This is a genomic window from Bacillus sp. JZ109 (genome assembly GCF_053903135.1).
In genome coordinates this window covers 3,432,501-3,488,880 of the sequence record NZ_CP096388.1, presented here as the reverse complement: position 1 = coordinate 3,488,880, position 56,380 = coordinate 3,432,501, and the positions used below count along the sequence as shown (strand labels likewise).

Annotated in this window: 60 protein-coding genes, 2 tRNA genes, 1 rRNA gene, 5 pseudogenes and 1 riboswitch (2 of these 69 only partly in view); of the genes and pseudogenes, 38 read left to right on the top strand and 30 right to left on the bottom strand. The window is 42.1% G+C overall.

The window, feature by feature from the left end; all coding sequences use genetic code 11:
• The 3 genes from M1D94_RS18370 to M1D94_RS18360 all read right to left on the bottom strand — a co-directional run.
• Positions 1-570, bottom strand: partial view of a HAMP domain-containing sensor histidine kinase gene (locus M1D94_RS18370; RefSeq protein ID WP_038827559.1) — the start only. The gene continues 879 nt to the left of window position 1, outside the view; only the first 570 of its 1,449 coding nucleotides appear in the window; it begins with the start codon at positions 568-570; the stop codon falls past the left edge of the window.
• 3 nt (positions 571-573) lie between these two features.
• Entirely contained in the window at positions 574-1,275 is a 702-nt protein-coding gene (locus tag M1D94_RS18365; RefSeq protein WP_024572364.1) for a response regulator transcription factor, read from the bottom strand.
• 256 nt (positions 1,276-1,531) lie between these two features.
• Complete coding sequence (locus M1D94_RS18360; RefSeq protein ID WP_101501893.1) at positions 1,532-2,434, bottom strand: DMT family transporter; 903 nt, start codon at positions 2,432-2,434, stop codon at positions 1,532-1,534.
• A gap of 132 nt (positions 2,435-2,566) precedes the next feature.
• Between M1D94_RS18360 and M1D94_RS18355 the strand changes: the two are divergent.
• Positions 2,567-4,014 (top strand): annotated as a pseudogene (locus M1D94_RS18355) (aminotransferase-like domain-containing protein).
• A gap of 117 nt (positions 4,015-4,131) precedes the next feature.
• Here M1D94_RS18355 and M1D94_RS18350 read toward each other — a convergent pair.
• On the bottom strand, positions 4,132-4,755 hold the full coding sequence (locus M1D94_RS18350) for a flavin reductase family protein (protein ID WP_014478968.1): 624 nt from the start codon (positions 4,753-4,755) through the stop codon (positions 4,132-4,134).
• Between the two features lie 89 nt (positions 4,756-4,844).
• On the opposite strand from M1D94_RS18350, the gene M1D94_RS18345 reads away from it, so the two are divergent.
• Positions 4,845-5,525, top strand: coding sequence for an ArsR/SmtB family transcription factor (locus tag M1D94_RS18345; protein ID WP_014478969.1), 681 nt, complete (start codon positions 4,845-4,847; stop codon positions 5,523-5,525).
• 80 nt (positions 5,526-5,605) lie between these two features.
• Here the strand turns inward: M1D94_RS18345 and M1D94_RS18340 are convergent, their stop codons facing one another.
• The 3 genes from M1D94_RS18340 to M1D94_RS18330 all read right to left on the bottom strand — a co-directional run bounded on the left by M1D94_RS18340 (position 5,606) and on the right by M1D94_RS18330 (position 6,454).
• Positions 5,606-6,049 (bottom strand): carboxymuconolactone decarboxylase family protein, encoded by a 444-nt coding sequence (locus tag M1D94_RS18340; RefSeq protein WP_014475936.1) that lies wholly within the window; start codon positions 6,047-6,049, stop codon positions 5,606-5,608.
• An 85-nt stretch (positions 6,050-6,134) separates the two neighbouring features.
• Positions 6,135-6,314 (bottom strand): hypothetical protein, encoded by a 180-nt coding sequence (locus M1D94_RS18335; RefSeq protein WP_010886421.1) that lies wholly within the window; start codon positions 6,312-6,314, stop codon positions 6,135-6,137.
• A complete protein-coding gene (locus M1D94_RS18330; protein ID WP_014478971.1) occupies positions 6,311-6,454 on the bottom strand; it encodes a hypothetical protein in 144 nt (47 codons plus the stop codon). The genes M1D94_RS18335 and M1D94_RS18330 overlap by 4 nt, the downstream gene beginning before the upstream one ends.
• Positions 6,455-6,721: 267 nt before the next feature.
• Here M1D94_RS18330 and ydfH point away from each other — a divergent pair, with 267 nt between their 5' ends.
• The 3 genes from ydfH to M1D94_RS18315 all read left to right on the top strand — a co-directional run bounded on the left by ydfH (position 6,722) and on the right by M1D94_RS18315 (position 10,866).
• Positions 6,722-7,945 carry a two-component system sensor histidine kinase YdfH gene (gene ydfH, locus M1D94_RS18325; protein ID WP_041520508.1) on the top strand — a complete coding sequence of 408 codons (1,224 nt, stop codon included), beginning with the start codon at positions 6,722-6,724 and terminating at the stop codon, positions 7,943-7,945.
• Positions 7,938-8,579: a two-component system response regulator YdfI gene (gene ydfI, locus M1D94_RS18320; protein ID WP_015382876.1), complete on the top strand. Its 642-nt coding sequence runs from the start codon at positions 7,938-7,940 to the stop codon at positions 8,577-8,579. Before ydfH ends, ydfI begins: the two co-directional genes overlap by 8 nt.
• A gap of 115 nt (positions 8,580-8,694) precedes the next feature.
• Positions 8,695-10,866 carry an MMPL family transporter gene (locus M1D94_RS18315; protein ID WP_424935119.1) on the top strand — a complete coding sequence of 724 codons (2,172 nt, stop codon included), beginning with the start codon at positions 8,695-8,697 and terminating at the stop codon, positions 10,864-10,866.
• Between the two features lie 57 nt (positions 10,867-10,923).
• Here the strand turns inward: M1D94_RS18315 and M1D94_RS18310 are convergent, their stop codons facing one another.
• The 3 genes from M1D94_RS18310 to mneP all read right to left on the bottom strand — a co-directional run bounded on the left by M1D94_RS18310 (position 10,924) and on the right by mneP (position 13,520).
• On the bottom strand, positions 10,924-11,613 hold the full coding sequence (locus M1D94_RS18310) for a DUF554 domain-containing protein (RefSeq protein WP_015252719.1): 690 nt from the start codon (positions 11,611-11,613) through the stop codon (positions 10,924-10,926).
• Between the two features lie 89 nt (positions 11,614-11,702).
• A complete protein-coding gene (locus tag M1D94_RS18305) occupies positions 11,703-12,515 on the bottom strand; it encodes a MerR family transcriptional regulator (RefSeq protein WP_249852533.1) in 813 nt (270 codons plus the stop codon).
• A 111-nt stretch (positions 12,516-12,626) separates the two neighbouring features.
• Positions 12,627-13,520 (bottom strand): manganese transporter MneP, encoded by an 894-nt coding sequence (gene mneP, locus M1D94_RS18300; protein ID WP_015252717.1) that lies wholly within the window; start codon positions 13,518-13,520, stop codon positions 12,627-12,629.
• A 475-nt stretch (positions 13,521-13,995) separates the two neighbouring features.
• Between mneP and M1D94_RS18295 the strand changes: the two genes are divergently transcribed.
• From M1D94_RS18295 to M1D94_RS18280, 4 genes are all read left to right on the top strand, one after another.
• Positions 13,996-14,616: a nitroreductase family protein gene (locus M1D94_RS18295; protein ID WP_070548619.1), complete on the top strand. Its 621-nt coding sequence runs from the start codon at positions 13,996-13,998 to the stop codon at positions 14,614-14,616.
• A gap of 14 nt (positions 14,617-14,630) precedes the next feature.
• Complete coding sequence (locus tag M1D94_RS18290) at positions 14,631-15,569, top strand: ring-cleaving dioxygenase (RefSeq protein WP_014475945.1); 939 nt, start codon at positions 14,631-14,633, stop codon at positions 15,567-15,569.
• 98 nt (positions 15,570-15,667) lie between these two features.
• A complete protein-coding gene (locus tag M1D94_RS18285) occupies positions 15,668-16,057 on the top strand; it encodes a DoxX family protein (RefSeq protein ID WP_003234169.1) in 390 nt (129 codons plus the stop codon).
• A 185-nt stretch (positions 16,058-16,242) separates the two neighbouring features.
• A complete protein-coding gene (locus M1D94_RS18280) occupies positions 16,243-16,581 on the top strand; it encodes a thioredoxin family protein (protein ID WP_124048485.1) in 339 nt (112 codons plus the stop codon).
• Between the two features lie 50 nt (positions 16,582-16,631).
• On the opposite strand, the gene M1D94_RS18275 is transcribed toward M1D94_RS18280, so the two are convergent.
• The 4 genes and pseudogenes from M1D94_RS18275 to M1D94_RS18260 all read right to left on the bottom strand — a co-directional run bounded on the left by M1D94_RS18275 (position 16,632) and on the right by M1D94_RS18260 (position 18,334).
• On the bottom strand, positions 16,632-16,868 hold the full coding sequence (locus tag M1D94_RS18275) for a spore germination protein (RefSeq protein WP_003244342.1): 237 nt from the start codon (positions 16,866-16,868) through the stop codon (positions 16,632-16,634).
• Between the two features lie 202 nt (positions 16,869-17,070).
• Entirely contained in the window at positions 17,071-17,364 is a 294-nt protein-coding gene (locus M1D94_RS18270; RefSeq protein WP_041517676.1) for a hypothetical protein, read from the bottom strand.
• 32 nt (positions 17,365-17,396) lie between these two features.
• Positions 17,397-17,627, bottom strand: coding sequence for a spore germination protein (locus M1D94_RS18265; RefSeq protein ID WP_070548621.1), 231 nt, complete (start codon positions 17,625-17,627; stop codon positions 17,397-17,399).
• Positions 17,628-17,747: 120 nt separating this feature from the next.
• Positions 17,748-18,334: pseudogene (locus M1D94_RS18260) on the bottom strand (DUF421 domain-containing protein).
• A 207-nt stretch (positions 18,335-18,541) separates the two neighbouring features.
• Between M1D94_RS18260 and M1D94_RS18255 the strand changes: the two are divergent.
• Positions 18,542-19,248, top strand: a pseudogene (locus M1D94_RS18255) (DUF421 domain-containing protein).
• 14 nt (positions 19,249-19,262) lie between these two features.
• Here M1D94_RS18255 and cotP read toward each other — a convergent pair.
• From cotP to M1D94_RS18240, 3 genes are read right to left on the bottom strand one after another with little or no spacing between them, the layout of a single operon-like run.
• Complete coding sequence (gene cotP, locus M1D94_RS18250; protein ID WP_101501900.1) at positions 19,263-19,694, bottom strand: spore coat protein CotP; 432 nt, start codon at positions 19,692-19,694, stop codon at positions 19,263-19,265.
• A 12-nt stretch (positions 19,695-19,706) separates the two neighbouring features.
• Positions 19,707-19,949: a spore germination protein gene (locus M1D94_RS18245; RefSeq protein ID WP_014475957.1), complete on the bottom strand. Its 243-nt coding sequence runs from the start codon at positions 19,947-19,949 to the stop codon at positions 19,707-19,709.
• A 13-nt stretch (positions 19,950-19,962) separates the two neighbouring features.
• Positions 19,963-20,235: a spore germination protein gene (locus M1D94_RS18240; protein WP_021481644.1), complete on the bottom strand. Its 273-nt coding sequence runs from the start codon at positions 20,233-20,235 to the stop codon at positions 19,963-19,965.
• A 347-nt stretch (positions 20,236-20,582) separates the two neighbouring features.
• Between M1D94_RS18240 and M1D94_RS18235 the strand changes: the two genes are divergently transcribed.
• From M1D94_RS18235 to M1D94_RS18225, 3 genes are all read left to right on the top strand, one after another.
• Complete coding sequence (locus M1D94_RS18235) at positions 20,583-21,182, top strand: TetR/AcrR family transcriptional regulator (protein ID WP_101501901.1); 600 nt, start codon at positions 20,583-20,585, stop codon at positions 21,180-21,182.
• On the top strand, positions 21,179-21,523 hold the full coding sequence (locus tag M1D94_RS18230; RefSeq protein ID WP_124048484.1) for a DoxX family protein: 345 nt from the start codon (positions 21,179-21,181) through the stop codon (positions 21,521-21,523). The genes M1D94_RS18235 and M1D94_RS18230 overlap by 4 nt, the downstream gene beginning before the upstream one ends.
• A gap of 162 nt (positions 21,524-21,685) precedes the next feature.
• The gene (locus M1D94_RS18225; RefSeq protein WP_167568886.1) at positions 21,686-22,159 is read left to right on the top strand and encodes a GNAT family N-acetyltransferase; all 474 of its coding nucleotides are present in this window, start codon (positions 21,686-21,688) and stop codon (positions 22,157-22,159) included.
• Between the two features lie 160 nt (positions 22,160-22,319).
• On the opposite strand, the gene vmlR is transcribed toward M1D94_RS18225, so the two are convergent.
• The 3 genes from vmlR to dinB all read right to left on the bottom strand — a co-directional run bounded on the left by vmlR (position 22,320) and on the right by dinB (position 26,352).
• The gene (gene vmlR, locus M1D94_RS18220) at positions 22,320-23,966 is read right to left on the bottom strand and encodes an ABC-F type ribosomal protection protein VmlR (protein WP_167568888.1); all 1,647 of its coding nucleotides are present in this window, start codon (positions 23,964-23,966) and stop codon (positions 22,320-22,322) included.
• 319 nt (positions 23,967-24,285) lie between these two features.
• Complete coding sequence (locus tag M1D94_RS18215) at positions 24,286-25,662, bottom strand: amino acid permease (protein ID WP_014475969.1); 1,377 nt, start codon at positions 25,660-25,662, stop codon at positions 24,286-24,288.
• A 171-nt stretch (positions 25,663-25,833) separates the two neighbouring features.
• On the bottom strand, positions 25,834-26,352 hold the full coding sequence (gene dinB / locus M1D94_RS18210) for a damage-inducible protein DinB (RefSeq protein ID WP_041351245.1): 519 nt from the start codon (positions 26,350-26,352) through the stop codon (positions 25,834-25,836).
• Positions 26,353-26,520: 168 nt separating this feature from the next.
• On the opposite strand from dinB, the gene M1D94_RS18205 reads away from it, so the two are divergent.
• From M1D94_RS18205 to M1D94_RS18190, 4 genes are all read left to right on the top strand, one after another.
• Positions 26,521-26,979 carry a MarR family transcriptional regulator gene (locus M1D94_RS18205; RefSeq protein WP_021481637.1) on the top strand — a complete coding sequence of 153 codons (459 nt, stop codon included), beginning with the start codon at positions 26,521-26,523 and terminating at the stop codon, positions 26,977-26,979.
• Entirely contained in the window at positions 26,976-29,633 is a 2,658-nt protein-coding gene (locus M1D94_RS18200; RefSeq protein WP_456270301.1) for an MMPL family transporter, read from the top strand. Before M1D94_RS18205 ends, M1D94_RS18200 begins: the two co-directional genes overlap by 4 nt.
• Before the next feature lie 138 nt (positions 29,634-29,771).
• Positions 29,772-30,374, top strand: coding sequence for a TetR family transcriptional regulator (locus M1D94_RS18195; RefSeq protein ID WP_072173550.1), 603 nt, complete (start codon positions 29,772-29,774; stop codon positions 30,372-30,374).
• A 20-nt stretch (positions 30,375-30,394) separates the two neighbouring features.
• Complete coding sequence (locus M1D94_RS18190) at positions 30,395-31,135, top strand: SDR family oxidoreductase (RefSeq protein ID WP_072173549.1); 741 nt, start codon at positions 30,395-30,397, stop codon at positions 31,133-31,135.
• A 37-nt stretch (positions 31,136-31,172) separates the two neighbouring features.
• On the opposite strand, the gene M1D94_RS18185 is transcribed toward M1D94_RS18190, so the two are convergent.
• The 3 genes from M1D94_RS18185 to M1D94_RS18175 form a co-directional block, all read right to left on the bottom strand.
• Positions 31,173-31,802, bottom strand: a complete 630-nt coding sequence (locus M1D94_RS18185; RefSeq protein WP_003240607.1) for a nitroreductase family protein — start codon at positions 31,800-31,802, stop codon at positions 31,173-31,175.
• A gap of 15 nt (positions 31,803-31,817) precedes the next feature.
• A complete protein-coding gene (locus M1D94_RS18180; protein WP_072173548.1) occupies positions 31,818-32,312 on the bottom strand; it encodes a MarR family transcriptional regulator in 495 nt (164 codons plus the stop codon).
• A gap of 84 nt (positions 32,313-32,396) precedes the next feature.
• The gene (locus M1D94_RS18175; protein WP_003225384.1) at positions 32,397-32,954 is read right to left on the bottom strand and encodes a helix-turn-helix domain-containing protein; all 558 of its coding nucleotides are present in this window, start codon (positions 32,952-32,954) and stop codon (positions 32,397-32,399) included.
• A 118-nt stretch (positions 32,955-33,072) separates the two neighbouring features.
• Between M1D94_RS18175 and M1D94_RS18170 the strand changes: the two genes are divergently transcribed.
• The 4 genes from M1D94_RS18170 to M1D94_RS18155 are packed head-to-tail and all read left to right on the top strand — an operon-like array spanning position 33,073 to position 35,521.
• Positions 33,073-33,798 carry an AzlC family ABC transporter permease gene (locus M1D94_RS18170; protein WP_072173547.1) on the top strand — a complete coding sequence of 242 codons (726 nt, stop codon included), beginning with the start codon at positions 33,073-33,075 and terminating at the stop codon, positions 33,796-33,798.
• Entirely contained in the window at positions 33,795-34,118 is a 324-nt protein-coding gene (locus tag M1D94_RS18165; RefSeq protein WP_019257616.1) for an AzlD domain-containing protein, read from the top strand. The genes M1D94_RS18170 and M1D94_RS18165 overlap by 4 nt, the downstream gene beginning before the upstream one ends.
• On the top strand, positions 34,109-34,282 hold the full coding sequence (locus M1D94_RS18160) for a hypothetical protein (RefSeq protein ID WP_003240612.1): 174 nt from the start codon (positions 34,109-34,111) through the stop codon (positions 34,280-34,282). Before M1D94_RS18165 ends, M1D94_RS18160 begins: the two co-directional genes overlap by 10 nt.
• 30 nt (positions 34,283-34,312) lie before the next feature.
• A complete protein-coding gene (locus tag M1D94_RS18155) occupies positions 34,313-35,521 on the top strand; it encodes an MFS transporter (protein WP_072173546.1) in 1,209 nt (402 codons plus the stop codon).
• A gap of 38 nt (positions 35,522-35,559) precedes the next feature.
• On the opposite strand, the gene M1D94_RS18150 is transcribed toward M1D94_RS18155, so the two are convergent.
• Positions 35,560-36,297 (bottom strand): sulfite exporter TauE/SafE family protein, encoded by a 738-nt coding sequence (locus M1D94_RS18150; RefSeq protein WP_019257618.1) that lies wholly within the window; start codon positions 36,295-36,297, stop codon positions 35,560-35,562.
• A 233-nt stretch (positions 36,298-36,530) separates the two neighbouring features.
• On the opposite strand from M1D94_RS18150, the gene M1D94_RS18145 reads away from it, so the two are divergent.
• The 3 genes from M1D94_RS18145 to M1D94_RS18135 all read left to right on the top strand — a co-directional run bounded on the left by M1D94_RS18145 (position 36,531) and on the right by M1D94_RS18135 (position 39,943).
• Positions 36,531-37,205, top strand: a complete 675-nt coding sequence (locus M1D94_RS18145; protein ID WP_072173545.1) for a GntR family transcriptional regulator — start codon at positions 36,531-36,533, stop codon at positions 37,203-37,205.
• A gap of 126 nt (positions 37,206-37,331) precedes the next feature.
• Positions 37,332-38,594 (top strand): glycoside hydrolase family 18 protein, encoded by a 1,263-nt coding sequence (locus tag M1D94_RS18140; RefSeq protein ID WP_172850511.1) that lies wholly within the window; start codon positions 37,332-37,334, stop codon positions 38,592-38,594.
• 161 nt (positions 38,595-38,755) lie between these two features.
• On the top strand, positions 38,756-39,943 hold the full coding sequence (locus M1D94_RS18135) for a macrolide family glycosyltransferase (RefSeq protein ID WP_172850509.1): 1,188 nt from the start codon (positions 38,756-38,758) through the stop codon (positions 39,941-39,943).
• A gap of 37 nt (positions 39,944-39,980) precedes the next feature.
• Here the strand turns inward: M1D94_RS18135 and M1D94_RS18130 are convergent, their stop codons facing one another.
• A complete protein-coding gene (locus M1D94_RS18130; protein WP_172850507.1) occupies positions 39,981-40,691 on the bottom strand; it encodes a DUF4352 domain-containing protein in 711 nt (236 codons plus the stop codon).
• A 65-nt stretch (positions 40,692-40,756) separates the two neighbouring features.
• Positions 40,757-42,145 (bottom strand): alkaline phosphatase PhoB, encoded by a 1,389-nt coding sequence (phoB, locus tag M1D94_RS18125; protein ID WP_172850505.1) that lies wholly within the window; start codon positions 42,143-42,145, stop codon positions 40,757-40,759.
• Between the two features lie 387 nt (positions 42,146-42,532).
• On the opposite strand from phoB, the gene M1D94_RS18120 reads away from it, so the two are divergent.
• On the top strand, positions 42,533-42,904 hold the full coding sequence (locus tag M1D94_RS18120; RefSeq protein ID WP_172850503.1) for an iron chaperone: 372 nt from the start codon (positions 42,533-42,535) through the stop codon (positions 42,902-42,904).
• Positions 42,905-43,010: 106 nt separating this feature from the next.
• Here the strand turns inward: M1D94_RS18120 and M1D94_RS18115 are convergent.
• A pseudogene (locus M1D94_RS18115) lies at positions 43,011-43,079 on the bottom strand (DUF4944 domain-containing protein); the annotation flags it as partial.
• Positions 43,072-43,299, bottom strand: a pseudogene (locus M1D94_RS18110) (GNAT family N-acetyltransferase); the annotation flags it as partial. The pseudogenes M1D94_RS18115 and M1D94_RS18110, both read right to left, overlap by 8 nt.
• 111 nt (positions 43,300-43,410) lie before the next feature.
• Here M1D94_RS18110 and M1D94_RS18105 point away from each other — a divergent pair.
• Together M1D94_RS18105 and M1D94_RS18100 are read left to right on the top strand one after the other, a co-directional pair.
• Positions 43,411-44,388 (top strand): HD domain-containing protein, encoded by a 978-nt coding sequence (locus M1D94_RS18105; RefSeq protein WP_282627535.1) that lies wholly within the window; start codon positions 43,411-43,413, stop codon positions 44,386-44,388.
• A gap of 141 nt (positions 44,389-44,529) precedes the next feature.
• Positions 44,530-45,150 (top strand): YdhK family protein, encoded by a 621-nt coding sequence (locus M1D94_RS18100; protein WP_282627568.1) that lies wholly within the window; start codon positions 44,530-44,532, stop codon positions 45,148-45,150.
• A gap of 12 nt (positions 45,151-45,162) precedes the next feature.
• Here the strand turns inward: M1D94_RS18100 and pbuE are convergent, their stop codons facing one another.
• Positions 45,163-46,329, bottom strand: a complete 1,167-nt coding sequence (pbuE, locus tag M1D94_RS18095; protein ID WP_038428434.1) for a purine transporter PbuE — start codon at positions 46,327-46,329, stop codon at positions 45,163-45,165.
• A 54-nt stretch (positions 46,330-46,383) separates the two neighbouring features.
• Positions 46,384-46,483: riboswitch (purine riboswitch) on the bottom strand.
• 176 nt (positions 46,484-46,659) lie between these two features.
• Between pbuE and M1D94_RS18090 the strand changes: the two genes are divergently transcribed.
• The 8 genes from M1D94_RS18090 to gmuG all read left to right on the top strand — a co-directional run bounded on the left by M1D94_RS18090 (position 46,660) and on the right by gmuG (position 53,906).
• Positions 46,660-46,971, top strand: a complete 312-nt coding sequence (locus M1D94_RS18090) for a PTS sugar transporter subunit IIB (protein WP_014112863.1) — start codon at positions 46,660-46,662, stop codon at positions 46,969-46,971.
• On the top strand, positions 46,971-47,303 hold the full coding sequence (locus tag M1D94_RS18085) for a PTS lactose/cellobiose transporter subunit IIA (RefSeq protein ID WP_282627534.1): 333 nt from the start codon (positions 46,971-46,973) through the stop codon (positions 47,301-47,303). The genes M1D94_RS18090 and M1D94_RS18085 overlap by 1 nt, the downstream gene beginning before the upstream one ends.
• 18 nt (positions 47,304-47,321) lie before the next feature.
• Positions 47,322-48,650 (top strand): PTS cellobiose transporter subunit IIC, encoded by a 1,329-nt coding sequence (celB, locus tag M1D94_RS18080; RefSeq protein ID WP_003244271.1) that lies wholly within the window; start codon positions 47,322-47,324, stop codon positions 48,648-48,650.
• A gap of 17 nt (positions 48,651-48,667) precedes the next feature.
• Complete coding sequence (gene gmuD, locus M1D94_RS18075) at positions 48,668-50,065, top strand: 6-phospho-beta-glucosidase GmuD (RefSeq protein WP_282627533.1); 1,398 nt, start codon at positions 48,668-48,670, stop codon at positions 50,063-50,065.
• A gap of 148 nt (positions 50,066-50,213) precedes the next feature.
• A complete protein-coding gene (gmuR, locus tag M1D94_RS18070) occupies positions 50,214-50,927 on the top strand; it encodes a transcriptional regulator GmuR (protein WP_032727116.1) in 714 nt (237 codons plus the stop codon).
• Between the two features lie 28 nt (positions 50,928-50,955).
• Positions 50,956-51,855: a fructokinase GmuE gene (gmuE, locus tag M1D94_RS18065; protein ID WP_072173541.1), complete on the top strand. Its 900-nt coding sequence runs from the start codon at positions 50,956-50,958 to the stop codon at positions 51,853-51,855.
• Positions 51,852-52,799, top strand: coding sequence for a mannose-6-phosphate isomerase, class I (manA, locus tag M1D94_RS18060; protein WP_456270300.1), 948 nt, complete (start codon positions 51,852-51,854; stop codon positions 52,797-52,799). Before gmuE ends, manA begins: the two co-directional genes overlap by 4 nt.
• An 18-nt stretch (positions 52,800-52,817) precedes the next feature.
• Positions 52,818-53,906 (top strand): mannan endo-1,4-beta-mannosidase, encoded by a 1,089-nt coding sequence (gene gmuG / locus M1D94_RS18055; RefSeq protein ID WP_101501911.1) that lies wholly within the window; start codon positions 52,818-52,820, stop codon positions 53,904-53,906.
• Between the two features lie 58 nt (positions 53,907-53,964).
• Here gmuG and M1D94_RS18050 read toward each other — a convergent pair whose 3' ends face one another.
• Positions 53,965-54,819 (bottom strand): manganese catalase family protein, encoded by an 855-nt coding sequence (locus tag M1D94_RS18050; protein ID WP_021481617.1) that lies wholly within the window; start codon positions 54,817-54,819, stop codon positions 53,965-53,967.
• Between the two features lie 325 nt (positions 54,820-55,144).
• On the opposite strand from M1D94_RS18050, the gene M1D94_RS18045 reads away from it, so the two are divergent.
• The 3 genes from M1D94_RS18045 to M1D94_RS18035 all read left to right on the top strand — a co-directional run.
• Positions 55,145-55,221: transfer RNA gene (locus tag M1D94_RS18045), tRNA-Arg, on the top strand.
• Positions 55,222-55,235: 14 nt separating this feature from the next.
• A tRNA-Gly gene (locus tag M1D94_RS18040) sits at positions 55,236-55,309 on the top strand.
• Between the two features lie 160 nt (positions 55,310-55,469).
• Positions 55,470-56,380 (top strand): 16S ribosomal RNA (locus M1D94_RS18035) (it continues 639 nt past the right edge of the window).

The window sequence follows — 56,380 nt, the reverse complement described above, 5'->3', positions numbered from 1 at the left end:
TATATAAGAGAAAAGAAACGCCGCCACAAATATCGCAAGAGCGATATAAAAAATAATATTTAAAATCTCTCCGCTTTGTTTGTAAAGCAAATTAAAATCTTTAGAAAAACGCAATATGCCAACTTTTGCACCATCAATGACAACTGGATAAGAAAAAAACACCTGTGCTTGATTTCGATCATAGGTGATATGATAAGCATTTTTTCCGTTAATTGCTTTTGCTAGGTCCTCGTCAATGCCTTGCGAAAACACTGTTTTATTAGAAGAAGACAACAAAGTGCCATCTACGGTATAAACGCCTACATTGCTTCCTGTTGAATGAGTTAAACTATCCACTATTTCATCGGCCATATCGCCGAAGTATAATTCATTGTTTTTATAATGATTGATTAAAAATGCTTGATTGATATACATGATGCTGTTTTTTTTTAAGTCTATTAAATCTGAGGTCACAATTTTTTCATTGCTTGACCAAATGACGCTTTTGACCGTTTGATTGAGCACTAGGAAAGAGAGAGAAAAAATCAGAAAAAAACCAATAATAAATTTACCCTTGATCGTCCGTAACACTCTCTACTCCTCCTGCTTCTCGAATTTATATCCAATGCCAAACACTGTTTTAATGAGGTCGCTTGCATCCAGTTTTTTACGGAGTCTTTGGATATGAGTATCTACCGTACGTGTATCCCCGGCAAAATCGTAGCCCCAAACAAATTCCAACAGCTCTGAACGTGTAAAGATTTTTCCACGATGGTCAATCAATGTCTTAAGCAGATCAAATTCTTTAGGAGTCAAATCAACAATGATCCCATCTTTTTTTACTATTCTTTCGTCTGGGATCATCACAATATTTTTTAATTGAATGTGATCCTCATTAGACGATCCTCGATCATTCACGTGGTTAGCTTGTTCAAGACGCCTGAGTATTGTACGAATTCTGGCGATAACTTCACGCAAGTCAAATGGCTTTGTAATATAATCGTCAGCCCCAAATTCCAACCCAAGGACTTTATCAGTGATATCTGACTTTGCGGTGATCATAAGTATAGGGATATTATAGCGTTGGGTCACTTTTTTACAGATATCCAATCCGCTGCAATCTGGCAGCATCCAATCAAGCAGCAGAAGATCGGGTTTGAATTGGTCTAGCTGTTTCATCCCTAAAGCTCCGTTAGATTCAGTACACGTTTGAAAACCTTCCTGCGTAAGCCCGTATGAAAGCAGATCTGCTATTGCTTCATCATCTTCAATAATAAGTATTTTCGTTTTATCCATTATTTCATTCATTCCCTGTTTCATGATTAAATTGAATATATCTATCTTAGATTCTGCAATATCACTCATTATAGCATTCTTTTTAATAGTGATTATTCAGAACTTCAGACCAAACTATAATTGGATATATTTTCACCATCGTCAACAAAATCGGGGGAATTGAGCTATCGTTGGATTAGAGGACTATGGTAAACAATGCAATTTTAATTGATAAATGAGCTTATTAAAAAGATACCAAATGATGCGGGTATCTTCTTTATTTATGTATAAGAGCGTTTCCATATCGTTTGATTTTATTGGGTGTTAAATAGGTAAAACATACCCCGCCAACTGTAACCACTCCGCCTAGCAGAGAGATCAGTGTGGGTATTTCGCCGATCCAGATCCAAGATATGATCAAGGCTAAAGCCGGTGTAACATAAAGTGAAAGGGTTGCTTCTGAAGCACCGACGAGTGAAGTGACATATGCTAGTGCGAAGTAAGGAATAACCGTCGGCAATAATCCTAAGTAAACGATAGACAAAGTTGCGCTTATTGAAGCGTTCATCATCTCTTCGCCTAAGCCTGGCAGAAACACAAGCATAGGTATTGTTCCGCCCCAAATGGTGAATGTAACGAATGGAATAAAACCATATTTTTTTATATAGCGGGCTTGAAAAACGAAATAAATACTCTCCGAAAATGCTGCCAGCAGGATGACCAAGATACCGCTCATTGAATATGTAAAGTCTCCCGCCCCAAATGCAATCAATAATACACCCAATAAACTGATCATAGAGCCAAGCCATTTCGTAAATCCAAAATGCTCTTTGTAAAACAGGCGGGATAGCATGGCTGAGAAGATCGGTGCCGTAGTAACGAGTAAGCTTGCAACTCCGGCACTAACTGTTTTTTCACCGATGTTCAGCAAAATGTGATAGAGTGCAAATCCTAAAAACCCTAAAAGAAAAATGGCAGGAATGTCTTTCAAGTCGGGTAGGCGCATCTGAGTCAAAACAGCAAAAAGCAATAATGCCATAGAGCCGATTAACAAACGAAATAAAGCAAGGTGTTCTGGTGTGTACCCTTCTAGTCCTGCGCGAATTCCCGGAAAAGCAGATGCCCATAAACCAATCATGAGACTATGAGATATAATTATTTGAACTGTTTTCTTTCGCATTCCTCTCACTCCTCTTTACAAAAACCAACCAGTTATTTAATGTGTTTTTATATTAATAAAGATTTGGTGATATGGCTTCAACCAGTTAAACGGATTTTGACCCAACCAATTTATTTTAAGGAGACCGATTCTATGAGCTTTCCAGAAAAAAAAAGATGAAAAAGCTCCCTAAGTACAGACAAATCGTTCATTTTATTAAAGAGAAAATAGGAAATGGAGAGTGGCCAATTGGAAGCAAGATTCCAAGCCAGCGCACGCTTGCAAAAGATTTTCAGGTAAATCGGAGCACAGTGATTACAGCGTTAGAGGAATTGATGGCCGATGGGTTAATAGAAGGCACAATGGGGAAAGGCACAGTTGTTATCAACAACACATGGACACTGATGGCTAAGAATTCTGCTCCCGATTGGGATCAATATGTCACCTCTGGCATTCAGATGCCAAGCCGAAAAATCGTTCAAGAGATCAATCAATCAGAATCAAATACAGACCTTATACAGCTCAGTAAAGGTGAACTTTCAGCTGAGATTTTTCCTTTGGCTGTTATGAAAGAGATGATGGGGAGGGTATCTCATCACATGGAGGCATTCGGTTATGAAGAGCCAAAAGGTTACTTACCTTTGAGGGAGGCATTAAGCAACTATTTAAAAACCATTGGAATCAACGTCTCATCTTCTTCCATTCTGATTGTCTCAGGAGCGTTGCAAGCCTTGCAGCTGATATCAATGGGGCTGTTACAAAGAGGATCAACCGTTTATCTTGATCAGCCCTCCTACCTTTATTCATTACACGTATTTCAATCAGCTGGTATGAAGCTGACTGGACTTCCTATGGATAATGAAGGACTTTTGCCTGAAAATGTTCATTTAACAAGAGGAGAGCGGGGAAGGGCTATCTTATATACAAATCCATGTTTTCACAATCCGACTGGTATTCTTATGTCTAAAAAGCGGCGTGAAGAGATCCTAGCAGTAAGTGAGAATACACAGCTTCCTATTATTGAAGATGACATTTATCGTGAGTTATGGATCGATGAAATTCCGCCATATCCTATTAAAACAATTGATAAAAATGGACACGTACTGTACATAGGAAGTTTATCGAAAACATTAAGCCCAGGTTTGAGGATTGGATGGATCGTCGGGCCGGAACCGGTGATTGAACGTTTATCTGACATTAAAATGCAAACAGATTACGGATCCAGTTCGCTATCCCAAAGAGTAGCGGCAGAGTGGTTTACTTCCGGCCACTACCAGCAGCATGTAGAAAAGGTTAGGCAGCAATTAAAGGTGAGAAGAGAATTGGCCTTGAGTGCTATAGAAACTCATTTGAAAGATGTGGCGACATGGAATATCCCAAAAGGAGGGTTTTTTGTCTGGATAAAAATATTGCCTTCCATATCAATGAAATTACTTTATACTAAAGCCTTATCAAAAGGGATTCTGCTCAATCTCGGCAGTATCTATGCTCAGGAAAAAGGGAATTATATTCGCTTATCATATGCTTATGCATCTCTTGAAGACCTTCAAAAGGGGATTTATGAGTTGGGTTTAATGATAAAAGAATTGGCAAGCAGGTAACTTTTATATCCTTAAATGGATGTTTCACTAAAAAAGAGATCAAGCCTAATGATCGCTTGATCTGATAATAACAAGGGTTACTAGAATAGACCAAATCATGGTTCGGTCTTAAAATGATCATGTCTCTGAACGAAAAGTCTTTCCGACTTCTCTTCCTAAACCAAAATAATGTCTGAAATTATAGATAAGCGGGCTCCATTTGGAAGGGTTGATATGGTTTTCGTCCAGAATGATACTTTCCTCGGCATGAAAATGTAGTGCCTGCGTCTCTACAATTGCGAATGACGATTCATATTCTGGAAGCCGAATGTGTTTCACTTCGGCTTCGATTTGGATAGGGCATTCTTTAATTCGTGTTGGTGATACTGTTTTTGATTGTAAAGGCGTTAACCCTGCTGCCTCGTATTTTTCTTTTTTATATGTAAATCCGAGCTGCTTCTTTAAAGGCGGTATACTCTTTTTTCCGCTATAAGATGAAATTCTTTCAATGTTTTCCCATAATTCCGGGCCAGGCAAGTTTATGACACACTCTTTGTGTCTTTCCAAATTGTCGATGGCTTTTCCTCCCAGTCCTACTCCAAGGATTATATAATGTCCAAGAGCCCAAGAAGAAGACATAGGACTAATATTAGTGGTTCCATCCTCATTCAATGTGGTTAGAAGAAATGTCGAGGTACCATAATACATGATCTTGGGTTTGATTTCCTTAAATTGACGAGTGTCTTGTTTTTTGATGTCCAACGTTTTTTCCTCCTTGTCACGCTTACATTTATATTGTAAAGGATTAACATTTCAACTATCATCGAAATATGAATGTAAGGAGGAAAATCATGAATCCTAATATTGCAAAAATCTCTTCGTTGCTATCAGATCCCTCGCGTTCTTCCATTCTTCTCAGTCTGATGGATGGCAGGATACACCCTGCGGGAGAGCTTGCATATCTCGCTAACATTAAACCTCAAACCGCCAGTTTTCACCTGAATAAATTGCTTGAAGCAAAGCTGATTAGCGTAGAGAAGCATGGGAGACATCGGTATTACAGATTGTCTGACTCAGATGCTGCAAATGTGATCGAACAATTGCTTCATATTGCGCCTAAAGCAAAAGTCAAATCTTTAAAAGAGTCAAAAGAGAAAAAGGACTTGCATTTCGCCCGTACCTGTTATGATCATTTGGCAGGTTATGTGGGCGTGCAAATGGCACATTCATTAGTTGAGCAGGGGATGTTAAAAAAAGTTGATTTAAACTTTGAGGTGACTTCAGAGGGTGCTTTATTCTTTTCAAAGTTAGGCATCAATGAAGAGCAACAACGGAATAAGAGGAGAGCCTTTGCCCGCTGCTGTTTGGATTGGAGTGAACGGCAGCATCATATTGCAGGAGCATTAGGAAACGCCCTATTGGTGCGCATGTTAGAAGAAGAGTGGATCGTTCGTATGCCTAAAACGAGAGCGATTAGGATTACACAAAGCGGGAAAATCGCGTTTGAAAAGCACCTAAACGTGAAGATTTAGGATGTTGAAACGGAAACATCAGATGATGCGGTACGAAATCTAGGGAGGAGTAAGATTTGTTCTAATCTTACTCCTTCTTCTTATTTTGAAGCAGCTCGATTCCCCATTGCAATCGAGATGCGGTTCCAACTGTTTATTTGATTAATGATCAGAACAAGGTCAACATATTGTTTCTCATCATAATGTTCCCGCACCCGATGATATAGCTCATCAGGAACCCTTTTAGATGGAATGAGCGTGATGTGTTCAGATAGTTCGAGAGCCGCTTTCTCTTCAGGTGAGTAAAAATCACATTCATTCCAAGCATGTAAACAGTAAATTCGCTGTTCAGTTTCTCCCATTTTGCGGGCATCGGACGTATGCATATCTATGCAGAAGGCACAGCCGTTCATTTGAGAGACTCTGATTTTGATTAGTTCTCTCGTCGTTCGGTTAATTGAGGATTGTTTCGTGTATTTCTCCATATCCATCATGATTTTCATACCTTCAGGTGCAATCTCATAGTAGGACACTCTTTGACTCATAAGGCAAGACTCCTTTCCATAGAATACCTAGATTGTATCCCGGTATTGATCATTTTACCAATGTGCGGTTTGAATGACAGCTGTATCACCGTCTTTTGGAAAGAAGTTTCTTTGAATAAAAATAAGGGTAGCCAGCAATGATGAGTGGAGCTGCTAATGCAAGCAGTATCCATGAGCCTGATTGGCTGTCTCTAGTGACTCTAATGAATATATAAGTACCGATCAGAAAATATAATAAAGCACCTAGAAACCAATACATGTTCAATCTTCTTTTTCCTTGCTTTTTGGTTGCGCATTTTTGTCTGTCATATGGCTTAATCGATCAGGGTTCTGATTTTTTAATACCTTCTCAGTCCGGATTCCTTTTCTCTTTAATGATAAAATTGTGAGATCAATCGATTTCAATGATGATCATTCCTTCAATGAATAGTAAGTTCCTTATGATTTTAAAGGTAAATTTGAAAAGATAAAACGTACATAGAGGCAGAACGTTCATGTACGTTTGGGCAATGATCACTTATTGGAAACTCTAATGTTTCCCTGCACCTGATATTGTTGTGTTCCTTCTCTTCCTATAAAATGATTGGATACATGTATGTTTGCACGTTGAAATATGGGTTCGATTTTCATGAATCTCTATTCGGTGAAACAGGTAAAGGAAGTGGATAAGGTTTGCTTATAAGGAATCCTTTCAAAGATAAATATTACTCACATGATAGGCGGGCATTAAACATGCTTGCACTCAGAGTGCCGGGCCTGGCTTTTATTCTCATGATCTATATAGCCTCTATCGTGCTGCAATTTGTTTCTGGGGGCTGGTCCATTTTATTGCTTTATGCGTTTACCATATTAATCGCCATTTTTGCTTTGCTTCATTGGCACTCATATCGCTGGGTTAAGAAAAGAGTGATTCTGTATTTCGCGGTACAAGGTTTGATCACCTTTGCACTTGCTAATCTCATGACTGGCTTCTTTATACTTGTGATTATCGGCCTTTATGCATTTTTAATTGGACAAATTATAGGAATGGCAGACAGAAGAAGGACTTTTCTCATTCTTTATCTATTGCTGCTGCTGGTCATAAATTCGGCATTTCACCTTCATAAAGGTGAAGTTTTGCATTTTATTGTTATTGCTGGTCCAATCATGATTGTCATCATTACTTATGCCGCAACATTTTTTGCCCAAGTCGATGAAAAAATAAAAGCTCAATTGACTCTTGAAAGGCTGGAGCTGGCTCATCAGCAGGTAGAACAGCTGACGCTGCAGAACGAAAGACAGCGGATGGCCCGAGACTTACACGATACGCTTGCTCAAGGTCTTGTCAGTTTAAATATGCAGCTGGATGCGATTCATGTTCATCTCGCCAAAGGCAACACAGAGAGAGCGAAGGAAATCATACAACAATCGATGAAAAGAGTGAAAAGCACATTAGCTGATGCACGTTCAGCTATTGACGATCTCCGCAGCAAATCAGAAGAAATCGGTGTTTTAAAAGAAAGAATTACCTCGCTAATGGATCATTTTATAGAGTCGACAGGCATGGCTTGTTTATTAGATTACAGATTGCATCAGGTGCTGGATGTGCGTACAGCTGAAAACTGTTATTACATCATTGGAGAATGCATGACGAATGCGGCAAAGCATGCTGAGGCGAAAACAATCTGGATATCCATTTGGGATGATGAAAAGGGAAGGCTCCATTTAACAGTTAAGGATAACGGCAAGGGATTTGATGTTGAAAAAGGAAAGAAAAAGAGAGGACATTATGGGCTTCTTGGCATACAAGAACGCGTCAGGGCAATAAATGGCCAATTCAATATCAAGAGTACAAAATTGAAAGGAACACAAATTGAGATCACTGTACCAATTCAGGGAGAGATGCAAGATGAATAAGGTTTTAATCGTTGATGACCATCTTGTCGTGAGGGAAGGTCTGAAGCTTTTAATTGAAACGAATGATCAATACACCATTATAGGAGAGGCGGAAAATGGAAAAGTCGCAGTCCGTCTTGCAGATGAATTAGAACCGGATATCATTCTGATGGATTTGTATATGCCGGAGATGAGCGGGTTAGAGGCCATTAAACAAATAAAAGAAAAACACGATACCCCCATCATTATTTTGACTACATATAATGAAGATCACTTAATGATCGAAGGAATTGAATTAGGAGCGAAAGGATATCTGTTAAAGGATACGAGTTCAGAAACCCTTTTTCACACAATGGATGCAGCGATCAGAGGAAATGTGCTGTTGCAGCCTGATATCCTCAAACGTCTGCAAGAAATCCAATTTGAGCGGATGAAAAAGCAGCGCAGTGAGACGCAGCTGACAGAAAAGGAAGTCATTGTTCTAAAAGCAATTGCTAAAGGTCTTAAAAGCAAAGCGATTGCCTTTGATTTGGGCGTCTCTGAGCGAACAGTAAAGTCCAGATTAACGTCCATTTACAATAAATTAGGCGCGAATTCAAGAACTGAGGCAGTAACGATTGCCATGCAAAAAGGTATTCTGACAATAGACAACTAAACTGCATATTTGAAAATTGCCCAAACGTACATGCCCGAATGTACGTTTTTTTTATTTCATTGTCAACTACAATGAGAAAGAATGTGATCAAGCAATGTGTTGAAAGGAGATTATCATGTCAAAAATGTTATATACATTAGGAGGATGGGTTGCTCGCAATCGCATAAAAGCAATATGTGCGTGGATCGTTGTGTTAGTTGCTGCGATAGGCCTTGCAGTCACCTTGAAACCAAGTTTTTCTGAGGATATGTCCATACCTGACACACCTTCGGAAAAAGCGATGGATGTGATTCAAAAAGAATTTCCTCACGGTCCTGATAAAGGGAGCATACGGGTTATTTTCGGTGCTGGTGATGGGGAGAAACTTACTGGGAAGCCAGCAAAAAAAGCAATAGAAGATACGTTCAAAGAAATCAGTAAAGATGATTCTGTTGACTCGATTGCAAGTCCTTTTGTGACAGGGACAATCGCGAAAGATGGCACAGTTGCCTATGCTGATATCAAGTATAAATCATCAGCAGATGATATAAAGGATTACTCTATCAAACACTTAAAAGACAGTTTGAAAATGGCTGATGATGAAGGATTGCAAACTGAGCTAAGCGGAGATGTACCGGGAGCCGAGATGGAGATAGGCGGTGTCTCTGAAATTGTCGGCATTATCTTGGCTTTTGTCGTTTTAGCCATTACATTCGGTTCTTTATTAATAGCAGGTTTGCCGATTTTAACTGCACTGATTGGTTTAGGTGTAAGTATTGGACTGGTTTTGATTGGGACACAAGTATTTGATATTGCTTCCGTCAGTCTTTCATTAGCCGGAATGATTGGCCTTGCTGTTGGTATTGATTATGCTTTATTTATTTTTACGAAACACCGCCAGTTTTTAGGCGAAGGCATACAAAAGAATGAATCAATTGCGAGAGCCGTGGGAACAGCGGGAAGCGCAGTCGTTTTTGCCGGACTTACTGTTATCGTTGCACTTTGCGGATTGACTGTCGTTAACATTCCTTTTATGTCTGCGATGGGGCTGACAGCAGGGCTTAGTGTACTGATGGCTGTTTTGGCTTCAATCACACTTGTGCCTGCGGTCTTATCGATTGCAGGGAAGCGGATGATTCCGAAATCAAACAAGAAAATAGAAAAACAAAGCACTGAAACAAATGTCTGGGGACGCTTTGTCACCAAAAATCCTATCATGCTAAGTGTATGCAGCATTCTGATTTTGATCGTCATTAGTATCCCATCTATGCATTTGGAACTGGGCTTGCCTGATGCTGGGATGAAAGCTAAGGATAATCCGGATCGCCGGGCATATGACTTGCTTGCCGAAGGCTTTGGAGAAGGATTTAATGGCCAATTAACAATCGTAGCGGATGCCACAAATGCTACAGAAAATAAGGCGGAGGCTTTCGCAGATGCAGCGAAAGAAATAAAGGGCTTAGACTATGTAGCAAGTGTCACCCCTGCAATGTCTAATAAAGAAGGGAACTTTGCCATCATTACTGTCGTTCCGGAAACAGGTCCAAATGATGTCACAACGAAAGATTTGGTACACGATGTACGCAGTTTGTCAGATAAAAACGGAGTAGATTTGCTTGTTACTGGATCGACTGCAGTGAATATTGACATTTCAGATCGATTGAATGATGCGATACCGGTGTTTGCTGTACTTATTGTTGGCTTTGCGTTTGTATTGCTGACCATCGTTTTCCGTTCGCTGCTTGTGCCGCTTGTTGCTGTTGCAGGTTTCATGTTGACGATGACAGCCACTCTTGGAATCTGTGTATTTGTCTTGCAAGACGGGAATCTCATCGACTTTTTCAAAATACCTGAAAGAGGGCCGATACTCGCGTTCCTGCCGATTTTATCGATTGGGATTCTGTTCGGGTTAGCCATGGATTATCAAGTATTCCTTGTCAGCAGAATGCGTGAAGAATATGTAAAAACAAAGAATCCAGTACAAGCCATTCAGGCTGGATTAAAACACAGTGGTCCTGTTGTTACAGCAGCCGGCTTGATCATGATCTTCGTTTTTGCAGGATTTATCTTTGCAGGCGAAGCTTCTATTAAAGCCAACGGATTAGCTCTTTCCTTTGGTGTGCTCTTTGATGCCTTTATTGTAAGAATGACACTGATTCCAAGTGTCATGAAGCTGATGGGGAATGCAGCCTGGTATTTGCCGAAATGGCTGAACAAGATGATTCCGAACGTGGATATAGAAGGGCATCAACTGACAAAGGAAATACAGCCAGAAATAGATCATGAACAAAAGAAGCAAATCATGTAATAGAAAAAGCAGATCTTTTATGATCTGCTTTTTTGTTAAATAGTTAAAGTAATAGCATTAAAACCGCAATCCAAATGCATGAATCACAAAAATCACAACAGGAGGGATCAGGAGGGAAGGCAGCAAATTCAGTGTTTTGAACTTCTTGATTCCAAGAATGCTTAGACCTGAACTGAGGATGAGTATGCCTCCCACAATTGTGATTTCATTAATAAGGTCTGTATTGATTGCGCTCTCCATTACTTTAGCAAATAAATAGATGGAGCCCTGCCAGGCAAATAATACAATGGCGGCAGCCGCTATTCCAAAACCAAAAGTTGAAGCGAGCACAATGGAGGTGATCCCATCTAACATCCCGTTTGTCAGGAGGTATGTATAATCTCCATGCAAAGCGGCTTCAACAGGGCCCAATATTGACAGCGAACCTATACAAAATAATAAGACCGCAGTAGATAAGCCCTCTGCTAAATTGCTTTTAGAAAATTTGTTCACCAGCTTGTTGAATCGTAATTCTAAATTGATGATCTGGCCTAGCAAACCTCCAATGGCTAAACTCACAATGAATAGAATGGGGTATTTACTATCAGGCAAATGCTGTGTAATGGCGTTGATCCCCAGCGCGACTGCAGCGAATCCCATTGCCTGCATCAAAATATCCTGGTATTCATCTTTAATGCCTTTTTTGAATATCCCCCCGATTATGCTTCCTGCAATGATCATCACTGTGTTAAAAATCGTTCCAAACATAAGCTTTCTCCTCCAAAAATCATTCCTGCATAAAAAATAAACCCTCTAGTTAGTAGAGAGTCAAGGGAGATCAAAACATATTCATGAGATTATTTGATGGGCAGCAGGATTTCAGTCACATAATTATCTAGGTTATTCGTAATGCCATAATCAATGAGTGTGATTTCGATTGAGTCCCCTGCTACCTCATAATGATGTTTTTTCATATATGCCAGTAATTTTTTGTAGTATGGTTCGGCTTCTGGATGTGACCCTTTAAACCGAATTTGCAGATATTCTCTTGAAGGGAAAATGATTTCTGATGAAGTTTTTTCATTTTCATCTTCTAGAATCATAAATATACTGGAATATTTGTCAAACTGTTTTGCCCTCACATTTGCTGCAGAAATGGATAAACCGATCTTGCCTATGAATATATCTTCGTTTACATTCAGGTGGGTTCTCAATTCAGCTAACGAATGTTCGATATCATGGCCGAGAACATATTCATGCTGCAAGTAAGCCACACGCATTGCGGGAAGTTTGATTTTTGAAATTTGATGTAACGGCATGTTAACGGCATCTTCTATATGTGTGATACGCCGGGAGATCTTTCGTTCAATGCGTTCCAATTCTTTCTTTTTGCGATCAATTTCAGCCTGCTGGCTTTTTAGTAAATGAAGAAGAGTGTTCGTATTTTGAGAGTTATAAAAATCAAGAAGCTTATTGATTGGCAGGCCTAAGGCCCTCAAATATTTGATGGTATCAAGCCGCTCAAACTGTTGGGTAGAATAATATCTATAGTTCGTTTGCTCGTCTTTATATTCCGGTTTCAAAAGACCGATGTCATCATAATACCGAAGAGCAGAGATTTTCACATTGAATAACTTTGACACTTCTCCAATCGAAAAAAATTCCTTCATTCTAACAACCTTTCTGTCCCTATGATTGATATACACACATTATATAGTACGGCGAGTTCTAAAGGTAAAGTTTGCAGCATAAAGAAAAAACTCCTTCTAAAAAGGAGCTTTTCATTCTTCGAAATAAGGATTCACATGGATGAGCACTTCTTCTACATCTGAAAACTGTCTTTTGATTTCATTTCGAATTTCGCGGGCAATATCGTGTCCCTGCTTAATTGTCAAATCATGATCCAAAGATAAACGGACATCAAGCAATTTATAGTGGCCATGTTCTCGCGCGCGGATTCTATCAATTCGTTTTACTTGATCACATTGAAAAATAACAGCTTTATATTCCTCTATCAGCTCGGGATCAACACTCTTTTCCATGAGCACATCAACAGACGGCCTGATTAATTCCATTGAAATCTTAAAAATGAGGTAAGCAACGATTGCACTGGCAATGGCATCGGCGTACAACAGATAGGACCATCCGCGGGTGTTTCCGATGATAGCCAACAGGACGCCGATAAAAGCGGCAAGAGAGGCAACGATATCGCCTTTATGATCGTACGCAATCGCTATAATTGCTTTGCTGTTCCATTTTTCCCCTTGCTTTATAGAATAACGATATAAGATTTCCTTAGCCACGTACGAAATCAGAGCCGCAAACAATGCGCTGTATTGGGGAACGCTTGGCCCTTTAACAAAGGACAGAATCGCTTCTATGAGGATATAAACTGATACGATCACTAAGATAATTCCTACAATCGCCTCACTAATGACTTCAGCTTTTCCGTGACCAAAAGGATGGTCTTGATCGGGCGGTTTATTGGAAATGCCGATCACTGCCAAGACTGCAATCGAAGCAACGACATCTGCCGCGGAATGTATTCCGTCTGCAAACACGGCTTCACTATCGCCTACCAGCCCAAAAAAGACCTTTCCTGCCATTAAGATCAGATTGGCGATCAATGCAATCAAAGCAACTTTTCTGCTTATTTGTTCTCTTTCACTTGCCATTTTTTCCTCCTATAAAACTGCACAAAAAAATAGGAGTGCTCTATATACGCTCTCCGTATCCTTTCCTGTGTAATCACTTTGTTTATCATACCAATTCAATTTCGAGTGGGTCTATAGCAACGTTGTTTCCTGTTTACTAATAAATAAGGTGACAGAAAAAAAGTTGGAGCTATGCTAAAAGGTTATAAAGCAAACAAATGAGTTCTTATGTAACAACAGTGATGATTCGCTATTAAAATGCTGCCGTCAGTGAAAAATTCCCACTAATTTTCAAAAACCTATTGACATGAGAAGATCTGTATTTTACTATTATCTCATATTCAAGATATTTTAATTTGAGATATTTGGTCGAAAAGATCAGCGATCAAGCGCAACTCGAAGTGTTCAATCCGTTGTCATTTCTTTTACACAATATTCAATATGGATTTTTTATAATATAATATCTCGAATTCGAGATAAAAGGGAGTGTATCGTAATGGCTGAATTTATACAGTTAGTCAATGAAAGACGATCTGCAAGCAATTTTCTTTCAGGTCATCCAATCACAAAAGAAGACCTCAATGAAATGTTTGAATTGGTTGCATTGGCGCCATCGGCTTTTAATTTGCAGCATACAAAATATGTGGCGGTTCTAGATCCGGATATCAAAGAAAAGCTGAAGCAGGCCGCAAACGGACAATATAAAGTGGTTAGCTCATCTGCGGTTCTCTTGGTATTAGGGGATAAGCAGGCATATCAACAAGCGTCCGATATCTATGAAGGTTTAAAGGTATTGGGGATATTAAATAAGCAAGAGTATGACCACATGGTGCACGACACTGTTTCGTTTTATGAAAACAGGGGAGAACAATTTAAGAGAGATGAGGCGATAAGGAATGCTTCACTTTCTGCGATGATGTTTATGCTGAGTGCTAAGGAAAAAGGCTGGGATACCTGCCCGATGATCGGCTTTGATGCGGAAGCCGTAAAACGGATTTTGAACATAGACGCCCAATTTGAGGTTGTCATGATGATTACGATTGGAAAAGAAAAAACAGAGAGCAGAAGACCTCGCGGCTACCGGAAGCCTGTGAATGAGTTTGTTGAGTATATGTAAAGGAGCGGATAAAAATGGCTAAAAAAACGATGGGAATTCATCATATTACAGCGATTGTCGGTCACCCTCAAGAGAACACAGATTTCTACGCAGGAGTGCTTGGGCTTCGTTTGGTCAAGCAAACTGTCAATTTTGATGACCCAGGTACGTATCATCTTTATTTTGGGAATGAAGGCGGGAAGCCGGGAACAATCATTACCTTCTTTCCGTGGGCCGGAGCCCGCCAAGGCGTCATTGGAGACGGTCAAGTTGGTGTGACTTCGTATGTCGTGCCGAAAGGGGCTATGGCATTTTGGGAAAAGAGACTAGAAAAGTTCAACGTTCCATACACCAAAATCGAGCGCTTTGGGGAACAATATGTAGAATTTGATGATCCTCATGGACTGCACTTAGAAATCGTGGAAAGAGAAGAAGGAGAGGCTAATACGTGGACTTTCGGAGAAGTAACGCCCGATGTTGCCATTAAAGGTTTTGGGGGTGCAACCCTATTATCAGCGCAGCCTGACAAAACCGCTGACCTTTTAGAAAACATCATGGGGCTGGAGCGAGTCGGCAAAGAAGGAGACTTCGTTCGTTATCGTTCCGCCGGTGATATCGGAAATGTGATTGACCTTAAGTTAACGCCTATTGGCCGCGGGCAAATGGGGGCCGGAACGGTGCATCACATCGCTTGGCGGGCTAACGATGATGAAGATCAGTTAGATTGGCAAAGATATATTGCTTCCCACGGATATGGTGTAACTCCTGTTCGGGATAGAAACTACTTTAATGCCATTTACTTCAGGGAACATGGGGAAATCCTGTTTGAAATCGCAACTGATCCTCCAGGCTTTGCACATGATGAAACACAGGATACAATGGGCGAAAAACTGATGCTGCCTGTACAATATGAACCGCATCGCACACAAATTGAACAAGGGCTGCTGCCGTTTGAAGTAAGAGAGTTAGATTGATTTGACACATAAAAAATAAAGAAACATATATTCAATTGATGATTGCTGGATACTGTCAGCAAAGAATCAGATGAAATCAAAGATGAGGAGAGATACAAATGGAAGATGCAGGACTGTTGCTTATTCGTATAATGATTGGTGTAGTGTTTTTGTTTTATGGCACACAAAAATTATTCGGCTGGTTTGGCGGATACGGGATTAAAGGAACCGGACAATGGTTCGAATCAATTGGGGTGAAACCAGGAAACGTTGCGGCCGCTCTATCAGGTCTTGGGGAGTTAGTAAGCGGAATTCTATTTATTTTAGGCGTATTCCTCCCGCTTGGAGCTGCTATCATAACGATCATCATGTTAGGTGCTATCGTAAAAGTCCATGGAGCGAAAGGTTTTGCGAATGGCGCCGGAGGTTTTGAATATAACCTGGTGCTCATTGCAGTTTCCATAGGGGTTGCACTCATCGGTTCAGGAGCTTACGCTTTGCATTTTTAATACGAAAGTATGTAAGAACAGTTGCTGCTTGTCAGTAACTGTTCTTTTATTTTGACATTTTCGGCAAGCTTGCAGGTACTCTGCAAAGTAAAAAAGCGGATATAATAAATATAAATCTGTATAGTGAATGATACGTATTGATGAGCTTGGTTATGAAAGACAGACCTATTTGAAGGAGTAAATGGATGAAAGAGATGACAGAATTACATTCATTAGATTCTATAGAAAATTTTATCAAACAGCACAAATTCAGTTTTATTTATATATCAAGGCCTGCCTGTACAGTATGTCACGCAGTCCTGCCCCAGCTCAGAATAGTATTGGATCAGTTTCCAAACATCAAATTGGGGCATATCAATGCTGACGATGTAGCAGAGGTCGCCGGCAGATTTTCAGTTTTCACCGTTCCTGTGCTTCTTTTGTTCATTGATGGGACTGAGTTTCTAAGAGAAGCCCGTTTTGTTCATTTTGAACAGCTTGAACAAAAGCTGAAAAGGGTTTATCGATTATATGAAGGCGAATAAAGAAATAAGGCGAAAAAAGAACTCAAATGAGTTCTTTTTTTTGCATCAATTTATTCTTCACTAGGCGAAGAAGGGTTATCAACCTGCCCTTGATCACTTGTATCATTATCACAACTTGCTGAAATAATAATTGAATGAGAAGGAGAGTAATCTCCTAATGTGAAATTGACACCGTAATTTTTGCTGTTCGCAGTATGGCTGTTTTGCAAGTTTTGTCCGATATCTGTATTGGCGTTTTGTGTCATTCCATTTATCGTGAGATTTGAGATGTTGATTTGAGATCGCATGCTTCAAAAACTCCTTTCACTCAGAAGTAGCCGTCATAGAGGACGCTGGCAGTCTATTTACTTCTATTGTATTGCGTTTTTATATCATTGCATCAACATAATGGTAAAAATAATAGCGAGTGAATGAGTCTTTTGAAGATGATCAACCTATCAGCAGAAATAAAGCCGCCTGATAAAGAGGCGGCAGATCGTTATATGTCATCTATGAATTTGATGTATCGTTTTTCGTTTGCCTAAAGGATAGAATGGTCGTTTTTAATGATGAGTAGGAGCCTATAGCAGCGTAGCCATAAAACCAGCCCATAAATACGCCAGAAAAGAGGCTGTGTCGATGGCTTATGAAAACAGAAATGACAAGGCCTGTTATTAAGGCAACTGATGGTACAAAAGTTTTGGGGATTTTCAATAATATTTTGAGGATTTGGGTTATCAGTATGATGATTGGAACAGCTATCACAGCATCCCAAAAGTTTGTGTGAATAATTGGAAAATCCATACGGCACCTCATGAAGTGTTCATTTCTTATGTTTACGCTAAAAGCTTGGAAAGCAGTTCTTGGACCGCATTTGTAACATGTAGGGCTTGATTGGCGGAGCTTGTTTGGCTTAAAGCATTGGATTCAAAAACCAAACCTGTATTATTCCCTCCGGAACCATCTGTCTCTTTAGAAACAGAGAAAGGGCTGATGGAGAATGCAAAACCGTTATTAAAAATGCTGTTTCCGGATATCGAATGAATATATACTGGGAATTTCATCATTCATCTCTCCTCTCTGTTATGACTGTTTATACAATATGGTGTGTGAGCAGCAATTGCTTAAACAAAACGGCAAAAACATTCAGCGAGAGACAAAAACCTGCAAAATTCCACAAGTGCCTGTTAATGCAGTTTTTTTGGGATGTTTTTTTTATTCTTTTTACCAATTTCATCAAAAATATTCTGATTGCTAGACAAATGGGCTTGTCCGTCCTTATTTATGAAATCCGGGTGAATGAGTTTTTTCAGATCCCTGACTGTTAAGGGTTTGGCGTCATCAGTTAATTCTATTCCTAATTGCCCGTTTGCCTCTAATGTCGCAATTTTGACATCTTGTATAGCCGTAACGCCGTGAAGCCTTAGATGCATTTCAAGTTGATCAACTGTAAGTCTCATCTTCTTTAAGTTTTCGATATGAAGCTGTCCGTTTTCAATAACAACTTTTGCTTTTCCGGTCAACATCTTTTCAATGAAGTTCGATCTCATTTGGATCCATTCTATTACGATGAGTGTTATTGTGAAAATTGCCGCCGCAATTAATGTTTTGAAAAGGCTGTACTTGATGATTGGCTGCACGATAATAGTTCCGATTGAAATCATGACAACCGTTTGAGTTGAAGTCATTTGTGCGATTGATTTCATTCCTGAAACTCTCAGCAAAATGACTCCGGCTACAATGAGAACAAGAGAGATTCCCAAGTGAAATTCATGTTACCACCTGACCAATGATGAATTAGCTTTGTCATGGGACTGGCTTTCCTTCCGGGCAATCGCAATTTAATATATCCGAAAGGCAGTTTTTCATTCTGTCCTAAACCGAACAATATTTTTGGTATAGATGGATATATTAAGCCAAACAATGATAGCAGCAGGAGTTTTTTGGGCGAAACAATCTGGGAAGCGGGGAGCGCCATAAGATGATTGAACTTGAAGTTGTCATTAGAACGGTTGCTAGCTTTGGCTTGCTGTTAATCGCAGACGAATTTTAGGCAAACAGACAATCTCTCAAATGACGATTTTTGATTTTATTGCGGCGATCACACTAGGGGCGATTGCTGACGGATTAGCTTACAATACTTCAATAAAACCGCACAATATGGCCATTTCGTTTAGTATTTTTGTGCTAACCATTTTTCTAATTTCGTTTCTGTCGATAAAGAACAGGAAGCTGAGGAAATTTTTTGCCGGAGATCCAACAGTGCTGATTCAAAACGGGAAGATACTTGAATCAAATATGAGGAAAATGCGTTACACACTTGATTATTTAAATCAGCAATTACGGGAAAAAGAAATATTTAATATCGAAGAAGTTCTTTTTGCCATTCTTGAAACGAATGGTCAGCTGACTGTGTTAAGAAAACCGCAATTCCGGCATGTGACCAAACAGGATTTAATGATTGCGGTAAACCAAGAACACAGGCTTCCGATAGAGCTTATTATGGACGGAGAAATCATTGAGAATAATTTAAAGCAGAATCGTTTGACGGAATCCTGGCTTTTGGAGGAATTGCGAAAAAGAGACATAAAGGTGAAAGAGACCGTGTACGCAGTGCTGCTGGGTAATGGGGATATTTATGTGGATCAATATAAAGACCATATATCAGTCCCTATGGATAAGGAATGAAGGTACAATCAATCTTAAAGCCCCTTATTGAACGCAATGGTTTCAACTGGTCTTGGGTACGAAATGTGCAGAAGCCCGTTTAACAGCTGAATCTGTAACAAATGAGATTCAGTGGCCTCGGGAAGCTGAATGATTCGCTCAATTTCTCCGTAATACCGTTCACGCAGCACTTCCATTTCGGCTGGAAAAACAGGCGTGATCGTTCCTTTGATCAGCAGCTGGGTTTTAGATAGTAAGCGGATCGTTAATTCTTCCTCATACACACCGGGCATTTCCACAATGATAAAATTATCTTCTTCATCTTGATAAAAGTCGTAAACGAGCGTATAGGTGTTGGTATTAAAAAATTGTTCCGGGGCTTTATACTTGAGCACATTTGTCCAAAAGTCATTTTGCTTATATTCATTTGTAATCTCAAGCCACTTTCTCATTTTTTCGAGATCCATCTAGGATCCTCCTTAAATTTGGTTTGAAATCGGTGCAGAAGGGTTTCCAATTTGGTCTTGATCACTGATATCAGTATCGAGGTTCCCAGTATTTAAAAGAGAAGAAGAAGGCGAAAAATCCCCTAGAGAAAAGTTTGCCCCAAAGTATTTGCTGTTCGCTGTATGGCTGTTGTGTACGGTTGGACCGACATCAATATTTCCGTTTTGTGTGACGCCGTTCACCTTAATATTTGCGATGTTAATTTGGTATGGCATAGCGAAACTCCTTTTAATCTAAAATTGGCGGTACTGGAAGAGGAGGAGCATTCATATTGGTAGTATCAGAGTTTCCGAGTTCTGTCTGATCGTTGACATCAGGATCATTTAAGAAGTTTTCCATGATTGATTCTGCAGGTGATGTATCACCGAAAGAGGAGTTGATCCCTTGGGATTTATTATTTGCGGTATGGCTGTTATGCGCGGCTTCACCTATTGTAATTGAACCATTGCCCGAAATGCTGTTGATCTTTAAATAATATAGGTTGATTATTGTAGACGGCATCCCATCACACCCTTCCATCATTCTGTACAGTACATTATGCGTTGCTGCACCCAATTGTTCCTTGCATTTGCGGGCAAAACTCTATCTGGCCCTGGAGTGATGCTCATTAGAAAAAAGAATAAAGTTTGTCACAGCCTGAATTTCAATCTATTCAGCAAATACCTATCAGTGAATGAAAAGCCATTGATGTAATGAATTGATTCAGTTATTTGAAATACATGAGACCCTTTAATAAAGGAAGCTGGCAAACAGGATCAGTTTGAAATCATTGACAATGAAACTAATGCCATGAAATAATACTTGTGAGTAACATTACTTGCGAGTATTATTTTTGGGGGTGGTCCTCGTTGAAAAGTAAAAAAGGACGTAAAGGGGAAGAAAGCCGGAAACGGTTACTCAAAGCTGCCGCTAATGAATTTTCGATTCGGGGATTCCATGACGCGAAGGTAAGTGAAATTGTGAAAAAAGCTGGGTTCACGCAGCCTTCATTTTACCTGTACTTTCAAAGCAAAGAAGCCATCTTTGCCGAGTTAATAACCGATTTTCACTCTCGAGTCAGAAAGCTGACAGAGTCACTTCTTCTGGAAAACGGATTAAACACGGAGGATGTATCAAAACGGGTACTGCTAGTTGTAGAGACTGTTTTTCAATTTTTGGCTGAGGACAAGGATTTAACCAAGATCGGCTTTTTTCTCAACCCGGAAGCAAAACAAATGAAAAAAGACTTGGCGATGGTTTTGAAAGAGAACTTAGAAGCAGAACAGCGGCTTGGCTATTTTCACTCTGAACTGGATATGGAAACTGTCGCTGAGTGTTTGGTCGGCATGATTGAACATTTAACCGATTCATTTTTGTTAACCGGAATCAAAGATCCGGCAAGCCTCGCAGCAGAGGTTGTGAATCTTTTAATATACGGGATGCTTCCGAAAGGGAATGACGTAAGATGATATCTATTATTACGAAAGTCAGTTTGGCAGTTTTTATGCTTGCGGGAGGCATCATAAAGGTAAGCCGCGTTCCCTTTCAAGTTGAGCATTGGCGGCATTATCAATATCCATTATGGTTTCTGACTGTTACTGGCATTCTTGAAATAGCCGGGGCACTTGCTATGACAGCGGGAATTTGGAATCGGTATGCAACGATTGGAGCAGGTGTTCTGTTTGTCGTTCTCATGGCGGGAGCCATTCATGCGCATATGTTTCGAGCAAGACAATCGGTCATCATGGCGATACCAGCGATGATTTGTTTGATTGTTTCTATCATGATCATCATGGGGAGTTACACGTAAGCTTTTCACTAATGTTTAAGAACAAGCCCATTTGCAGGAAATCTCCTTTTCTTATCGAATAATTGAAAGTCCAGGAATTAACTGAATCAGTAAAATAGAGCTCCATTTCTGTGTTATTCGTCCGGCATCAGCTGGGCTTTTTTTATAAAGGAGGAATACAGGATGGCATTCACTTTGGAAGACATGACTGAGGAAGAGTTCGAAGCCTTTCGCGGGATGTCCGTGCAAAATTATGCGAAACAAAACACAACGTCAGGAACTTGGACGGAAAAAGAGGCATTTGAGAAATCGGAGCAGGCATATGAGAACATGATTCCGAATGGGCGAGACAGCAGCAATCATTATTTTTGGAACATCACAAATGACAAAGGAGAAAGAATGGGCTGGCTCTGGCTGTATGCTGATCCGTTTCATCCGCAAAAGGAAGCGTTTATCTATTCCTTTGGATTGTATGAAGCCTTTCGCGGAAAAGGACTTGCTCAATTGGCGCTTCAAACGCTTGATGAAAAAGCAAGAGAGCTTGGTGCGGAAAGGCTGGCCCTTCATGTGTTTGCACACAACGAGACAGCCGTCTATCTTTATCAGAAGATGGGCTATGCCATGACCAATATACGTATGCGAAAACAGCTATGCTGAAAAGTCGCTTACGTTACCCAAACACAAGATGCCTATCTGGAAGCAGTGGCAGGGTACTATAAGTCATCATTAGAAACATTAATGTCATTGGAAGGCTTGAACATATAAAGAAAAAGGACAACAGCTGTTGTCCTTTTCAATGCCGCTTGAACTTTCTCCCTCAGTCTTTTTTGTCTTGATGATCCAGCTCTTTTATTCGTTTCGTAAGCTCATTGAAAGCCTGATCAAGCTCCTTATACCCTTTATCATTTGGCATCATAAAACTGAGCTTTCCCAGCACTTCTTGTCTTTCTGTCTCCAGCTTTAATCGAAGCTCTTCCCGCTCATTTCTTTCTGAAGGAGCGGCGTCATTTAACTGCTTTTCGATGCCGTTGTTTGAGATGACGAGTTTACTGTTTGTTGTTTTTTCGAGAAAGTATCGGTCATGTGAAACCGCCAGCAATGTGCCGCTGTATTGTGACAGTGTTTCTTCCAGCTGTTCGCGTGACGGCAGGTCGAGATGGTTTGTCGGCTCATCTAAAATCAGCACGTCTTTTTCCTCCAGAATATAGGCCATCAGCTTGATCTTTACACGCTCACCCATACTCATATGCTTGATCGGTTCAGTCCATTGGGCGGCTGTAAAACCTAAGTGCCTCATCAGATTTTGAACGTGCCCCCTTGCTTTGAATGTTTCATTCTCAAATAACTCTTCCGGTGTTTGTTCTAAAGGCAAATCAAACACCTCCTGCGTTAAATAGCCGATGTTTGCGGACGGCGACACCCATACGCTTCCTCCTGCTGTTTCCTGTCCAAGAATGATATTCAGCAATGTCGTTTTTCCGCTGCCATTGGGGCCTATGATCGCAACCTTTTCGCCGTGCTGAATCGTAAAGTTTGCGTTTTTAAAGAGAGTCCTTTCTCCAAACGCTTTTGTTACATTCTGAACTTCTAAAAAACGTTTCCCTGTTTTGTGGGTTGTATCGATTGAAAAGCGGACTGTATATTCTGGGGTAACGGGTTCCGCCTTTGCTTTTTCCAGCTCTTTTTCAAGCCGCTTCTGTTTGGATTTTATCTGGGCATCCGTACGCTTCGCTTTTACCCGGTGATATTCTTTAAACCCTTCCTTTTTCGTCGATTGAGCATGGGCTTTTTCCGACCAAGAAGCGAGCTCATTCATTTGTGCTTCAATCCGTTCGACCATTTTTTGCTGCTTTTCATATTCACGCTGCTGGGTGAGTCTTTTCTTCTCCCGGAACTTCATATACCCGGAGTAATTCCCTTTGAATTCAATCAGCGTCTGATCCTCAAGCGACCATATTTTTGTTGCGGCTTCGTCTAAAAAATATCGATCGTGAGAAACGAGAATCACAGTGCCGCTATAATGTTTCAGCTGTTGGATGAGAAATTGCAAGCTTTTTTCATCAAGGTGGTTTGTCGGTTCATCTAACAGCAGCAGATCTGCATCCTCTGATAGTCCTTTCGCCAGCCGCGCTTTCAGTTTTTCACCGCCGCTTAACTGATGAAAATCACGAAGAGGCACATGCCATTTCTCCAGTAACTTCTTTTCGGCAGGTGTCTGATCCGCAAAGGAATACGCCGCGGTTTCCTGTTCAACCAAAGCCAGTTTTATATCCTTCCGAAGGATTTGACCCTGTGCAGGGGCTAAGTCATTGTGAATGAGGTGCAGCAACGTAGATTTCCCAGCGCCGTTTTTTCCGATAATCCCAATGATATCTCCTTGCTGAACACTGGCGTTTACATGTTTAAAAACAGTTTGATCCTTTACTTCATAGCTAACGTTTGTTAATGTTACGATCTCTTTCATCCATATCCCTCGCTTTAAAGGGAGAATAAAAAAATCCTCCCAAATGTGTTGGAAGGATTAGCCGTGCCTGTGCATGATCAAATAAGCTATTTTTTATAAATAGCAGTGTCGTATATATAGAAAATGGGCAGACTAATCCTATTTTTTGATTTGAAATATTGATTTCAAACGGTAAAAATAAGATTAGTTAATCATTGTCCACCCATCATCCCTTCTTGTTTTGATTACAAACACTATAGCATATCTTCAAATTCAAAAGCAAAGGTCATTTTCATCAAAAAAACCCCTGCTCTCATTTTTGAGGCAGGAGTTTCGAGTGTTATTGATGCTTCGCTTTTCTCACTTTATAAATCACAATCAGCAAAATAAACCAAACCGGTGTGACAAATAAGGAAACACGAGTGTCCTGTGCCAGTGCCAGCACAACCAGAACAAACGCCAGGAACGCAAGAATCAGGTAATTTGTAAACGGATAAAGCGGAAGCTTAAACTTGTTTGTTTTCGCTAATTCAGGTCTTGTTTTGCGGTATTTCATATGGCAGATGACCGTAATCCCCCAAATGTAGATAAAGCATACGGTTGAAATGCTTGTGATCAGGGTGAATACGCCTTCTGGCATGATGTAGTTTAACGTAACACCGATTAAAATCACGATAGCCGAAAAGAATAAAGCATTTCTAGGCACTTTACGCTGAGTCAGTTTCGCCATTGACTCAGGTGCATTGTGATCTTTCGCCAGGGAATAGACCATACGGCTTGTACTGAATACAGCGCTGTTGCATGCTGAAGCAGCGGATGTCAACACAACAAAGTTGATAATACTTGCAGCCCCGACGATGCCAACAGCGACAAATACTTGTACGAATGGGCTTTCGCTGGGATTGATGACATCCCAAGGATAGATGCTCATAATCACGAGAAGAGCCCCGATATAAAAAAGCAGCACACGGACAGGGATATTGTTGATCGCCTTAGGGATTACTTTTTCAGGGTTTTCTGTTTCACCGGCTGTAAGCCCGACAAGCTCAATGCCGACAAAAGCAAACACAACCATCTGGAACGAGAGGATAAACCCATGCATGCCATTCGGGAACAGGCCTCCGTGGCTCCAGAGATTTGTGAAGCTGGACACTCCTGAGCTTGTGGAAAAGCCTTTGAAAATCATCACAAGGCCAATGACGATTAACGCCAAAATGGCAATGACTTTAATCAAAGCAAACCAAAATTCTAATTCTCCAAAAAGCTTGACTGTCGCCAGGTTCATAATCAGTAAAATAATAAGAGCGATTAAGCCAGGCACCCATTGCGGCACACCCGGGAGCCAATATTGAGTGTAGAGCCCGACTGCTGTCAGATCAGCCATCGCAATGGAAATCCAGCAGAACCAATATGTCCAGCCGGTGATAAATGCTGCCATATCGCCTAGGTAGTCTTGTACAAAATCCACAAAAGAGTGATAGTTCAAGTTTGATAACAGCAATTCACCCAGCGATCTCATAATTAAGAAGCAAATGATCCCTGTGATCATATAAGCAAATAAAATCGAAGGTCCGGCAAAATGAATCGATTTGCCCGAGCCGAGAAATAAGCCTGTCCCAATGGCTCCGCCGATGGCGATGAGCTGGATATGCCTGTTTTTCAAGCCTCTCTGCAACGTTTGCTGATTTATATTGTCTTTCGTCATGTCGTCTGTCACTTTATGTGTTCCTCCATTGAAAATTGTTTATTGAGTCAGCAATCTATTTTTAATGATTATTATAACACTAAAATTTCTATCTTTTTTACTAAAAAAGGATTGATGAAAAGAATTTTAATGTGATTTGGACTATTTCCCGAAAAAAGCGGCTCCATTTAGGGAGCCGCTTTTTTATGCTTTTTCAGTTTTTTTCATAAACAGGTAGAGCCCGTAATCTGTCGGTGCGGATGCGTAGCCTGCCTGCCGCAGCATTGCTGTGATATTGCCGCGGTGGTATGTCCCGTGATTGACAACGTGGGGAAGAAGTTCGGAAACAGTTGTTTTCATGATTCCGCTTGAGGGATTTTGAATCTGGAGTGGCTTATTGAGCTGTTCTTTTTGCTGTAAAAATAGTATATAGCGCTCGGATAACCTCAGAAAAAGGTCTTCCATTTCCTCTATTTCTTTAGCCTCTGTCTGTTCTTTAAGCTGTTCAGCTAAAGCCAAAGCATCGCTCAAGTTTTTGCCGGAAAACACTTCAATCCAGCCGAGATCAGAAAGATAAACATGAGACAATACATGGGATATTGACGGAAACACGCTTTGAATTTCTTGATGGTATACCTCTTTTGGAAGCTCTTTTAACCGGTTGAATATTTGTTGATTGGCCCAGACGTTATATTCATACAATTTGAATGCAAAATCTGACATGTTAAAATTCCCCCTTTCGTGTGTATAGCTTCTATTATACACGAACGTGCGTTCTTATGTAGAGTGCTCGTGAATAAAATTTGTTGACATATATAGTTTAGGGGAATAAACTAATTGACATTGAACATAAAGTTTAGCGGGGTAAACTATAATGAGGAGGGGAAGATATTGAATGAACAAAAGCTATGTCAGGCGATAAACCTGTTTGTGGAAGTCCTGCTTGAAGGGACAGAATTTGTGCATCGTGAAATCAATCAGGATGTCTTCAAGCATATCTCAAGGGAACAGGCAGACCTGTTGAAAATTTTAAAAGTCAAGGGCCCAACATCTCCCGGCAGCCTGGCCATGTACCAAAATGTACATAAAAGCGCGATCTCTAACAGACTGAAAAAGCTGCTCGAAAAGGGATTGGTTCAATGGGGCGACTGTCCGGAAAAAAGTGATAGGCGCTCTAAGCTTATTAACATTACACCCAGTGGTGAACACATACTAGAAGAATTAGATTCTGCCATCTTTAACGCGCTCAAACCGCTGATCGATGATATAGATGAGGAACACTTACATTCCATCATCGAGATATTCACCATTTTAAAAAGCAAATTTAAAGGAGGAGATTCTGCCGAATGAGAGCAATCATCAAATTCAAGTGGGCAATTGCAGCCATAGTATTAGCACTTACCGTCGTTTTGAGTTTGTTTTCTCCGAACTTAACGGAGCTGGCCAATCAAAAGGGGCAGGCCCAGCTTCCCGCTGATGCTGTTTCAGAAAGGGCAAACGCCATTTTAAAACAAGCGGGAGAAGAAAATAATTCGATCAGTGTTGTCTTTACATTAGACAACGCTTTAAAGAAAGAAACAGAGAATCAGCTCCGGATAATGATCGATAAAATCAAAAAGATCGACGGTGTAGAAGAGGTAACATCTCCTCTGTCAGCGGAAAAAGAAGTCAAAGACCAGTTGATGTCGAAAGACAAGAAAACCGTTCTCATGCCTGTCACGATTACAGGTTCTGATAAAAAGGCGGAAAAAATTGCGGACGAGATTTATCAAATCGTTCCTGATGATTTGACGGCATATATTACGGGAGCTTCCCTTATCAACCAGGATTTCGCTCACAGCTCAGAGGAAGGGCTTAAGAAAACGGAAGTGATCACAGTCTGCCTGATCATCGGTTTACTGTTGATCGTGTTCCGATCTGTTGTGACGCCTTTTATCCCGATTGTGGTTGTCGGTTTTTCTTATCTGATCAGTCAATCCATACTGGGCATCCTTGTATACAATGTTGATTTTCCAATCTCGACGTTTACGCAAACCTTCTTAGTCGCGATCCTGTTCGGCATTGGAACAGATTACTGCATACTGCTTCTTACACGATTCCGTGAAGAATTGGCAAACGGGCATGATAAAAAAGAAGCGGCGCTTATCGCTTACCGCACAGGGGGAAAAACCTTATTTATCAGCGGATTCGCGGTATTAATCGGATTTTCCGCCTTAGGATTTGCGAAGTTTGCGATTTTCCAATCCGCAGTAGGGGTAGCCGTCGGTGTGGGAATTTTAATGATCATCCTCTACACACTGCTGCCATTATTTATGGTGACGCTGGGTGAAAAATTATTCTGGCCTTCTAAGAAAGTGCTGTCACACAGTGATAACAAACTATGGGCGTTTCTCGGCAGACACTCCGTTGCGCGTCCGTTTCTGTTCATTGTCATCACGGTGGTGATTACGCTTCCGTTCATCTTGACCTATGATGACCAGATTTTATTCGACTCAACTGCGGAAATCAGCAGCGATTATAAATCTATAAAAGCTCTCGAGGTCATTAAGGATGGATTCGGGGAAGGAAAAGCGTTCCCGATCAATGTTGTCGTAAAAGGAGACAAAGATCTTACAACAGCTGATACAATTCCCTATCTAGGAAATATCAGCAAAGCGATCGAGAAAGTTGATCATGTTGACTCTGTGATGACCATTACGCAGCCGACTGGTGAAAAAATCAAAGATTTATATATTGATAACCAGCTAGGATCGGTTTCAGACGGGCTGGATAAGACGGTAAAAGGGATTGCCGATGTCCAAAGCGGATTAACGGATATAGAAAACGGACTGAATCAAATGGCAGGGCAAACCGGCTCGGCCTCAAATGGAGGGTCTGGCGGTTCACTGGGCGATGCGGCAGATGGCTTGGGCAAAATCAATCAGCAGCTGCAGCTCGTGAGCAAACAGATTTCCCAAACCGGCAATACCGCACAGACCGTGCAGCAGCTTACGGCAATCAGCGGACAGCTTGGCCAGATTCAAACCGGTCTTGAACAAGCGAACCAGCAGCTCTCAGGCCAGCAGGCACAAGCCGGAACGCTGACAGAAAGTCTGAAGAAGCTGTCCGAAGGCGTGAGGAGCGCAAATCAGGGCCTGACGAAAGTCTCTGACGGTATTACAGCTTCCAGTGATATGTTAGAGGACATGAGCAAAAGTCCAACTGTAAGAGATACAGGCATATTCATTCCTGATCAAGTAATGAAGGACAAAGACTTTAAGAAGTCAATTGACCAGTATTCCTTTGCAGACGGCAAAGGTGTTCAATTAAGTGTCGTTCTGGATTCAAATCCTTACTCAGAACAAGCTATTGCGACAATAAACCAAATCAAAAAAGCTGTCGCAAACGAAGTTGACGGCACTCCTTTGGAGGATGCACAGATCGTATACGGCGGGGTCACGAGTATGAATGCGGACTTAAAGGAGCTGTCCACAACGGACTTCTCCAGAACAATGGTGATTATGATTATAGGCCTGTTTATAGTGTTAACCATTTTGTTCCGCTCAATGATCATGCCGATTTATATGATCGCGTCATTGCTGCTGACGTACTATACGTCGATATCCATAACAGAATTAATTTTTGTAAACGGCTTAGGAAACGCGGGTGTCAGCTGGGCAGTGCCATTCTTCAGCTTTGTCATCTTGATCGCGTTAGGGGTAGATTATTCGATCTTCTTGCTGGATCGATTTAAGGAAGAGGTGCACCTTGGCATTGAGCAAGGTGTCGTCAGGTCAATGAGCAAAATGGGATCTGTCATTATTACAGCTGCCATTATATTGGCCGGTACGTTCGCGGCGATGATGCCTTCAGGTGTCAATACACTGATGCAGGTGGCAAGTGTTATCATCATCGGGCTCTTGCTTTACGGCCTTGTCATACTTCCGCTCTTCATCCCGGCAATCATTGCGACCTTTGGCGAAGGCAACTGGTGGCCGTTCGGCAGGAAGAAAACAAAAGAATAACCAAGAGAAGAGTGATGAATAGTTCATCACTCTTTTTTTTATGACAAATGACAAAAATAAATATTTGTCATTTGTTTGCGGTTTTGCTAAGATGTCCTCAAGGAGGTGTCTCATGCGGCCCTGAAAAGCCGCAGCACTATGAACAGATCTTCAGAAGGTGACGTGTTAACCAAAAAACAAATACTGATAGCGACAGAAGAAACACTAAGGCGTTTTGGTGTCGCCAAAACATCAATCACAGATGTAGCGAAAGCATTACATGTAAGCCATGGAACGATCTACCGCCATTTCAAAAGCAAAAAAGAGATTCTGGAAGCGGCGACTGAAATGTGGCTGAATGAAAAGATCAGCGAGCCTCTTACCGCTGTATATGAGGATTCTTCTCTAAAAGGTGCTGCGCATGTAAAAGCTTATATCAAGAAATTGTTTGATCTAAAGCGGTATTATGCTTCAGAAGATGAAGAATTATTTGCCATGTATGCGAAAGTAACGGGTGAATGCTCTGAGATGGTCAACAAAAGTATTGTTCATATGGTCAAGCAATTGAGTGTTCTTTTGAATGACTGTGACACGAAATCAAATGATCATGAGGAGCTGGCACGAGGCATTTTTTACGCTACAGAACGTTTTCACCATCCCGCTCATGCGTACGAGTGGAAAAAAGATACGATTGAAGAGGAATTTGAAAGTGTTTGGTCATTGCTTGAAAATGGTTTTTTAGCTTTCACGGAAAAATCGTAATCAATCGGAGAGTGACATACATGGAACAGGTAAAAGGAAAAACAGCGATTGTAACTGGAGCTTCAAGGGGAATCGGTCGTGCAATTGCCGAACAGCTGGCTGATCTCGGCATCAAAGTAGCAGTCAATTATTCAAGCAGCCCGGAAAAAGCGGAAGAGGTTGTGGAAGGCATCAAGAAAAAGGGCGGAGAAGCTGTAGCCATCCAAGCCGATCTCAGCCGGGTAGCCGGCGTCGAGTCGTTATTTACAAAAACCATCGAGGCCTTTGGAAAAGTAGATATTCTCATCAACAATGCGGGCGTCAATATTTATCAGCCAATCGAAAAAGTAACAGAGGAAGACTTCGACAAGCAGTTTAATCTCAATGTAAAAGGAACGTTTTTCGCCTGCCAGCAAGCGATGAAATACATGGAGGAGAAGGGGAGAATCATCAACTTCTCGACATCCGTCGTCGGTCAAATGTTTCCGACGTACAGCGTGTATGCGGGAACAAAAGGTGCTGTTGAGCAATTCACCCGCCAGCTTGCAAAAGAATTAGCAGTAAAGCAAATCACTATTAACGCGGTTGCGCCGGGGCCGGTGAACACTGAGCTGTTTACTGTAGGCAAAACCGAGCAGCAAATTGAAGGTTTGAAAAAGACCATCGCACTCGGCCGTATTGGTGAACCCGAAGATATTGCAAATGTCATCGAGTTCCTTGTAAGTGAAAAATCACAATGGATCACAGGCCAGACGATCCGCGTGAACGGCGGCTTTATTTAAAACAAAGAGCCCGGAAAATATTCCTGGGCTCTTTGTTTTATTTCCATTCTGCAATTGTATCAATCGGCAGACGGTAGGAAGCATAGCCTTCGTCTGCTGCTTTTCCGATAGAAAGAAGCATAACCGGTACATAACGTTCTTTATCTAATCCAAAGGTTTCCGCTATGTTTTCTTTATCGTATCCGCCGATCGGGTTTGTATCGTAGCCGTGTGCGCGTGCAGTCAGCATTAGCTGCATCGAAACGAGGCCTCCGTCAATCAGAATCGTTTCGCGGTTCACCTGTGCAGGAAGCTTTTCAAAATGAGCGGTCAGCGCAGCGATTTGTCTGTCTTTGACCTCCTGCGGCATGTAACCGAGTTCCACAGCTTTTGAATAGATTTCTTCTAAGTAGTCTGCATTGTTCATGTCTGCAAATACAGCAATGACAGCCGATGATGTTGTGACTTGTGTTTGGTTAAAGCTTGCAAGCGGTGCGAGCTTTTCTTTTCCTTCCGGGCTGTCAATGACGAGAAAACGCCATGGCTGCGCGTTAACAGAAGATGGCGCAGTTGTTGCTTCCTCTAAGATTTCTGTCATCTCTTCTTTAGTGATTTTTACTGTCGGATCATAGTTGCGAATGGAACGGCGTCCTTTCATAATCTCCATAAAATCATTTGTTTTGATCATGTTGATACACTCCTCTTATGCTTCAATATTGTCTATGTTGTTCCGCATGCGCGCCAGCACATCAATGAGCAGGCGGCGCTCTTCTGTACTTACATTTGCGAGCATTCCCTTCATGAAACGCTCCTTTTCTTTCTTAGAAGACTCGATTCGCTCTCTTCCCTGGTCTGTTAACCGAACAAGGGTGATGCGATTGTCCTCAGGCTTGCGCCGTCTTGATACCATGCCTTTGGCTTCCAGCTGTTTTAGGTGTCTAGTGACGGCTGCGCTGTCTATATTTACTTTCTTTTGAAGGTCGCTTTGACTGATCTCATCTGCATGATAAAGCAATGTCAGCAATTCCAAACGAGATTGGCTGATGCCCGTGCATGCCTCGAACTTCATGCCAATCACCTTGTTCACGCCTTGCAGCTGATATAAAATCTCGGCTTCCTCTGAACAAAATGATGCCAAAACCCATCCCTTCTTTCTTGTCAAAACTATTAATTGATATATCAATGATTGACACGTCAATTAATATACAACGAATGATTTCATCTTGCAAGCCATTTGCACATATGAAAAACCTCCCAGCGATTTAAGCTGAGAGGTTGTTTGTCACCCTTGCGGCTCAGGATAAAACATCAGCAGAAAAAAACTGGCCGTTTCTTCAGATGAATTGATGTAGCTGTGCGGGGTTGACCCTGTAAACTGCAAGGCGTCTCCGGAAGCGAGCATATGCTCCTGACCCTGCAGAATGACTGTTAATTCGCCTTCTTTAATTAAAATATATTCTTCTCCTAAATGTGTTTTTGCTTCATGTATACATCCAGGTTTCAGATCAACAACGTAAATTTCAAACTTTGTTTCAGGATTGTACGGGAAAAAAGGGTAGACGCTGTAGTTTTCTTCATTATCTGTAACAGGTTCGATATCCTGCAGGTTGATTTTTCTAACTTTTGGTTTGTCTTCTTTTAGAAATACAGAAAAGGATACTTGAAGCCCGTTTGCGATCTTCCATAGCGTGGTGACAGTCGGGGTTGATTTCCCTTTTTCGATTTGTCCGAGCATCGCTTTGCTGACACCCGTTAATTCAGAAACTTGATCAAGGGTCAGGTTTCTGTTTTTTCTAAGTTTGACTAGATTCATTGCGATAATGGCTTGGATATCATCCATACATGTATCTCCTTACGTCCATATTCGCTTTATTATAACATATGGAAGTCTGTTATCACATTCTATTGTCAGTTATAACGTACGTGTGTATAATATGTTAGACGAGGAGGAGAACAGAATGATATCTGAAAAAGAAATGACTCATGCAAAAACTGACGAGCCAACATTCCTGCAGGGATTTCAAGATTGTGTTCCGACGCTGGTCGGTTACATCAGTGTAGGCTTGGCTCTCGGAATCGTGGGGGTTGCGTCGCATTTAAGCGTAATGGAAATTGTGTTAATGTCAGGATTGGTTTTTGCAGGCGGCGCCCAGTTCATTATGTGTGCGTTGTTAGCGGCGAACAGCCCAATGTCAGCCATTATTCTGACAACGTTTATTGTGAATTTGCGGAATTTTCTACTAAGTGCCGCGCTTGCTCCTCATTTTTCAAAGTATTCACTGGCGAAAAATGTAGGGATCGGCATGATGGTAACAGATGAATCGTTCGGTGTTGCTTCAAATAAGATTGTTAAAAAAGAGCCGATTAACGACCGCTGGATGTTCGGTTTAAATCTTACTGCGTATGCATGCTGGGTGCTTTCCTGTGTGGCAGGTGCTGTTTTTGGCAAGTGGATTACCGATCCGGAATCGTTCGGACTTGATTTTGCGGTGACGGCTATGTTTTTAGCGCTGCTGGTTCTTCAACTGGAACATGTTGTGCCGGCGAAGCTTACACATTATGTATCTCTCATTATCTATATGGTGATTGCCATGGTTGTTTTTTCTTTCTTTATGCCGTCTCATCTTGCTGTCATCATATCAACGGTCATCGTAGCAACAATCGGGGTGGTGACTGATAAATGAGTGTCAATACATACATCTTGATGGTGATTATCGGCTGTGCGCTGGTCACGATGATTCCCCGCGTCATTCCCTTTTTAGTTGTTCGGAATATCACTTTGCCGGAGCCCGTGCTCAAGTGGCTATCCTATGTACCGGTGTGTATATTGACAGCACTTGTCGTAAAGGATTGTATGATTCAGTCAAATGATTCTCTTCAATTGAATTGGCCTGTAGCCGTCATCCTGATCCCGACTCTCTTGATTGCGATGAAAACGAAAAGTTTATCCATTACTGTGATCAGCGGTGTTCTTCTTATGGCGGGTTTGCGGTTATGGGCATAGAACAGAGCTATATCGGAACTCAAAAGATCAGGGCAGCAGATCCTGATCTTTTTGTGTCTTTCGTTCAAGCTTTAAGCGGCTTTCACAGACTGAAAGTTATGATACAATATACAAATGTTTTACAGCTTCAATCCATCGTTGGAGTTGACATCCATTTTATATAAGGGACTAGGTTGAAGGGAAGGTTTGATAACATGCTGCACAATCCAACTGGAAAAGAACGCTTGGCATTGGCGTTTCTGCTCGGCATGCTTGCTATATTGGGCCCGCTTAATATAGATATGTATTTGCCGAGTTTTCCTGAAATCGCGGATGATTTATCAGCAAGTGCTTCACTTGTACAGTTAAGTTTAACAGCCTGTCTGGTCGGGCTTACCATCGGCCAGCTGATTGTCGGGCCGGTCAGTGATGCGCAGGGAAGACGGAAACCGCTATTAATCTGTATATTTTTATTTGCATTATCTTCTCTGTTTTGTGCGCTATCGCCCAACATTACAACATTAGTGGCTGCGCGTTTTTTACAGGGGTTTACCGCTTCCGCAGGGCTTGTGCTGTCTCGGGCCATCGTTCGCGATGTATTTACCGGCAGAGAGCTTTCTAAATTTTTCTCGCTGTTAATGGTCATTACAGCTGTTGCGCCAATGGTTGCGCCTATGACAGGCGGTGCTATTTTGCTTTTGCCGTTTGCAACGTGGCATACGATTTTTCACGTGTTAATGATTATCGGATTTTTACTTGTTCTTCTGATTGCATTGAGATTAAAAGAAACGTTGCCGCCAGAAAAACGGATTCCAAGCTCAATCGGCACATCTGTTAAAACGATGGGCAGCCTGCTGAAGGATCGATCCTTTATGGGGTACGCGTTAACTGTCGGATTTATTCACGGGGGAAGCTTTGCTTATGTATCTGGTACACCATTTGTATACCAGGATATCTATGGGGTGTCTCCGCAAGTGTTTAGCATTCTTTTCGGCATTAACGGCCTGGCAATTATATCGGGCAGTTTTATTATCGGGCGCTTTGGCGGAATCATTCATGAAAAGAACTTGCTTCGCATGGCGGTCATTACGGCTATGATTGCGACTGCTGTGCTTTTGAGCATGACCATGATCCACGGCCCTCTTGCCACATTAGTCATATCCATTTTCATTTACATGATTACAATCGGCATGGTTCTGACCAGCACGTTTACGCTGGCCATGGAGAAGCAGGGGCATCGTGCCGGAAGTGCAAGTGCGCTGCTAGGAATGCTTCCGCTGCTCCTCGGTTCGATCGTGTCGCCGCTTGTGGGCATTAATGAGACAACAGCCATCCCGATGGGAGCGATCATGTTTGTGACAGCTGTCATCGGCTCGCTGGCGTTTTTTGGATTAACGAAAGAACGAGCAGAGCAGAACCAATAAATAAAAAACCTGACAATATGTCAGGTTTTTTTGTCTTATTAGAATAACAACAGCAGGCCCGCGATCGCCGGGGTCAAAAAGATGGCCGATTTCAGGACCACCTTTGGCATAAGGTTGGTGAATTTCGCGCCTACATAGGCACCGCACATTGTGCCGACCAGAACCTTGATCAGCAATACATAATCAACAAATCCTTCTGTGATATATCCGATGCCTCCTCCTACCGCGAGAGGGATGATTACAAGCATCGTCGTTCCGACAGAATGGCGGATGGACAGGTTCAGCATAATCATTAAACCGATTTGAATAAAAGGCGCTGACCCGATGCCGAATGTGCCGGAAAGAACGCCGGCTACAATTCCTAAGATGACCGCTCTCGTATATGTTGAAAGAGTACTTTGATTCACTTGTGCCTTCTCTTTTAAAAGAAACAATCTGATTAAAATGAGAATCGCTGATAAAAATAACATCCCAGCCGTCAAGTAATGAAGCAAATCAGCCGGAATGAAAGATGTCAGCTTGGCGCCGAAAAATGAGCCGACCGCAGCAAAGCAGCCGACTGTTAAGCCGATCTTCATTTGAATGTTCCCTTCACGATAGTGGCTGTACGCCCCTGATAAACTGGTGAAAGCCATCCCGGCGAGGGAAGTGCCTAAAGCCGTATGAATCGGGACGTGGAAGAGAAGAGTTAAAAGTGCAATAACAAAGCCTGCTCCCCCGGCACCAATAAAGCCTAAAATAATACCGAGAAGAAACATAACAAAAATGATGAGCATATTTTTTCCTCCATTGAAAAGATCAAATAAAATAAGTGCGCTATTCTGGCGGAGGTATGGTGTCCTATTGGCGATGAAAAACAGTTGCCAGTAGTCCGTCGACCGTCGTTCAGCAAACATATCGTACCTCAAATTTTGAGATCTGACAAGGCAGTTTGTTGCTTCCCTTTACCATCTGTTATATGATTTTGATGAAGAAAAGCCCCTGAATATATTCAAAAGAGGTATTATATATGGACGATTTTAAATTAGCCAAGCCGACTCCTTACTACCTGCAATTTTATAACCAGCTGAAAAAAATGATTTTCAACGGGACTTTTAAGCCGGGGGAACGGATAAACGAAACACAGCTGGCGAAAAGCTTTGGCGTCAGCCGCTCTCCGATAAGGGAAGCCATGCGGCTGCTTGAGAAAGACGGGTTGTTAAAAGCAGATGACCGAAATGGATTTTCTATCACGTCGTTAACGGCAAAAGATGTAGATGAGATTTATAAAATCAGAATTCCGCTGGAGCAGCTGGCAGTCGAGTTAGTCATAGACGAAGCGAATGAGGAAGAGCTTGCCATACTTGAAAAACAGCTTGAAGAAACAGAAAAAGCCATTCACAACGGAACGGAAGATACGGAAATTATCAGTTTAAACCAAAAATTTCATGAGCTGCTTGTCGATTTTAGCCATAACAGACATTTGAAAAATTTGCTAGAGCATGTAAATGATCTGATTCACTTTTGCAGAATCCTTAATTATACTGGTGACCACCGTGCAGAAACGATCCTGAGTGAACACCGCAAGATATTTGAAGAAGTGAAAAAGAAAAACAAAGAAGCAGCCAAACAGTATGTGATGGCTCATTTCAATCATGACTGTGAGCATTTGAAGCGTGTGCTTGAAGAAGGAAAAGAGAATTGATATGCGTGATCCGGAACCAAGGGGGAGCTGACCCCTTGGTATTTTTTATGTGTTTACCAACATATATAAGGAAACCGATTAATAAGATTTTATGATGGATTGACTAACGAATAATGGGGGTTAAACATGTTTATCCATATCGTCGGGCCTGGTGATTCTCTGTTTTCCATAGGCAGAAGATACGGTGCTTCTGTTGATCAAATCCGGGGTGTGAATGGTTTAGATGAAACGAATATAGTGCCGGGGCAGGCTCTCCTTATCCCTCTTTATGTATATACCGTTCAGCCGGGAGACACGCTGACCGCCATTGCGGCAAAAGCGTTTGTTCCACTAGAGCGGCTGCGGACCGCAAACCCGGGCATCAGCCCAAATGCTTTACAGGCAGGAATGAAAATAACGATTCCATCTATCTCAAATTACATTGCAGGTACGTTAAGCTTTTATGTTCTCCGAAGTCCTGAGCTCGACCGGGCGTTAATCAATGATTATGCGCCATACTCGTCTTCGATTTCGATTTTCGAATACCATATTGCACCTAACGGCGACATTGCAAACCAGTTAGATGATGCGGCCGCTATTGAGACAACATGGCAAAGGCGAGTGACACCGCTGGCCACCATAACCAACCTTACATCGGCTGGGTTCAGTACAGAACTCGTTCACCAAGTCCTGAATAATCCGACAGCGAGAACCAACCTGGTCAACAATATTTATTACTTAGTTTCCACAAGGGGTTATGGGGGTGTGACAATCGATTTTGAACAGGTGAGCGCCGCAGATCGGGATCTTTTTACTGGGTTTTTACGTCAGCTGAGAGATCGCCTTCAGGCGGGAGGCTATGTGCTGACGATAGCTGTTCCGGCAAAAACAAGCGATAATATCCCATGGCTGAGAGGCTACGATTACGGAGGGATTGGAGCGGTTGTCAATTATATGTTTATCATGGCTTACGATTGGCATCATGCCGGGAGTGAGCCGGGCCCTGTAGCGCCGATTACTGAGATCAGGAGAACCATTGAGTTTGCGATTGCGCAGGTGCCGAGCAGAAAAATCATTATCGGAGTCCCGCTCTACGGATACGACTGGATCATCCCCTACCAGCCGGGCACAGTTGCTTCAGCCATTTCAAATCAAAACGCAATCGAAACAGCGATGAGGTACCAAAGCCCGATACAATATTCAACCGAATATCAATCACCTTTTTTCCGGTACAGAGATCAGCAGGGGCGAACGCATGAGGTATGGTTTGAAGATGTCAGGAGCATGAGCCAGAAGATGATGATCGTCCGCGAATACGGGTTGCAAGCCATAGGCGCTTGGCAGTTAACCTTGGGCTTCTCGCCAGGCCCGTGGCTTCTGCGGAAATTTTTTACGATCAGAAAGGTATAAAAAAGACACCAAAGCTCGGTGTCTTTTTTGGATTTAAGTCCAGAGCAGCAGAATTGTTCAATCATTTGTCCCTTGCATGGCGTTACGTCCCCATTTTACGATTAGTAGTGTAGTCTGATCAAACAAAGTTTCAGAATACGATATGAGAGGGAGTTGTCAAAATGAAGACAGTATTGATTTTAAATTTTCCTGCGGAAGGCCATGTGAATCCTACCTTAGGCATCACAAAAGCGTTTTCCGATAAGGGATATGATGTCCATTATATTTCCACTGAAAAATATAAAAAACGATTAGAAGCGGCGGGAGCAACTGTCCATCTTCACCACGATCTGCTGCGAACAACACCTATTCATATCGGTTCACCCAATGGCATTCTTGATTTCTTGAAAATCCATATCAAAACCTCGCTGGACATTTTACATATTGTCAAAGACTTATCTAAGAACATTCAATTTGATTTTGTGTATTATGATAAATTCGGTGCGGGGGAATTGGTTAGGGATTTCTTAGATATTCCAGGGGTCTCTTCATCAGCGTCCTTCCTGTTTGGCGAAGAGCATCTGAAAATCCTGCCGCTGCATCCCGAATCTGGAGCGCCGCTTGAATTGGATCAAGAGTGCGAAGATCTTTTAGAAAGAATGAAAGAAACGTACGGTGTTGCCCCGAAAAATCTGGTTCAATTTATGAACAATAAAGGGGAATTGAATGTAGTGTATACAAGCCGTTATTTTCAGCCTGAAAGCGATCGTTTTGGGGATGAATGTTTGTTTATCGGCCCCAGCTTTCCAAAGAGAGCGGAAAAAACAGATTTCCCGATTGAACAGTTAAAAGATGAAAAGGTTATTTATATTTCAATGGGGACTGTTCTGGACAATACGGAGGAATTTTTCAACCTCTGTATTGATGCATTTTCTGGCTTTAACGGAAAAGTCGTCATCGCTGCCGGAGAAAAAGCGGATCTGACCAAATTAAAGCAGGCGCCGGAAAACTTTATCATCGCCCCGTATGTCCCTCAGCTGGAAGTGCTGGAGCAAGCTGATGTCTTCATTACACACGGCGGAATGAACAGCGTAAATGAAGGAATTCATTTCAACGTGCCTCTGGTTGTAATGCCTCATGACAAGGATCAGCCGATGGTGGCGCAGCGCCTTTCTGAACTCCATGCAGGCTATGTCATCTCTAAAGATGAAGTCGATGTACAAAAATTAAAACAGGGCGTGGACGCGGTTTTACATCATGATCAATATACGGAAGGCATTAAAAAAATCAATCAAAGCTTCCAAGAGTGTATGGACATGGATGAAGTGATGGAGCGGATTGATGAATTGATTCGCCAAAAAAACAGATAAGAAAAGAACTCCCGTACCTGGTACGGGAGTTCATCATTTAAAACTTGATTTTGATCTTTTGAGCATCACTGATTTTCTTACGATTTTGGTCAAAGACGTCACTTGTTGTGATTTCGATCCACTTGATCTCTTTTGCTTTCTTCTTATCATCAGCATCTTCGTCATGAGCATGGCCGCTTGATGCGTTCACAATAAAGCCGAGATTTCCGGACTTTTCGGCTCCGCCTTCCAATTCGCCATTTAACTCTTCAAGATAAATATCTTTGTTCCAATCAAAAGTTTCCCCTGTATTTGTTTTCATCAAGGCAATCGGCGCAACATTTACTTTCTTTGAAGATGTGTTCTTGATGTCAACAAAGACCTTAACGAAATCAAACTCTTCATCGTGTGTTAACACATGAAAGTAATCAATCATGCTGTAGTCCGGGCGCAAATGGATCAGCTTCATTTCTTTTACTGTAAGCTCCACGTCGCCAATCTTATATGTTTGGTTCACTTGCTTGATATCCTTTAAAACAGCTTTTCCCTTGTCATCAGAAAACGTTTGGCCCGCCTTCAGCAATGACCGGTCATCGGTTACTTGGGAATTAGGCTGATATTCATCTATGCTGTCTTTTTGAGAAGATGTGCTTTGCGGTGTGGCTTTTACCGCTTGCTCTCCGCCCGCACTTTGTTTTTCTGTATTGGCGTTCGATGAGCAGCCCGCGAGCACGATGATAAAAACGAAGATCGAAAGAATTCCTCTCATGATGATTCCTCCATTAATAAGAGAGCCCGTTACTTCATACAAGCAACGGGACACCTTGTATTCTTTTACTTATCTTTAATCTTAATGTTGTATTGTAAAGAGTTGAAAACATTTTTGGCAATTTCAGTATTATCAATTTGGCCTGCAAAGTCCTCGCTAGACGGTCCGTACGCATAGACCGGAACATCTTCACCAGTATGTCCGCCTGTCGTCCAGCCGGTGTGGGAGCGTTTATTGAAAATTTCCTCGATCGCATTATCGATTTCAAGCACTTCTTTCGTTTTTGCGGCTTTTTCAACAGATTGAATTTCTGATTCAGTTAAAGCTAATTTCTTTTGATCAATATACGTTTTTAATGTTTTTTCAACATTTGCGCCGTCAGCGATTTTTTCTGCCATAAAGTCAGGTGTGCGCTTTGCGGCTTTAATGGGTTCACTGAACCAGTTGTAGATGCCGTCAGCACCAATGGAATAACCGCCGGTTGAATGGTCAGCCGTTGCGACAACCAATGTATGCTTGTCTTTTTTGGCGAACTCAATAGCCGCTTTATAGGCTTGTTCAAAATCTTCCATTTCGCTCATGGCGCCGACGATATCATTGTCATGGCCCGCCCAGTCAATCTGGCTGCCTTCCACCATGAGGAAGAAACCGTCTTTATCCTTGCTTAATTTTTTAATTGCTGTGTTTGTCATGTCTTTTAATGAAGGAATATCCTTCGTGCGGTCAATCTTTTTAGGCAGGCCGCCGTCCGCGAATAGTCCGAGAACTTGGCTGTCTTTATTCTTCAGCATGTCCTTGCGGTTATCCACATAGCTGTAACCCGCTTTTTTGAATTCCTTGATCAAATTGCGGTCCTTGCGGTCAAAATTGCTTTTTCCTCCGCCTAGAAGGACATCAATTTTGTGCTTGCCGTTGACCATTTCATCAAAATAATCATCGGCAATCGAGTTCATATTTTTTCGGCTGTGGTCATGTGAACCGAAAGAAGCCGGAGTAGCATGTGTAATTTCTGAAGTGGCCACAAGTCCTGTTGATTTTCCTTTTTCTTTTGCCGCTTCAAGTACCGTTTTGGCCTCTGAACCGTCGTTATCCACCGCAATCGCATTGTTATATGTTTTGATCCCGGCAGACATAGCCGTTGCTGCAGATGCAGAATCTGTTACGTTTTGTTCTGGATCTTCAGGGTAAGTCGTTTGCTGGCCGACAAGGTGTTGATCAAAAGCGGTAGGCTCTACAAACTTTGTCTTTTTATTATCTTTTAAATAACGATGAGCAGACGTATAGGACACACCCATACCATCACCAATCAGAACGATCACATTTTTAATTTCGTTTTGATTCCCCTTTTTCTTTTCCTGGGCGCTGGCTTCAGGCACACTGCCGCTGGCTAAGCTGCTGAACGCAATAGATGATAAAACCGCAATAGGCAGTAATTTCTTCGGGAATTTTTTCAACTGGATAACCTCCTAAAAATATATGAATCTCAGTGACAAACCCATTATATTTTTAAAGTGTTAAGCTAGTATTAATCGATTTTAAAGATTGGATTTACAAGACGAATTGACTGCTGGCTATCCTTAAAGAAGCAGTTCTATTCTGAGAAGTTTTAGAAGGAAAGAGCGATAGTGCTAAAGAATAAATTGGAGGAATAGCTTCTGTGGGGAGGCGGACTGATAACTGCTATAGTCACATAGAAACAACCCGCTTACTTCCTGAACAATCAGGATTCTTTTAAGTATTACATTGGAAATAGGATTGTTTAAGTACGTGTCTGGTCGGTTCCGTTTGGAGTTTTAATGAACTTCTCTGAACGGTATCATTTAATTTGAGGAGGGAACAACATGGATATTTTTTCTGAATATGTAGCGGGGATTAATGACCCGTTCCACCGAGAAAGAACGGAAGAAGTGTTGACTTGGATAAAAAATAAATATCCACATTTACATACAGAAATAAAATGGAATCAACCAATGTTTACGGATCATGGTACATTTATTATTGGCTTTAGTGTATCTAAAAAGCATTTAGCTGTCGCCCCTGAAAGTGTGACGATAAGGCATGTACAGGATGATATTGTAAAGGCCGGATATGACTATACCAAGCAGCTGATACGTATCCCTTGGAATGGCCCAGTTGATTACTCGCTACTTGAAAAAATGATTGAATTTAATATTCGAGACAAGGCTAACTGCTCCACTTTTTGGCGGAAATGAAAAAATAAAATAGCTTTAGGAATGAATGATATGTCATTGTAAAGAAGAAAGGCATAACCTATTAGTTATATGAAATATGTTATGCCTTTTAATTATATTGCTGCTTTTAGTCAAACAAGGTTTTTTCATTAAGCGTAAACTGACTTGCGGAATAATGATCACCTTGCTTCCACTTCCTGCTGCAGTAAAGCGGTGCCAAACCCTTTCTTTTCAATGATACTATCTAATGAAATAATTTCACAATCTTTCCCGTCTATCACGTATGTAATACAACCGATGATTTCGCCGCTCTCATCTACAGCGGCATAACCATCTAATTCATTACATCGAAAAATGCCGCTGGAAATCACCATCTCGGGTGTACCCCAATGCTTGGCAAAAAAATCGGCCATCATCTGTTTCGGTCATTCATTGTTTCGGATGATGATCATCGTAATACTCCTCTATTGAAAGATTGCATGTGTACTATCAATATACAATAAAAAAATAGATTTAGAGGTGAAGGCATGAAAATCAACGATGACATTTACGGACAGCACGATATAGACGGAGTGCTGGAAGAGCTTATCAAGAGCGCTCCTGTGCAAAGATTAAAAGGAATCTATCAAGGCGGAGCAAGCTTTTTAGTCAATCGAAAGTGGAATGTGACCAGGTATGAGCACTCCATCGGCGTGATGCTCCTCATCAAAAAGCTCGGAGGAACGATAGAAGAACAGATTGCGGGTCTGCTCCACGACGTATCACACACAGCTTTTTCTCATGTGGTCGACGTTGTCTTTGAAAATCAAGCAGAAGACTATCATGAAAACATCTTTCAACAAGTCATTGTTCACTCTGAAATCCCGGACATTTTACAAAAACACGGCTATCATACTGAAGAACTTTTATCTGACGATTCAAGGTGGACATTGCTCGAACAGCCCGCACCGGAGCTGTGTGCTGATCGGACAGACTATACGCTGCGTGATATGTACCGATATGGACACATTAACCTGCACGAAGCGCAAACCTTTTTGGATCATCTTATTGTGAGAAACGGAAGGATGTTTCCTGATAGTATTGAAGCCGCCGAATGGTTTGTCAGTGTGTACTACAAGGAAGTAATTGATTTCTTTTTGAATCCTGTGAATGTATATGGATATGAATATTTAGCGCGAGCATTGAAGGCAGCGCTGCGGCATGATGTCATATCTGCAGAGGATCTGCTGAAAACGGACCAAGAGGTACTGAACATCCTGCGTGCCTCAAAAAATGAAGAAGTCCTGAGCTTGCTTACATCTATTCATCCCGGCATACAAGTAATAGAAGATGACATCCAGTACGATTTCCATCAAAAGAAGAAAATGCGCCTAATCGATCCATCCATTTTTCTTGATGACAAATGGATCAAATCCTCAGATGTTTCTGAAAAGGTGAGAAAAATGGGTGAGGCCGCTTATCAAAAAGCAAAAAAAGGTGTGTATATAAAAATCTTAAATCAGTAATTGCCGCCTGACAGCGGCTTTTTTTATGTTTGGCTTTGCAAACAAAGGGGAATAGGACAAACTGCGGGAACGCATTATGAGAATATCAGCGTATTTACATACCATTCGGGGGTATAGTATTATCGAGAGGGCATGTTTTCATTGTCTGCGGGCAAAAGTTACAGGAAAAAAATGAAGCAAAGGAGAATGAACATGAAAATCTCTAAAAATGCACTGGGAATTGTGATGTTATCTCTAGTTTTTGTTTTATCAGCATGCGGCAATAACAACAGTACGAAAGAAAGCACACATGACAATCATTCAGACTCCTCAACACATGAAGAGATGGACCATTCCGGATCAGCTGACGTTCCAGAGGGATTACAGGAATCTAAAAATCCGAAATACAAAGTAGGCAGCCAAGTAATCATCAATACTTCTCATATGAAAGGCATGAAAGGTGCCGAAGCTACGGTAACAGGCGCCTATGATACAACGGCGTATGTTGTTTCTTATACTCCGACTAATGGGGGACAGCGTGTGGATCATCACAAATGGGTGATCCAAGAAGAAATCAAAGATGCCGGAAATAAAACGTTACAACCCGGAGATCAGGTGATTTTAGAGGCTTCTCATATGAAAGGCATGAAAGGAGCAACAGCCGAGATCGACTCCGCGGAAAAAACAACTGTATACATGGTTGACTATACATCGACAACAAGCGGCGAAAAAGTGAAAAACCACAAATGGGTCACCGAAGATGAGCTTTCAGCTAAATCATAAAAAATCCTCCTTTTACAAGGAGGATTTTTTTGCTGTTTGAACAGGTCTTGTTAAAGAAATGAAAGCAAACAGGACAGCGATGATCACAATCGATCCGCCGCACCATGCCGTTGAAACCACAGTACCCGTCTGATCCAAAACAACACCGCCAATGGCTGAGCCAAGGGCAATTCCGACTTGGAGGGCCGATGTGTTAAAGCTTTGCTGAATGTCAGACGAATCAGGTGCAATTTCAATTAAATAGCTTTGCTGAGCCGGGGCGAGGCTCCAGCTCAGAAGACCCCAAATCACCATGACAGGCAAAAAGAAAATCATAGACGATGTAGACAGCGGCAGTAAGAACATAATGATAGCAAAGGAACCGGTCACCAGCAAAATGCTCTTAAAGGAACCAAGCCGGTCAGATAGCGCTCCTCCAAAAGGGCCTCCGCATACGGCAGATATCCCGAAAAGGAAATAACAAATGCTGACCCAGAAAGAGCTCAGGTGAAGAGTCTCTTCTAAAAACGGTGCAAAGTAAGCGTAAAGCGTGTAGTGGCCAGCTAATGTAAACATCGTGACGAGGTGTGAACTCGCGATTTTCAGATTACCGATCGTCTTGAGCTGTTCCCGGAAAGGAATCATTTTCTCCGCCGGTATTCTTTCAAAGAAAATTGAAATAATCAGCATGGAGATCAGCGCCAACAGGCCAATTCCAAGGAACAAAATCCGCCACCCGAAGGAATCGCTGATTAAGATTCCGAGCGGCACGCCTAATGCGATAGCAGAGCTGAAACCCATAAAAATAATTCCGATTGCGCGGGCTCTGTATTCAGGCGCTACAATTTTCGGGGCAATTGTTAAAGAAAGCACAACAATCAGCCCTGTACTCATTGCTGCCAATACCCTAGATACCATCAGTGTGGCGAAATTAGGGCTGAAATAGGCGACAAGATTGCTAAGGAAGAAAACAAATAAAGCAATTAGATATAAGCGCTTCCGCTCAATCCTTGCAGTCAATGCCAAAAGCAGCGGCCCAGATACTGCATATCCCAGCGCGAACACACTGATCAGCTGTCCGGCTGAAACAATGGAAATGTCTAAATCATTTGCGATCTGAGGAAGAATTCCCCCCACAATTAACTCAACCAATCCGACTGCAATCGTAGAAGCTGCAAGCAGGAAAACTTTGAAATTCATAACAAACTCCTTTACTTAAATGTTTTGATAAATAAAAAAATCCTGATTACAAAAAATGTCATAAACAAATTTTGTAATCAGGATTTTACGGTTCCTGGTAGACACCCTCAAACCATATTATTGAGGTTATACAAGTGATAATAGCTATTTAATTGATTCGTTTCCGTTGATGAGTGTACCACATTATGAATGAATCTTCCATAGAAAAATTTACAAAGTAATGAACCGGACAAGTATATGATTATATTTATTTTATAAAAGTATAGACATTTAAAAATAAATGACTATAATAATCTATGTAAGCGTTTTAATAACAAGGGGGGATAGCAGTTGAAAAAAATATTACTCGCGTGCAGCTCAGGAATGTCTACCAGTTTATTGGTGACAAAAATGAAGGAATACGCACAGTCTATCGGTGAGGAAGCAGAGATTTGGGCTGTTGGCCAGGATAAAGCAAAAGAAGACATGAGAAAAGCGGATGCCGTTTTGATCGGTCCGCAAATGAGCTTTCTGAAAAGCGAACTCCAAAAAGAAGCGGATCAATACAACATTCGGGTTGAAGTCATTGACATGATGGCCTACGGAATGGCAGATGGGAAAAAAGCGTATGAGCAGGCATTGTCCTTAATGGAGAATCAATAATGGAACAGGTGAAAATCACGAACTTAACAGACGAACAAATCAGTTTTCAGCTTATCCTGCACAGCGGCAATGCCCGCAGCTGCATCATACAATCACTGCGCGCCTACAAAGAAGGGAACAAGGATGAGGTGGATGCCCTCATTGCCAAGGCTGAGCAGGATTTATCCGCGGCCCATGACATTCACTTTCAAATGATACAGAAGGAATCCGGCGGAGAAGCACAAGCTTTCTCATTGCTGCTTATGCATGCAGAGGATCATCTGATGTCAACATTATCCATGAAAGAATTAGTGAAAGAGATGCTTGATCTCTTTAAAACCAAGAATCTATAAATAATCGGGGTGGATAGGGTGTTCGAGAAAATCAGCCAATTCCTTGTTCCAATTGCAGGGAGGTTAAACAATAACCGCTATTTGCAAGTACTGCGTGATGCATTTATGCTGGCTTTCCCGCTGACGATATTCGGGTCCATTTTTGTCGTGTTAACGAATTTGCCGTTTCTAAACAAAATCATGAACGCCTCAATGCTTACGTCGTTTCAGTCTCATTTCGGCATTGCCTCCACGGCGACAATGGGCATTATGTCTGTCTTTGTTGTGTTCGGGATAGGCTATTACCTGTCAAAAAGCTATCAGGTCGAAGCTGTATTTGGCGGAGCGATCGCTTTGGTTTCCTTTTTGCTCTTAACGCCATTTATCATTCAGCCAGAAACAGGAGATGCCATTACAGGGGTTATCCCGGTCGATCGTCTCGGTGCAAAAGGGATGTTTCTTGGGATGATTACGGCATTTCTTTCTGGAGAAATCTACAGAAGAATCGTTCAAAAAAACCTGACAATCAAAATGCCAGCCGGCGTTCCGCCTGCTGTAGCAAAATCATTCGCCGCACTTATTCCGGCTTTTATCACATTGACCGTATTTTTGCTGATTAACGTAATGGTGACTCTGTTTTTTAAAACAAATATGCACGACGTCATTTATCACGCAATTCAGGCTCCGCTTGTCGGACTTGGAAGCGGTATCATTCCAACGCTTATTGCCGTGTTTTTCATTCAAATTCTTTGGTTTTTCGGACTGCATGGACAGATCATTATCAACTCCGTGATGGACCCGATTTGGAATACACTGCAGGTAGAAAACCTTTCTGCTTACACGGCGGGAAAAGAAATCCCTCATATTATTTCAAAACCGTTTATGGAGATTTATACAGTAGGGATGGGCGGAACCGGGATGACGCTTGCGATTGTGTTTACCATTCTCATATTCATGAAAAGCAGGCAGATGAAGCAAGTATCAAAACTTGGCCTCGCTCCCGGTATTTTTAACGTCAACGAACCGATTATCTTCGGGCTTCCGATTGTCATGAATCCGATCATTATTGTGCCTTGGGTGCTGGCACCGATGGTTGTTACGCTCGTCACCTATCTGGCTATGTCAGCAGGGCTCGTTCCGCCTCCGACTGGTGTGACAGTGCCGTGGACGGTTCCATTATTCATTAATGGTATCATGGCGACGAACTCAATCATGGGGGGCGTGATGCAGCTTATCAATCTGCTGATTGTCTTCGTGATCTGGTTTCCGTTCCTAAAAGCAATGGATAAATTAAATCTGGCAAAAGAAAAAGAACAGGCTGTGCAGGAGACAGCTGCTCAGCAAAATGATAACAGCATAAAAATGTGACATAAGGGGAGAGAGACTTGGCACAAACAGAACAATATCGTTTTCCAAAGGATTTTTGGTGGGGATCATCCGCTTCAGCAACACAAACGGAGGGTGCCGCCGACAGAGACGGAAAAGGCCAGAATATATGGGATTATTGGTTTGAAAAAGAACCGCATCGTTTTTTTAATCATGTCGGACCCGCAGACACATCCCAATTTTACGACAACTATAAAGAAGATATCAGGCTGATGAAGGAGCTTGGCCACAACTCGTTCCGGATGTCGATTTCCTGGTCACGTTTAATACCAAACGGAACGGGCGAGATCAACGATAAAGCCGCAAATTTCTATAACAATGTCATTGATGAGTTGATCGCTAACGGAATTGAACCATTTGTCAATTTGTTTCATTTCGATATGCCGATGGCGCTTCAAAAAATCGGCGGCTGGGTCAACAGAGAGACGGTTGACGCGTATGAAAACTATGCGAGAACGTGCTTCCGTTTGTTTGGCGGCCGGGTGAAAAAATGGTTCACGCATAATGAACCAATCGTTCCCGTAGAAGGCGGATACCTATATGATTTTCATTATCCAAACAAGGTCGATTTTAAAGAGGCCGTCCAGGTTGGATTTCATACGATGCTATCAAGTGCCCGTGCCATTCAGGCATACAGGGAGATGAAGCAGGACGGAAAAATCGGTATCATCTTAAATTTGACCCCTTCATACCCGAGAAGCAGCCATCCGGCGGATGTGAAAGCCGGGGAAATCGCAGACGCGTTTTTTAACAGATCTTTTTTAGATCCATCTGTCAAAGGCGAATTTCCCAAAGAGCTGGTTGACATTTTGAAGCATGAAGGCTTTATGCCAGATTACAACGCTGAAGATCTTGACATCATCAAAAAGAACACGGTTGACCTGTTGGGAGTGAATTATTACCAGCCGAGACGTGTGAAAGCGAAAGAACATCTTCCGAATCCCGACGCTCCTTTTTTGCCGGACAGGTATTTTGATCCCTACGTCATGCCGGGCCGCAAAATGAATCCGCATCGCGGCTGGGAGATCTATGAAAAAGGCGTTTATGATATTTTGATTAATTTAAAAGAAAACTACGGCAACATCGAGTGTTTTATCTCTGAAAACGGTATGGGGGTTGAAGGTGAAGAGCGATTCAGGGATGAACAAGGCATCATTCAAGATGATTACCGGATTGAATTTATAAAAGAGCACCTCAAATGGATTCACCGCGCCATACAGGAAGGATCAAACGTAAAAGGCTATCACTTATGGACGTTCATGGACAACTGGTCTTGGACAAATGCCTATAAAAACCGATACGGATTTGTATCAGTCAATCTTGAGAAAGACGGAGAAAGAACCGTCAAAAAGAGCGGAAAATGGTTCAAAAAGGTTGCTGAGCATAGCGGTTTCTAGGTTTTCCTAAAGGTCAAGATCTTCCGGCAATCATCATAACGAATAGAGATGACGAAAATCCGCAACATTGATGAAATAGGGAAAAGAACTTATGATATCCGTAAAAGCTTATGTGATATCAGACTCTAACAGCTGCCGGAGGATGCCAATGAATAAATACGAAATTATTGCAAATGAAATGAGAAATAGAATTAAAAATAACGTATATCCGATCGATCAGCCCATTCCTGATGAAGTATCTCTTGCAAAAGAATTTAACTCAAGCCGCATGACGATGAAGAGAGCCTTGGATAATTTAGTTGCCGAGGGTCTGCTGTTCAGAAAACGAGGCCATGGCACGTTTATTATTCAATCTGCAATACAGGATGACCATGTACATGTAGTCAGCAATGAGATTCTCGGATTGACCAACTTGCTGAAAGATAAAAAAATCCAAAGCAAGGTCATTCAGTTTGAAGTGCAATTTCCCACTGAGGAAGTGGCCGCCCATTTGTCTATTGATCAGAAAACACCGGTTTATTATGTCGTTCGGCTGCGAATTGTAGAAGGTGAACCCTATGTATTAGAAAAAACATATATGCCGACTCATTTAATACCGGGCATTAATGACGATGTCCTTCATGATTCGATCTACAATCATATTACAAATGTGCTGCAGCTCAAAATCGCCGGCTCACATCGGAAAATCAGAGCCTGCAAATCTGATCATATTGACCAGCAGCATCTGGGCTGTAAAAAGGATGATCCAATTCTTGAAGTTGAACATGTGGGCTTCTTAGATAACGGCATTCCATTTGAATATTCCTTTTCACGTCATCGGCATGACAAGTTTGTTGTGACTTCTGTAAACATACGGCGCTGATTGCGGAGACAACAAGGAGGCCATCTGCATGCTTGGCGGTATTGAAGCAGGCGGCACAAAGATTGTTTGTGCTGTCGGTAAGGAAGATGGAACAATCATTGACCGAATAGAATTCCCCACAAAGATGCCGGATGAAACGATAGAGAAAGTAATTCAATATTTTCGCCAATTTTCATTACAGGCAATCGGCATCGGTTCCTTTGGCCCCGTTGATAACGATAAAACCAGTCAAACATACGGTACCATTATGGCCACGCCGAAAGCGGGCTGGAGACACTACCCCTTTTTGCAAACCGTTAAGAACGAAATGAAGATCCCAGTCGGATTTAGTACAGATGTCAACGCTGCGGCGCTGGGTGAATTCCTTTTCGGTGAAGCGAAGGGTCTTGACAGCTGCCTGTATATAACGATTGGCACTGGCATCGGAGCGGGGGCTATTGTAGAGGGGAGGCTCCTTCAGGGGCTGTCACACCCAGAGATGGGCCATATTTATATCCGGAGGCACCCGGATGACGTATACCAAGGGAAGTGCCCTTATCATGGAGATTGCTTTGAAGGCTTAGCTTCAGGCCCCGCTATCGAAGCCCGCTGGGGAAAAAAAGCCGCGGATTTATCAGATATAGCCCAAGTCTGGGAACTGGAAGGGTACTATATTGCCCAAGCGCTGGCTCAGTATATTTTGATCCTTGCACCTAAAAAAATCATTCTTGGCGGCGGCGTCATGCAACAGAAACAAGTGTTTTCTTATATCTATCAATATGTACCAAAAATCATGAACAGCTACTTAGATTTTTCTGAATTATCAGATGATATAAATGATTATATTGTACCTCCACGTTTAGGCAGTAACGCCGGAATCATCGGCACGCTAGTTTTAGCGCATCAGGCCTTACAAGCAGAGGCAGCATCCGGGGAGGTGCGATCATGACGCATCCTTTATTTTTAGAGCCTGTCTTTAAAGAAAGACTATGGGGAGGGACGAAGCTTCGTGACGCTTTTGGCTACGCAATACCCTCACAAAAAACAGGTGAGTGCTGGGCCGTTTCTGCCCATGCCCATGGCCCGTCGGCTGTAAAGAACGGCCCGCTGGCAGGAAAGACACTAGATCAAGTATGGCAAGATCATCCAGAGATTTTCGGTTTTCCAGATAGGAAGGTGTTTCCGCTGCTGGTAAAGCTGCTGGACGCCAATATGGATCTCTCCGTGCAAGTCCATCCTGATGATGATTATGCAAATCTGCACGAAAATAGCGACCTTGGTAAAACGGAGTGCTGGTATATCATTGATTGCAAAGATGACGCCGAACTAATTTTGGGACATCACGCAAGCACAAAGGAAGAGTTCAAACAACGAATAGAAAGCGGTGATTGGAACGGGCTGCTGAGGCGAATCAAAATCAAGCCCGGAGATTTCTTTTATGTGCCAAGCGGTACACTCCATGCTTTATGTGAGGGAACCCTTGTCCTTGAAATCCAGCAAAACTCTGATACAACGTATCGCGTATACGATTATGACCGCTGTAATGACCAGGGCCAAAAAAGAACTCTTCATATAGAAAAAGCCATGGAAGTCATAACGATACCGCATATCGATAAAGTGCATACACCGGAAGTAAAAGAAGTTGGTAACGCTGAGATCATTGTTTATGTGCAATCAGATTATTTCTCAGTGTACAAATGGAAGATTAGCGGCCGAGCTGCTTTTCCTTCACATCAAACCTATTTGCTGGGGAGTGTTCTGAGCGGATCAGGACGAATCATAAATAATGGTATTCAGTATGAATGCAATGCAGGCTCACACTTTGTCTTGCCTGCGCATTTTGGCGAGTTTTCAATAGAAGGAACATGTGAATTCATGATATCTCATCCTTAATGAATGGGGGAGTTGCATTTGTTTAAGAAACATACGATCTCTTTGCTCATTATATTTTTACTTGCGTCTGCTGTTTTAGCAAAACCAATTGAAGCGCATACTGTGTCGCCTGTGAATCCTAATGCCCAGCAGACAACAAAAGCAGTGATGAACTGGCTTGCACACCTGCCGAACCGAACGGAAAACAGAGTCCTTTCCGGAGCGTTCGGAGGTTACAGTCATGACACTTTTTCTATGGCTGAGGCTGATAGAATCCGAAGCGCCACCGGGCAATCGCCTGCTATTTACGGCTGCGATTATGCCAGAGGGTGGCTTGAAACAGCTAAAATTGAAGATTCAATAGATGTAAGCTGCAACGGTGATTTAATTTCGTATTGGAAAAATGGCGGAATTCCGCAAATCAGTTTGCACCTGGCGAACCCTGCTTTTCAGTCAGGGCATTTTAAAACACCGATTACAAATGATCAGTATAAAAAAATACTAGATTCTTCAACAGCAGAAGGAAAGCGGCTAAATGCCATGCTCAGCAAAATTGCTGACGGACTTCAAGAGCTGGAGAACCAAGGTGTGCCTGTTCTGTTCAGGCCGCTGCATGAAATGAACGGCGAATGGTTTTGGTGGGGACTTACATCATATAACCAAAAGGATAATGAAAGAATCTCTCTATATAAACAGCTCTACAAGAAAATCTATCATTATATGACCGACACAAGAGGACTTGATCATTTGATTTGGGTTTACTCTCCCGACGCCAACCGAGATTTTAAAACTGATTTTTACCCAGGCGCGTCTTACGTGGATATTGTCGGATTAGATGCGTATTTTCAAGATGCCTACTCGATCAATGGATACGATCAGCTAACAACGCTTAATAAACCATTTGCTTTTACAGAAGTCGGCCCGCAACCAGCAAACGGCAGCTTCGATTACAGCCTGTTCATCAATGCTATAAAACAAAAATATCCTAAAACCATTTACTTTCTGGCATGGAATGATGAATGGAGCCCAGCTGTAAACAAGGGTGCTTCGGCTTTATATCATGACAGCTGGACACTCAATAAGGGAGAAATATGGAACGGCGATTCTTTAACGCCAATCGTTGAATGAATCAGTAATGTACAATAAGAAGGTGCTCAAGAAGTTTCTTGAGCACCTTCCCACTGGATTAAGCATTCATATCGCCTAACCCAGGACTGTGTTCATTTGGTATTTCAGGAAGCACTGGTACGGGAAACCCTGCCGGAGGATCTATTACTTGCAACTCTCCGCCATTTCGGCTTGGAGATTTCCCTTGATAGATTTCACCGATTCTCGTTTCATCCAACCTAAAGTTAAACTGTGCATTATGGTAGCCTAATTCGACATACTTTCTGCACTCAGGATATTTATTAATGTCATAATTCGGTACAGGGAGGAGCTTCGCCCACTCAACGCCCAATGTCTCGAGCGCTTTCGCGAATGCATTCTGGTGAGCATTGTCGCGTACAATCAGAAAAGCAAGTGTTTCGCGGAACGTCTGATTAGAGCTCATTTCATAAATTCTTGTTTTTTGCAGCACACCTGTCGACTCAAGAAGCAGGTTATCCAGCAGGTCAGTAATTAAGTTTCCGTGGTTATACACCCACGACCCGTTCCACGGATTGCCCCCTGCATCAACGGGAAGGGAACTTTGCGCACCAATAATATAATGATGAGGATTAGCATGTTTAACGGCTTCATTAAGTGGTGCTTGATCTGCACCTTGACTGCCGACACCTTCACCGCCTGATTCATCTAATAAAGCATTGATTGTGTTTTGAACCAGTTCAACGTGGGCAATCTCCTCTAAAAAAATGCCGCGAAGCAGATCGCGGTACTGTTTCTGCTTTCCTCTGAAATTAGAGCTTTGGAAAAAAAACTGCATCATTGTACGCATTTCTCCGTAATGACCGCCTAATATCTCCTGTAGGACCTTAGCAGCTGCCGGGTCTGGCTTGTCCGGTTTAATGATATTAATCAGTTCCTCTTTGTAGTAATACATAACACGCCTCATTTCTTCTTAAGAGATTTTCTTATATTATTTGTAAGATGAGATAAAATATATACATGAGAAGGGGTGAAAGAAGAGAATAAAAAATACAGGAAAAGTGTTGACCAAATAAAATAGGCATGGTATATTATTAAACGTCGCTGATGAACAGCGTGAAACAAAACGAAAAACAAAAAAGTTTTTCTAAGGTGTTTACAAGATTTTAAAAATGTGTATAATAAGAAAAGTCGAATTGAAAAAGATTCGAAAAAACATTTTAAAAAAACTTCTTGACTTCACCATCAAATGATAGTATGATAGTTAAGTCGCTTGATAAGCGCCCGTAGCTCAATTGGATAGAGCGTTTGACTACGGATCAAAAGGTTAGGGGTTCGACTCCTCTCGGGCGCGCCAATATAAGATACTACGCGGGTGTAGTTTAGTGGTAAAACCTCAGCCTTCCAAGCTGATGTCGTGAGTTCGATTCTCATCACCCGCTCCATTATTGAATGATCTTTGAAAACTAAACAAGACAAAACGTACCTGTTAATTCATTTTTATAAATCGCACAGCAATGTGCGTAGTCAGTCAAACTAGGGCCTGCACGACGCAGGTCACACAGGTGTCGCCGCAGGATGCGGTGAACTTAACCTGTGATCCATTTATCGGAGAGTTTGATCCTGGCTCAGGACGAACGCTGGCGGCGTGCCTAATACATGCAAGTCGAGCGGACAGATGGGAGCTTGCTCCCTGATGTTAGCGGCGGACGGGTGAGTAACACGTGGGTAACCTGCCTGTAAGACTGGGATAACTCCGGGAAACCGGGGCTAATACCGGATGGTTGTTTGAACCGCATGGTTCAAACATAAAAGGTGGCTTCGGCTACCACTTACAGATGGACCCGCGGCGCATTAGCTAGTTGGTGAGGTAATGGCTCACCAAGGCAACGATGCGTAGCCGACCTGAGAGGGTGATCGGCCACACTGGGACTGAGACACGGCCCAGACTCCTACGGGAGGCAGCAGTAGGGAATCTTCCGCAATGGACGAAAGTCTGACGGAGCAACGCCGCGTGAGTGATGAAGGTTTTCGGATCGTAAAGCTCTGTTGTTAGGGAAGAACAAGTACCGTTCGAATAGGGCGGTACCTTGACGGTACCTAACCAGAAAGCCACGGCTAACTACGTGCCAGCAGCCGCGGTAATACGTAGGTGGCAAGCGTTGTCCGGAATTATTGGGCGTAAAGGGCTCGCAGGCGGTTTCTTAAGTCTGATGTGAAAGCCCCCGGCTCAACCGGGGAGGGTCATTGGAAACTGGGGAACTTGAGTGCAGAAGAGGAGAGTGGAATTCCACGTGTAGCGGTGAAATGCGTAGAGATGTGGAGGAACACCAGTGGCGAAGGCGACTCTCTGGTCTGTAACTGACGCTGAGGAGCGAAAGCGTGGGGAGCGAACAGGATTAGATACCCTGGTAGTCCACGCCGTAAACGATGAGTGCTAAGTGTTAGGGGGTTTCCGCCCCTTAGTGCTGCAGCTAACGCATTAAGCACTCCGCCTGGGGAGTACGGTCGCAAGA

Excerpts from the sequence above, each read along its gene's own strand:
- M1D94_RS18365 (WP_024572364.1), bottom strand. The coding sequence starts at position 1,275 with ATGGATAAAACGAAAATACTTATTATTGAAGATGATGAAGCAATAGCA.
- M1D94_RS18360 (WP_101501893.1), bottom strand. The coding sequence starts at position 2,434 with ATGCGAAAGAAAACAGTTCAAATAATTATATCTCATAGTCTCATGATT.
- M1D94_RS18345 (WP_014478969.1), top strand. The coding sequence starts at position 4,845 with ATGAATCCTAATATTGCAAAAATCTCTTCGTTGCTATCAGATCCCTCG.
- M1D94_RS18340 (WP_014475936.1), bottom strand. The coding sequence starts at position 6,049 with ATGAGTCAAAGAGTGTCCTACTATGAGATTGCACCTGAAGGTATGAAA.
- ydfI (WP_015382876.1), top strand. The coding sequence starts at position 7,938 with ATGAATAAGGTTTTAATCGTTGATGACCATCTTGTCGTGAGGGAAGGT.
- M1D94_RS18315 (WP_424935119.1), top strand. The coding sequence starts at position 8,695 with ATGTCAAAAATGTTATATACATTAGGAGGATGGGTTGCTCGCAATCGC.
- M1D94_RS18310 (WP_015252719.1), bottom strand. The coding sequence starts at position 11,613 with ATGTTTGGAACGATTTTTAACACAGTGATGATCATTGCAGGAAGCATA.
- M1D94_RS18305 (WP_249852533.1), bottom strand. The coding sequence starts at position 12,515 with ATGAAGGAATTTTTTTCGATTGGAGAAGTGTCAAAGTTATTCAATGTG.
- mneP (WP_015252717.1), bottom strand. The coding sequence starts at position 13,520 with ATGGCAAGTGAAAGAGAACAAATAAGCAGAAAAGTTGCTTTGATTGCA.
- M1D94_RS18295 (WP_070548619.1), top strand. The coding sequence starts at position 13,996 with ATGGCTGAATTTATACAGTTAGTCAATGAAAGACGATCTGCAAGCAAT.
- M1D94_RS18290 (WP_014475945.1), top strand. The coding sequence starts at position 14,631 with ATGGCTAAAAAAACGATGGGAATTCATCATATTACAGCGATTGTCGGT.
- M1D94_RS18285 (WP_003234169.1), top strand. The coding sequence starts at position 15,668 with ATGGAAGATGCAGGACTGTTGCTTATTCGTATAATGATTGGTGTAGTG.
- M1D94_RS18280 (WP_124048485.1), top strand. The coding sequence starts at position 16,243 with ATGAAAGAGATGACAGAATTACATTCATTAGATTCTATAGAAAATTTT.
- M1D94_RS18275 (WP_003244342.1), bottom strand. The coding sequence starts at position 16,868 with ATGCGATCTCAAATCAACATCTCAAATCTCACGATAAATGGAATGACA.
- M1D94_RS18270 (WP_041517676.1), bottom strand. The coding sequence starts at position 17,364 with ATGGATTTTCCAATTATTCACACAAACTTTTGGGATGCTGTGATAGCT.
- M1D94_RS18265 (WP_070548621.1), bottom strand. The coding sequence starts at position 17,627 with ATGATGAAATTCCCAGTATATATTCATTCGATATCCGGAAACAGCATT.
- cotP (WP_101501900.1), bottom strand. The coding sequence starts at position 19,694 with ATGGATCTCGAAAAAATGAGAAAGTGGCTTGAGATTACAAATGAATAT.
- M1D94_RS18245 (WP_014475957.1), bottom strand. The coding sequence starts at position 19,949 with ATGCCATACCAAATTAACATCGCAAATATTAAGGTGAACGGCGTCACA.
- M1D94_RS18240 (WP_021481644.1), bottom strand. The coding sequence starts at position 20,235 with ATGCCGTCTACAATAATCAACCTATATTATTTAAAGATCAACAGCATT.
- M1D94_RS18230 (WP_124048484.1), top strand. The coding sequence starts at position 21,179 with ATGATATCTATTATTACGAAAGTCAGTTTGGCAGTTTTTATGCTTGCG.
- M1D94_RS18225 (WP_167568886.1), top strand. The coding sequence starts at position 21,686 with ATGGCATTCACTTTGGAAGACATGACTGAGGAAGAGTTCGAAGCCTTT.
- vmlR (WP_167568888.1), bottom strand. The coding sequence starts at position 23,966 with ATGAAAGAGATCGTAACATTAACAAACGTTAGCTATGAAGTAAAGGAT.
- dinB (WP_041351245.1), bottom strand. The coding sequence starts at position 26,352 with ATGTCAGATTTTGCATTCAAATTGTATGAATATAACGTCTGGGCCAAT.
- M1D94_RS18200 (WP_456270301.1), top strand. The coding sequence starts at position 26,976 with ATGAGAGCAATCATCAAATTCAAGTGGGCAATTGCAGCCATAGTATTA.
- M1D94_RS18195 (WP_072173550.1), top strand. The coding sequence starts at position 29,772 with ATGAACAGATCTTCAGAAGGTGACGTGTTAACCAAAAAACAAATACTG.
- M1D94_RS18190 (WP_072173549.1), top strand. The coding sequence starts at position 30,395 with ATGGAACAGGTAAAAGGAAAAACAGCGATTGTAACTGGAGCTTCAAGG.
- M1D94_RS18185 (WP_003240607.1), bottom strand. The coding sequence starts at position 31,802 with ATGATCAAAACAAATGATTTTATGGAGATTATGAAAGGACGCCGTTCC.
- M1D94_RS18175 (WP_003225384.1), bottom strand. The coding sequence starts at position 32,954 with ATGGATGATATCCAAGCCATTATCGCAATGAATCTAGTCAAACTTAGA.
- M1D94_RS18170 (WP_072173547.1), top strand. The coding sequence starts at position 33,073 with ATGATATCTGAAAAAGAAATGACTCATGCAAAAACTGACGAGCCAACA.
- M1D94_RS18165 (WP_019257616.1), top strand. The coding sequence starts at position 33,795 with ATGAGTGTCAATACATACATCTTGATGGTGATTATCGGCTGTGCGCTG.
- M1D94_RS18160 (WP_003240612.1), top strand. The coding sequence starts at position 34,109 with ATGGGCATAGAACAGAGCTATATCGGAACTCAAAAGATCAGGGCAGCA.
- M1D94_RS18155 (WP_072173546.1), top strand. The coding sequence starts at position 34,313 with ATGCTGCACAATCCAACTGGAAAAGAACGCTTGGCATTGGCGTTTCTG.
- M1D94_RS18150 (WP_019257618.1), bottom strand. The coding sequence starts at position 36,297 with ATGCTCATCATTTTTGTTATGTTTCTTCTCGGTATTATTTTAGGCTTT.
- M1D94_RS18145 (WP_072173545.1), top strand. The coding sequence starts at position 36,531 with ATGGACGATTTTAAATTAGCCAAGCCGACTCCTTACTACCTGCAATTT.
- M1D94_RS18140 (WP_172850511.1), top strand. The coding sequence starts at position 37,332 with ATGTTTATCCATATCGTCGGGCCTGGTGATTCTCTGTTTTCCATAGGC.
- M1D94_RS18135 (WP_172850509.1), top strand. The coding sequence starts at position 38,756 with ATGAAGACAGTATTGATTTTAAATTTTCCTGCGGAAGGCCATGTGAAT.
- M1D94_RS18130 (WP_172850507.1), bottom strand. The coding sequence starts at position 40,691 with ATGAGAGGAATTCTTTCGATCTTCGTTTTTATCATCGTGCTCGCGGGC.
- M1D94_RS18120 (WP_172850503.1), top strand. The coding sequence starts at position 42,533 with ATGGATATTTTTTCTGAATATGTAGCGGGGATTAATGACCCGTTCCAC.
- M1D94_RS18105 (WP_282627535.1), top strand. The coding sequence starts at position 43,411 with ATGAAAATCAACGATGACATTTACGGACAGCACGATATAGACGGAGTG.
- pbuE (WP_038428434.1), bottom strand. The coding sequence starts at position 46,329 with ATGAATTTCAAAGTTTTCCTGCTTGCAGCTTCTACGATTGCAGTCGGA.
- M1D94_RS18085 (WP_282627534.1), top strand. The coding sequence starts at position 46,971 with ATGGAACAGGTGAAAATCACGAACTTAACAGACGAACAAATCAGTTTT.
- gmuR (WP_032727116.1), top strand. The coding sequence starts at position 50,214 with ATGAATAAATACGAAATTATTGCAAATGAAATGAGAAATAGAATTAAA.
- gmuE (WP_072173541.1), top strand. The coding sequence starts at position 50,956 with ATGCTTGGCGGTATTGAAGCAGGCGGCACAAAGATTGTTTGTGCTGTC.
- manA (WP_456270300.1), top strand. The coding sequence starts at position 51,852 with ATGACGCATCCTTTATTTTTAGAGCCTGTCTTTAAAGAAAGACTATGG.
- M1D94_RS18050 (WP_021481617.1), bottom strand. The coding sequence starts at position 54,819 with ATGTATTACTACAAAGAGGAACTGATTAATATCATTAAACCGGACAAG.